This window comes from Streptomyces humicola (genome assembly GCF_024436035.1).
GTDB lineage: Bacteria > Actinomycetota > Actinomycetes > Streptomycetales > Streptomycetaceae > Streptantibioticus_B > Streptantibioticus_B humicola.
Genome location: NZ_JANFNG010000045.1, coordinates 1 through 41,480 on the forward strand (window position 1 = coordinate 1; position 41,480 = coordinate 41,480).

At 70.7% G+C, this 41,480-nt stretch carries 26 protein-coding genes and 1 pseudogene; 8 read left to right on the forward strand and 19 right to left on the reverse strand.

Annotated elements, in window-relative coordinates:
* The 4 genes and pseudogenes from NGB36_RS31270 to NGB36_RS31285 all read right to left on the reverse strand — a co-directional run.
* A pseudogene (locus tag NGB36_RS31270) lies at nt 1-402 on the reverse strand (hypothetical protein); the annotation flags it as partial.
* A gap of 259 nt (nt 403-661) precedes the next feature.
* A complete protein-coding gene (prfB, locus tag NGB36_RS31275; protein ID WP_255923985.1) occupies nt 662-1,768 on the reverse strand; it encodes a peptide chain release factor 2 in 1,107 nt (368 codons plus the stop codon).
* Nucleotides 1,769-1,826: 58 nt separating this feature from the next.
* Nucleotides 1,827-3,995 (reverse strand): protein kinase domain-containing protein, encoded by a 2,169-nt coding sequence (locus NGB36_RS33995; protein ID WP_372509574.1) that lies wholly within the window; start codon nt 3,993-3,995, stop codon nt 1,827-1,829.
* 208 nt (nt 3,996-4,203) lie between these two features.
* A complete protein-coding gene (locus tag NGB36_RS31285) occupies nt 4,204-5,877 on the reverse strand; it encodes a serine/threonine-protein kinase (RefSeq protein ID WP_255923986.1) in 1,674 nt (557 codons plus the stop codon).
* Nucleotides 5,878-6,293: 416 nt separating this feature from the next.
* On the opposite strand from NGB36_RS31285, the gene NGB36_RS31290 reads away from it, so the two are divergent.
* Complete coding sequence (locus NGB36_RS31290; protein ID WP_255924011.1) at nt 6,294-9,503, forward strand: FtsK/SpoIIIE domain-containing protein; 3,210 nt, start codon at nt 6,294-6,296, stop codon at nt 9,501-9,503.
* Here the strand turns inward: NGB36_RS31290 and NGB36_RS31295 are convergent.
* Genes NGB36_RS31295 through NGB36_RS31305 form a run of 3 tightly spaced genes read right to left on the reverse strand, consistent with a single transcriptional unit; the run spans nt 9,483 to nt 12,707 of the window.
* On the reverse strand, nt 9,483-10,379 hold the full coding sequence (locus NGB36_RS31295) for a carbohydrate ABC transporter permease (protein ID WP_255923987.1): 897 nt from the start codon (nt 10,377-10,379) through the stop codon (nt 9,483-9,485). The two genes, NGB36_RS31290 and NGB36_RS31295, sit on opposite strands and share 21 nt — an antisense overlap.
* The gene (locus NGB36_RS31300) at nt 10,379-11,353 is read right to left on the reverse strand and encodes a carbohydrate ABC transporter permease (RefSeq protein ID WP_255923988.1); all 975 of its coding nucleotides are present in this window, start codon (nt 11,351-11,353) and stop codon (nt 10,379-10,381) included. The genes NGB36_RS31295 and NGB36_RS31300 overlap by 1 nt, the downstream gene beginning before the upstream one ends.
* A 28-nt stretch (nt 11,354-11,381) precedes the next feature.
* Entirely contained in the window at nt 11,382-12,707 is a 1,326-nt protein-coding gene (locus tag NGB36_RS31305; RefSeq protein ID WP_255923989.1) for an ABC transporter substrate-binding protein, read from the reverse strand.
* A gap of 195 nt (nt 12,708-12,902) precedes the next feature.
* On the opposite strand from NGB36_RS31305, the gene NGB36_RS31310 reads away from it, so the two are divergent.
* On the forward strand, nt 12,903-15,125 hold the full coding sequence (locus NGB36_RS31310; protein ID WP_255923990.1) for a bifunctional glycosyltransferase/CDP-glycerol:glycerophosphate glycerophosphotransferase: 2,223 nt from the start codon (nt 12,903-12,905) through the stop codon (nt 15,123-15,125).
* Here the strand turns inward: NGB36_RS31310 and NGB36_RS31315 are convergent.
* Nucleotides 15,111-16,211, reverse strand: coding sequence for an acyltransferase family protein (locus NGB36_RS31315; protein WP_255923991.1), 1,101 nt, complete (start codon nt 16,209-16,211; stop codon nt 15,111-15,113). The genes NGB36_RS31310 and NGB36_RS31315 overlap by 15 nt on opposite strands.
* 221 nt (nt 16,212-16,432) lie before the next feature.
* Here NGB36_RS31315 and NGB36_RS31320 point away from each other — a divergent pair, with 221 nt between their 5' ends.
* Nucleotides 16,433-17,974, forward strand: a complete 1,542-nt coding sequence (locus tag NGB36_RS31320) for a hypothetical protein (protein WP_255923992.1) — start codon at nt 16,433-16,435, stop codon at nt 17,972-17,974.
* Between the two features lie 54 nt (nt 17,975-18,028).
* On the opposite strand, the gene NGB36_RS31325 is transcribed toward NGB36_RS31320, so the two are convergent.
* The gene (locus tag NGB36_RS31325; RefSeq protein ID WP_255923993.1) at nt 18,029-22,966 is read right to left on the reverse strand and encodes an NAD-glutamate dehydrogenase; all 4,938 of its coding nucleotides are present in this window, start codon (nt 22,964-22,966) and stop codon (nt 18,029-18,031) included.
* Nucleotides 22,967-23,412: 446 nt separating this feature from the next.
* Here NGB36_RS31325 and NGB36_RS31330 point away from each other — a divergent pair, with 446 nt between their 5' ends.
* A complete protein-coding gene (locus tag NGB36_RS31330; RefSeq protein WP_255923994.1) occupies nt 23,413-23,979 on the forward strand; it encodes a DJ-1/PfpI family protein in 567 nt (188 codons plus the stop codon).
* A gap of 40 nt (nt 23,980-24,019) precedes the next feature.
* Here NGB36_RS31330 and NGB36_RS31335 read toward each other — a convergent pair whose 3' ends face one another.
* Together NGB36_RS31335 and NGB36_RS31340 are read right to left on the reverse strand one after the other, a co-directional pair.
* Nucleotides 24,020-24,673 (reverse strand): HAD family hydrolase, encoded by a 654-nt coding sequence (locus NGB36_RS31335; protein WP_255923995.1) that lies wholly within the window; start codon nt 24,671-24,673, stop codon nt 24,020-24,022.
* A gap of 38 nt (nt 24,674-24,711) precedes the next feature.
* Nucleotides 24,712-25,218, reverse strand: coding sequence for a DUF6912 family protein (locus NGB36_RS31340; protein WP_255923996.1), 507 nt, complete (start codon nt 25,216-25,218; stop codon nt 24,712-24,714).
* Between the two features lie 319 nt (nt 25,219-25,537).
* Between NGB36_RS31340 and NGB36_RS31345 the strand changes: the two genes are divergently transcribed.
* Nucleotides 25,538-26,011 (forward strand): Rv3235 family protein, encoded by a 474-nt coding sequence (locus NGB36_RS31345; protein ID WP_255923997.1) that lies wholly within the window; start codon nt 25,538-25,540, stop codon nt 26,009-26,011.
* A gap of 33 nt (nt 26,012-26,044) precedes the next feature.
* Here the strand turns inward: NGB36_RS31345 and secA are convergent, their stop codons facing one another.
* A complete protein-coding gene (gene secA, locus NGB36_RS31350) occupies nt 26,045-28,840 on the reverse strand; it encodes a preprotein translocase subunit SecA (RefSeq protein ID WP_255923998.1) in 2,796 nt (931 codons plus the stop codon).
* Nucleotides 28,841-29,051: 211 nt separating this feature from the next.
* On the opposite strand from secA, the gene NGB36_RS31355 reads away from it, so the two are divergent.
* Both NGB36_RS31355 and NGB36_RS31360 read left to right on the forward strand, forming a co-directional pair.
* The gene (locus NGB36_RS31355; RefSeq protein ID WP_255923999.1) at nt 29,052-29,639 is read left to right on the forward strand and encodes a GNAT family N-acetyltransferase; all 588 of its coding nucleotides are present in this window, start codon (nt 29,052-29,054) and stop codon (nt 29,637-29,639) included.
* A gap of 57 nt (nt 29,640-29,696) precedes the next feature.
* On the forward strand, nt 29,697-30,896 hold the full coding sequence (locus NGB36_RS31360) for a winged helix-turn-helix domain-containing protein (protein ID WP_255924000.1): 1,200 nt from the start codon (nt 29,697-29,699) through the stop codon (nt 30,894-30,896).
* 3 nt (nt 30,897-30,899) lie between these two features.
* Here NGB36_RS31360 and NGB36_RS31365 read toward each other — a convergent pair whose 3' ends face one another.
* From NGB36_RS31365 to mtnA, 7 genes are all read right to left on the reverse strand, one after another.
* Nucleotides 30,900-31,667 (reverse strand): response regulator, encoded by a 768-nt coding sequence (locus NGB36_RS31365; RefSeq protein ID WP_255924001.1) that lies wholly within the window; start codon nt 31,665-31,667, stop codon nt 30,900-30,902.
* Nucleotides 31,668-31,847: 180 nt separating this feature from the next.
* The gene (hpf, locus tag NGB36_RS31370) at nt 31,848-32,528 is read right to left on the reverse strand and encodes a ribosome hibernation-promoting factor, HPF/YfiA family (protein WP_372509575.1); all 681 of its coding nucleotides are present in this window, start codon (nt 32,526-32,528) and stop codon (nt 31,848-31,850) included.
* Nucleotides 32,529-32,934: 406 nt separating this feature from the next.
* Nucleotides 32,935-33,642, reverse strand: coding sequence for a ComF family protein (locus tag NGB36_RS31375; RefSeq protein ID WP_255924003.1), 708 nt, complete (start codon nt 33,640-33,642; stop codon nt 32,935-32,937).
* Between the two features lie 110 nt (nt 33,643-33,752).
* A complete protein-coding gene (locus tag NGB36_RS31380) occupies nt 33,753-35,639 on the reverse strand; it encodes an LpqB family beta-propeller domain-containing protein (RefSeq protein WP_255924004.1) in 1,887 nt (628 codons plus the stop codon).
* 43 nt (nt 35,640-35,682) lie between these two features.
* Entirely contained in the window at nt 35,683-37,815 is a 2,133-nt protein-coding gene (gene mtrB, locus NGB36_RS31385) for an MtrAB system histidine kinase MtrB (protein ID WP_255924006.1), read from the reverse strand.
* Between the two features lie 98 nt (nt 37,816-37,913).
* Nucleotides 37,914-38,591, reverse strand: coding sequence for an MtrAB system response regulator MtrA (gene mtrA / locus NGB36_RS31390; RefSeq protein ID WP_255924007.1), 678 nt, complete (start codon nt 38,589-38,591; stop codon nt 37,914-37,916).
* A 7-nt stretch (nt 38,592-38,598) separates the two neighbouring features.
* Nucleotides 38,599-39,762, reverse strand: a complete 1,164-nt coding sequence (mtnA, locus tag NGB36_RS31395) for an S-methyl-5-thioribose-1-phosphate isomerase (protein WP_255924008.1) — start codon at nt 39,760-39,762, stop codon at nt 38,599-38,601.
* A 224-nt stretch (nt 39,763-39,986) separates the two neighbouring features.
* Here mtnA and NGB36_RS31400 point away from each other — a divergent pair, with 224 nt between their 5' ends.
* The gene (locus NGB36_RS31400; protein ID WP_255924009.1) at nt 39,987-41,330 is read left to right on the forward strand and encodes a hypothetical protein; all 1,344 of its coding nucleotides are present in this window, start codon (nt 39,987-39,989) and stop codon (nt 41,328-41,330) included.
* The last annotated feature ends 150 nt before the right edge of the window (nt 41,331-41,480 follow it).

Below are 41,480 nucleotides of genomic sequence, written 5' to 3' on the forward strand. Positions count from 1 at the left end.
CGTCGAACCCTGAGTGGAGCCCTGCGTCGAACCCTCCGTCGAACCCTGAGTGGAGCCCTGCGTCGAGCCCTGAGTGGAGCCCTGCGTGGAACCCTCCGTGGAGCCCTGCGTCGAACCCTGAGTGGAGCCCTGCGTCGAACCCTGAGTGGAGCCCTGCGTCGAACCCTGAGTGGAACCCTCCGTGGAGCCCTGGTCCGAGCCGCCGTTGCCGTTGTCGCCCAGCAGGGTGCCGAGAATCCCGCCGAGCAGGCCGCTGTCCTGCGAGCCGGCCTGCGTCGTCGAGCCGTCTCCACTGACCCCGGCAGCCTGCGCCGTACCCACGGCGGTCAGCGACGCGCCGACCGCGAATACCGCACCAGCGGTGATCCGGGCGACACGCACCCGAGTTTTACGATGATTCATCTGCCAACTACCCCCAGTAGCTGCTTAGTCGTATACGGAGCAGCTATGCACAGGGCTGCGGCACTCGGGGCGTTCGAGTCACGGACCGCAATGACAGCCCGTCCACCCCCGTCCGCACGCGCGCCCCGTCATACGCATGCCGCGGGTCAGCTTTCCCGGTTTTCACATCACGGTCAAGCGCATTGCACACCCAATGCCCGAATTGGCAGCGTTTGACGGGCAGTTGGGTATACGCCTGTGATAAATATCCGTCAGATTCTTACTTTTCCTGCTGCTTGCGCCAGCGGATCCCAGCCTCCAGGAAGCCGTCGATCTCCCCGTCGAGCACCGCCTGAGGGTTACCCACCTCATGCTCCGTCCGCAGGTCCTTGACCATTTGGTACGGGTGCAGGACGTACGAACGCATCTGGTTGCCCCAGGAGTTGCCGCCGTCGCCCTTGAGCGCGTCCATTTTCGCCTGCTCCTCCTGACGGCGCCGCTCCAGCAGCTTGGCCTGCAGGACGTTCATCGCGGAGGCGCGGTTCTGGATCTGCGAGCGCTCGTTCTGGCAGGAGACCACGATGCCGGTCGGCAGGTGAGTGATCCGCACCGCCGAGTCGGTCGTGTTGACGCCCTGGCCGCCAGGCCCCGAGGAACGGTAGACGTCGACGCGCAGCTCGGATTCGTCGATCTCGACGTGGTCGCTCTGCTCGACCACGGGCAGCACCTCGACGCCCGCGAAGGAGGTCTGGCGGCGGCCCTGGTTGTCGAAGGGCGAGATGCGCACGAGGCGGTGCGTGCCCTGTTCGACCGAGAGCGTCCCGTAGGCGTACGGGCTCTTGACAGCGAAGGTCGTCGACTTGATGCCGGCCTCTTCCGCGTACGAGGTCTCCAGGACCTCCGTCGGGTAGCCGTGCCGCTCCGCCCAGCGCAGGTACATGCGCTGCAGCTGCTCGGCGAAGTCGGCGGCATCGACACCGCCCGCCTCGGCGCGGATGTTCACCAGCGCCTCCCGGGCGTCGTACTCACCCGACAGCAGCGTCCGCACCTCCATCTCGTCGACGGCCTTGCGGACGGCGTCCAGCTCCGCCTCTGCCTCGGCGCGGGTGTCGGCGTCGTTCTCGGCCTCGGCCAGCTCGAAGAGCACCCCGACGTCGTCGATGCGGCTGCGCAGCGCCTCGACCTTGCGCAGCTCCCCCTGGAGGTATGAGAGCCGGCTGGTGATCTTCTGCGCGCTCTCGGGGTCGTCCCACAGCGAGGGGGCGGCCGCCTGCTCCTCGAGTGAGGCGATGTCGGCCCTCATCCTGTCGAGGTCGAGGACGGCCTCGATCGACTCCATGGTGGAGGAGAGGGACTTCAGCTCTTCGGGTACGTCGAGGATTGCCACGACACCAGCCTACCGGCTGGCCCCGGTGACCCCGCGGGCCCGAGCGGGAGGGCCGGGATCAGCCCACCGCCACGGCAAGGCCGCCCGTCCCCGTGCGCACCCACAGCTCGACATGCCCGTCGGCGGCCAGCACTCCCGCCGCGGAGCCGCCCGCCGACGGCGCCTGCACCTGCGTCATCTCCCAGTCACCGTCCGCAAGGCCGGTCGCCTCCGCCAGCCCGCCCCCCTCCTCGGGAGCGAACACGTACGTCTGTCCGCCCGGCTCGCCCGAGGAACCCGCCTCGGGCCGCCCCGCCGCATCGAAGTGCCCGACGACCTGCGGCGGCTGCCACGCACCGCCCGTGTAGGGCAACCGCACCACCGCACCGTCGGCCTTGCGGACGACGAATGCGTCGAGCGTGCCCGGCGCACGCGAGACGAGGCCGGGCGCGACCGCAACGCGACCGGCCGCGGGCAGCGCGGCCCACACGTTCCAGCGGCCCCCGACGAACGACGCGGTGACCAGCTGACCTCCGGTGAGGCCGACGAGGTCGATGCGGCCGGGCGCGGAGGACGCGGCCGCCGGGGCCGCGTCGAAGTGCGTGCGCTCGTCGACCTGGTACCAAGCGCCCCAGCCGCTGCCCGCCGCGGACATCGTCCTGCGGTACAGCAGTCCGTCCGTACCGAGCGCGAAGAGGTCCAGCTGCCCCTGCTGCGCGGAGACCACCGCCGGGTCGTCGGTGACGTGTATCCCGGTGAGCCGCTGCCAGGCCCCGTACCGTCCGCTGCGCTCGTCGCGGGTGATGTACCACACGTTCTGGTCCGCGCCGCGCGCGAAGACGTACGTGGTGCCGGAGAGCGCGATCGCGCGCGGTCCGCCGGTGAGCGGAACACCCGGGCGCGGGGCGTCCTGGAAGGCGGACCAGCGCGGCAGCGCGACGGGCGTGCCGGTGCTGCCCTGCGGGGAGGCGTCGGCGCCGGGGCTGGTGGCGGTGGAGTCGCCGGGCTGGTGGTCCTCGCGGGTGTTGGCCTTGGCGTCGTCGCCGCCGGACGCGAGCGCCCAGCCTCCGATTCCCGCGGCCACCAGTGCGGCGGCCGCGGCGGCCGCGAGCTTGATGCGGCGCCTGCGGACCGAGTCGGAGACGGCACGGTGGCGGGCTCGGGCGCCGCCGCCCGCCATCGTCGGACGGTGGGTCCCTCCTTCGCGGCGTGGATAGCCTGCGAGTTCGTCCGCGGTGGGGAGCTTGATGCTGGTGTGGGTCTCGCGGCTGGAGTCCGGGGCCGAGGCGCGCACCAGCGGGACGGCGCCGCGCCGGGTACGAGGGGCGGACGGAGCGGGCTCGGCCGTCTCCTCCGCGTCGGTCTCCCCCGCGCCCGTGCGGCCGTCGCCGTCATGCGGTGCGGCCACCTCCAGCGGTGGCAGCCCGGCGAGCTCGGGCAGCCGGCGGCGCAGCCGTTCGGCGAGCTCGCCGGCGGTGAGCCGGGAGGCGGGGGCCTTGGCGAGGCATTGGGCGAGGATCTGCCAGAGCGCGTCGGGGATGCCGGGCACCGGGGTGACCGTCTCGGTCACGTGGCGGCGCAGCACGGCGCCGGGGTGGCCGCCGCCGAAGGGCGTGAAGCCGGTGAGGAGTTCGTACAGGACGGTCGCGAGGGCGTAGATGTCGACGCTCGCGCGGGGCGGCAGGCCCTCGATGATCTCGGGCGCAAGGTAGTCCGGGGTGCCGATGATGCGGGTCGCCCGGGTGCGGCGGGGTGAGTCGACGAGCCTGGCGATGCCGAAATCGGTGAGCATGGCCGGGGGCGCGCCGCCGGGTCCGGGCGGGGCGGCCGCGTCGAGCAGGACGTTCTCCGGTTTCACGTCGCGGTGGACGACGCCGGCGGCGTGCGCGGCGGCGAGCCCGTCGGCGACGTCGGCAGCGATGGAGACGGCGGCCTCGGGGGCGAGCCGGCGGTCGCGTTCGAGGCGCGAGCGCAGGTCGGAGCCGCGTACGAGGTCCATGACGAGGGCCAGGTCGGTGCCGTCGACGACGAGATCTCTTATTCCGACGATGTGCGGGTCGTCGAGCGAGAGCAACGCCGTGCGCTCCTGGACGAAGCGGCCGACCAGGTCCTGGTCCGAGGCGAGGTCTTCACGCAGCAGCTTGATGGCGACCGGACCCTCGGGTCCCTCGCCCAGCCATACCGTTCCGGCAGAACCCCGCCCGAGGATCTGGTGGGCGGTGTACCGGCTGCCGATCTTCCGTGCCAAGGCTGCTCCGACTCATCCGAATCAACTGCGCCCTCAAGGGGCACAGTCTCACGCCATCCGACGGTCTGTTGGCGACAAAGCTACGCGGATGAGGGGCCATTGGGGGAACCAGTCGGGGGTGAGTGCGGCTTCTGCGGGAGAAATCACCCTCTGGAAGTCGACAAATCTCCAGAGTCGGCTGACGAGTTGAGCGCAGCGCGAGGGGGCGTCAGCCGAGACCGCCGCTCTTCGGGATGTGCATGCTCCTGGCCGCACTGCCGAGCGTGGTGACCCAGTGGTAGGCCGACTTGATCCAGCTCGACGTGGCCTCGTACCAGTTCTCGCCCTTCGCGATCCAGTGCGGTACAGGCGTGAAGTTCCACACGAGGACAAAAATCACCACGAGGATGAAGATCATGAACAGGCAGCCCTTGAGACATCCCAGTCCCGGAATCCGCATCGGGGTGCGCTGCCTGGGCTCGCGACGCGGTGCGGGCTCTCGCTCCGGGCGGCGCTGCGGCTCGTACCGCTCGGGCCGGGGCTCGTAGCGCTGGCGCTGCTGCGGCTGCGGCTGCCCGTACGGCTGCTGGGCGGGCGCGGGGGCGGGTTGCCGGCGCGGGCGGTGGCGCAGCGGGTCCTGGCTGGGGTCGAGGTAGCCGATCTCGGTCTGCTGGTTGCGGTTGCGCGCCGCACTGAGCTGCGACTCCCAGGGGTGCGGGCCCTGCGGCGCCTGCGGCCCCTGCTGTCCCTGCGGCCCTGTCGACGGCATCACGCGGGTGCCGTCCGCTGCCGAGCCGGGCAGCACGCTGGTGGCGGCATTGGGGTCGTATGCGTGGCTGCCGCCCTGCATCACCTGTGTCGGGTCGCCGCCGCCCATGGCCGCCGCCGCTGCGGCACCCGCAGCGGCTCCCGCCACAGCCCCCGCCGCCGCGGCCGCGCCCGCGCCGGTGCCGGGCACGCGGGCCGGGGCGGGATCGGGCGCGAGCAGGGTGCCCACGCCGAGCGCGGCCTCGGCGGCCTGCGGCGTGGCGTGGGCACCGATGCCGTGGCCGACGACGCGCAGCGCACAGGCGAGATTCTCGGCACTGGGGCGCTCGTCGGGGTTCTTGCGCAGACAGCGTTCGATGACCGTCCACAGCGGCTCGGGCACGGTGGAGGGGCGGCGCGGATCCTGGCTGAGGTGCTGGTGGAGCACTTCGAGCGCGCTCTCGCCGCGGAACGGCGGATGGCCGGTGACCAGCTCGTACATGAGGATGCCGGCGCCGTAGACGTCGACGGCCGAGGTCTGCTCCCGGCCCTCGGCGGACTCCGGCGCGACGTACGCGGGCGTGCCGACGAATTCATGCGTGCGTGTGACACCCGGGGAGTCCGCCAGACGGGCGATGCCGAAGTCGGTCAGCATCGGATACATCTGCGAGCCGTCCTCGCTGCTGGCGAGGAGGACGTTGGCGGGCTTGAGGTCGCGGTGGACGATGCCGTCGGCGTGGCTCGCCGCGAGTGCGTCGGCGATGCCGGCGGTGAGCAGGGCGGCGGCCATCGGCGTGAACGGGCCGTTCTCACGGACGTAGCAGTGGAGATCGGGGCCGTTGACCAGGTCCATCACGAGAGCGAGGAGCTCGCCCTCCACCACCAGGTCGCGGGTGCGGACGATGTTGGGGTGGGTGAGGCGGAGCAGCACCGAGCGCTCCCGCAGGAAGCGCATCACGATGTCGGGATCGCTTGCGAGCTCCTCCTTGAGCACCTTGATCGCCACGACCTCGCCGGGGTGCGAGGGCGCGCCCTCGGCACCGTCGACGCCCTCGGGCAGGGCGGCGTCCTCGCGCACCCGGGCACGCCAGACGGTGCCCGTCGCCCCGCGCCCGAGCGGCTCCTCGAGCAGGTATTTGCTGCCTACCGGCCGCACGGCATGCGCTCCCAGGTCGTGATCGTCACGGTCAACATCATGGACGGGGGCCCTCACGGGCCTCCTCCGCCCCACTGTAGTGCCGCGGCCGGAAAGCGTCCGGGCCAGCGCCCGGGCGCCTCGCCACGCGTGACGTGGGGCTTGAGGGAAGGACGCGGGGGAGGCCCTCTTGGTTCACCGGCCTGTCCGGCGGCCACGGAGGGCCCGGGCGGCGCGTCCCGCCGGGGACGGTTGCCGCAATTCGTCCGGTTCCCGACCATCGGTGACCGGTCGATGATCGAACAAGATCGTTGGCGGGGACGCCGGAGGCGCGTTGTCAGTGACGAGTGGGAGGATGCCTCAGGCACGAAGCAGATCCGGCAGATCCGGCAGGAACGCCAGTGACGGTAGTGACGGTAGAAGGGACGCGGACGACGATGCAGATCCGGCTGACCGTCCTCGGGCCACGCAGCGGCCGCGCCTGCGACGTGCTCGTCACCGCTCCGGCGGGGACGGCCCTCGGCGCGGTGGCGGGCGCGCTTGCGGCGAGCGCCGGCTCCGGGCAGCCCGTGCGGTCGTCCGGCTCCGCCGTGCCGCTCTACGCAGGGGCCCAGCGGCTCGATCCCGGCACCGCGGTGCTCGGAGTGCCCCCGCTCGTCGACGGCGCCGTGCTCTCGCTGCACGCCCCCGCCGACCACGGCCACCACGACGAGCACCCCCACGACTCGGGCGCCCACGCGGAGCTGCACGTCATCGGCGGCCCCGACGCCGGCGGGGTCCATCTGCTCCACGGCGGTCAGGTGCGGATCGGGCGGTCGGCCGCGGCCGACGTCCCCCTCGACGACCCGGACGTGTCACGGCTGCACTGCGCCGTGACCCTGGACCCGCAGACCGGCCATGTCTCGGTCAGCGACCTGGGGTCGACGAACGGCACGAGCGTCGACGGTCATCCGGTCGGGGAGCGACCGGTGCCGCTGCCGCCGGGGGCTCTGCTGCGCATGGGGGAGTCCACACTCCGCCTGGAGCCCGGCCCGGCCGCAGGCCAGGCGGCGGAGACCGACGCCGTGCCCGCGCCCTCGGCGAGTCTGCCGGTGGCCCCGGACGCCGAGGGCCATCTGTGCGTCGCCCTCCTGCGTACCGCCCGCACCGCATTCACGCCGGGCGCCGGAGGTCCGGGCGCCTCGGGGGCGCATGCGGCCGAGCGCGTGCCGAGCCCGAGGAGGCCCGATTCCGCCGAGGACACGGGCCGGCCCGGCGCCTTCGCACCGCCGCCCGCCACGCCCGGCGTGCCCGCCGCGGCGACGACGAGCCACCTCGGCGGTGCCACCGGGCTCAGCAGCTCCGCGTATCCCAGCGCGCCCACGTCCCATGGGACCGGCACCGGCGGCCGCCCGGGGGCCGTGCACGACGCGCAGGGAGCGGAGGAAGCGGAGGAAGCAGAGGAAGCAGAGGAAGGCGGCGAGGGCGGCAGCCGGGTCGCCACGCCGCACCGGCTCGGGGCCGTCGACCGCAATGCGACGACCTTCGCCTCGCGAGGCGGAGTGCTCGGCGCCCCCGGCACCCCCGGCACACCCCCCGCAGGACGCGGCGGGGGGCTGTCAGGGGCCATAGGAGCCTGGGCACGGCGCATCGCCGCCGGCGCCGGGCGGGGCTCCGGCCGCGCCGGATCCGGAGCCTTTGAGGCGGCACGGCTCGCCGCCCACGCGGCCGCGCTGCGCGGCCGCGCACCCGATCCGGCAACCGTCCTGGTCACCGCGCTCGGGCCGGGCCCGCGTCTGTGGGAGCGGGGCGCCGACCAGGCCGATGCGCTGACCGTGCGGCTCGGCACCACCGATCGGCGGGTCGACGGGGGCCTGCTGCCGTCCGTGCCCGTCACCGCCGACCTGCGGCGCACCGGCTCGCTCGGGCTTGCCGGGCCCCGGCCACGGCTGGCCGGGCTGGCGCGTGCCGTCGTCGCCCAGTTGTGCGCGCTGCACTCCCCCTCGGTGCTCGAACTCGTCCTGATCAGCGCGGACCGCGCACGCCCCCTCGACGAGCGCGCCGATGAGTGGGCCTGGCTCAACTGGCTGCCGCACGTGCGCCCCGCGCACGGCCAGGACTGCCGACTGCTGCTCGCGTTCGACCGCGAGCAGGCGGAGGCGCGTACCGCAGAGTTGACGCGGCGTCTGGACGACGGGCCGCTCGGGCCGGGGTGGGCGACGGCCGCCCCGGAGGCGGTCGCCGCCTCGGCCGCCCGCCGCACGGGGCCGTTCACCGTCGTGGTGGTGGACGGCGACCCTGGGTCCATGGCACTGCGTGAGACCGTGGCGCGCCTGGCGCACGCGGGTCCTGCCGTCGGCGTCCATCTCGTGTGCCTGGACGAGCAGTCCGAGCTGCTGACTGCTGAGTGCGGATCGGTGGCGCGGCTCGGCGGTGACGTGGCGACGACGCTGAGCGTGACCCCTTCGCCATGGCCCGACGACGGCTCCGCCGGCTCGCTGATCACCGTCGACGCGGTGTCGCCGGCGTGGGCCGAGCGGTTCGCCCGTGCACTGGCACCGCTGCGCGAGGCGGACGGTGCGGGGCGACGGAAGCGCAGCGCGCTGCCCCCGACCGCCCGCCTGCTCGATGAGTTGGACCTCGCGCTCGCCACCCCCGCGAAGATCTCGGCGCGTTGGACGGCCGGCCCTGCCGGCTCGGGGGGCACCGCCGGTCCCGCCGCCGCACGGGCCGTGCTCGGAGCGGGCCCGGAGGGTCCGGTGACGGCCGATCTCGTCACCGAGGGCCCGCATCTGCTGGTCGGCGGTGCGGCCGGCTCGGGAAAGACGGAGCTGCTTCGCTCGGTCACCGCGGCGCTCGCTGCCGCCGCGCGGCCGGACCGGCTGTCGCTCGTCCTGATCGACGGCGCCCCGGAGCGCGGCGAGGGGCTGCGGGTCTGCACGGATCTGCCGCATGTCTCGACGTATCTGGCGGCCTCCGACCCGGCACGGATGCGGGAGTTCGCGCAGGCACTCTCGGCCGAGCTGAAGCGCCGTGAGGAGATGCTGGACGAGAGCTCCTTCGACTCGTTCGACGCGCTCGACGCCTGGCGTGCCGAGCGGCGTCTGGTCGTCGTCGTGGACGATCTCGACGCGCTGACGGCACCCGCGCTCGGCAGTCCGGGGCGGCCCGCGGCCGGTTCGGTCGTACGGGCGGTGGAGGGCGTGGCGCGCGCCGGCGCCCGGCTCGGGGTGCATCTGGTGGCGTCGACCGGCCGTCCGGAGCGCACGGCGGGCACGGAGGCGGACGAGCGGTCGCGGCTGCGGATCGCGCTGCGGACGGAGGATCCGGAGTCGGCGGCGCTGCTCGTGCACGTCGAGGATCCTGCGGGGCTCGACGAGTCCCTGCCGGGCCGGGGCTATCTGCGGCGACCCGACGGCGCGGTGACGCCGTTCCAGGCCGGACGGGTCAGCGGCCGCATCCCGCGGACGGCGACGCTGCGCCCGACCGTGGTGCCGCTGGAGTGGGAGCGGATGGGCGACCCGCCGGCCCGTCGCCCGCTGCGCGAACTCGGTAACGGGCCGACGGACCTGGCGCTGCTGGCGAGTGCCCTGCAGCGGGCGGCCGAGTCGGTCTCCGCCGAGCCCGCGCTGCCACTGCCGGAACGCTCAGCCCTTGACGGCTCCTGAGGTGAGGCCGGAGATGACGGCACGCCGGAAGACGAGGACGAGGATGGCGATGGGCAGCACCGCGACCGTCGCGGCGGCGAAGATGGTGCCGTAGGGCACGGTGAACTCCCCGCCGAACTCGGCGATTCCGACGGCGATGGTGCGGTACTGGTCGGAATTGTTGAAGGTGAGCGCCATCAGGAACTCGGTCCAGCAGGCGGTGAAGGTGAACACGCCCGCCGTGAACAGGCCGGGCAGCACCTGCGGCACGATGATCGACACCACGGTCCTGGTGGGCGATGCGCCGTCGACGCGGGCGACCTCCTCCATCTCGCGTGGGATGCCGAGGAAGAAGTTGCGCAGGATCCAGATCGCGAACGGCAGGTTGAACGCCGCGTAGGGGATGATCAGCGCCTGGTAGCTGTTCAGCCACCCCAGATCGCGCATGATCAGGTAGAGCGGCGAGACGATCGCGATCGCCGGGAAAAGCGAGATCATCAGCAGCGTGACCATGATGGTGAACTTGCCGCGCATCGGCAGGCGGGCCAGGCCGTAGCCGGCGAACATGCCGAACCCCAGCACGATGACCGTCGCGCACACCGAGACGATCACCGAGTTCAGCAGATAGGTCTCGAAGTGGTAGTGGGAGAAGGCGGATTGGTAGTTGGCCCCGGAGAGATGGTGCGGCCACAGGCTGGGCGCCCCGCCGATCTCCTTGGGGCCCTTGAACGAGCTGGTGATCATCCAGTAGAGGGGTGCCGCGACGATGACGGCGATGACCAGCGCCGCCAGGTTGACGCCGTTGATCCAGCGCCGCCAGCCGCGGTGCCGCCCGCGGGTCCGCTTCGGCGCCACGACACGCGCGGCGCCTTCCAGGGCCCCAGTCCCTGCCGTCATCACAGCTCCTCCTTTCCGACCTGGCTGCGGAAGACCTTCAGGAACAGCAGACAGCCGATGAGCGTCAGCGCCGCGGTGGAGACCGCGACGGCGGCTCCGGGGCCGAAGTCCAGGTCGGAGAACATCGTCTGCCAGCCGAGCAGCGCCAGCGACTCGGTCTTGTTGCCGGGACCGCCGCCGGTCAGCACATACGGAAGGTCGAACAGGCCGAACGCCTGCAGGATGCGGAAGAGCACGGCGAGCGCCAGTGTGGGCCGCAGCTGCGGCAGAGTGACGCGCCAGAAGATCTGCCAGCCGTTGGCGCCGTCGATGCGCGCGGCCTCGGTGAGCTCGACGGGCAGCATCACCAGGCCGGAGACGACGATGATCGACACGAACGGGGTGGTCTTCCAGATGTCGGCAGCCGCCATCGAGATGATCGCGGCCGTCGGGGTGCCGAGCAGATTCGGCTGCTGCATGCCCAGGTCGTGGAGGATCGATGTGCCCACGCCGTAGACGCCGTTGTAGATGTAGTCCCACAGCTCCGCGGAGATGACGGTGACCATCGCCCATGGGATGAGCAGCAGCGCCATGAGCCAGCCGCGTGCGATGGTCAGCCGTTCGAGAACGAGGGCGACGAGCGTGCCCAGCACGATCTCGACGAGCACGGTGCCGAAGGTGTAAGCGAGGGTGAATTCGAGTGCGTAGCGCCACAGTTGGGCGCCGAACATCGCCGAGTAATTGCTGCCGGTGAATCCGCCGAGCGCGAATCCACTGCCGCTGACTGTGACGTGGCTGAGGCTCATCACCACCGAGAAGACGATCGGGAAGATCGTGACGGCGGCGACGAGCAGCAGCGCCGGGGCCGAATACAGCCATCCCAGCCGGGCGAGCAGCCGCTGGTTGCGGCGGACGCTGCTGTCCGGCGGCCGGAGCACGACCCCCGCGGGGACCGGCTCCGGCACGGTGACGCCCGATGCGCTGTCAACGCTCATGACTCATCCCCCATCATCGCCGGGCCTGCTACAGGCCGCCTCCGGAGACGGCGGTGTCAATCTGGCTCGACGCCGACGACAACGCGGAAGACGGGGCGACGGACCCGGACAGTGCGGCGTTGATGTTGGAGTACACCGCCTGGCTGACCTTCGGGTACTGCGGGGTCTGCGACGGACGCGCGATCAGCTTGGTGTGCGCCGCCACCGCGAGCACCGGGTTCTTCGCGAGGATCGCGGGGTCGGTCCGCACCGACTGGTTGGTGGGGATCTCCGAGTACTGCCCGGCGAGGATGTCCTGGGCCGCCGGGCTCGCCAGCCATTTGATGAACGCGAGCGACGCGCCGACGTTCTTGCTGTGCGGGTTCAGATACACATTCCAGCCGCCGACGTTGGAGTAGCCCGGCCCGGACTGGCCTGCGAAGGTCGGCGGCAGCGCGACCCCGACCTTGCCGACGACCTGTGAGTTCTGCGGCGTGTTGGCGTTGGAGTAGGCGTAGTCCCAGTTGCGCAGGAACGCGGCCTGGCCGTCGTCGAACGTCGACATCGCCTGCGGCTCCTGCATCGTTGTCACCGACGAGGGCGAGACACCGCTGGAGATCAGCGACCGCATGAAGGTCAACGCCTTGACCGAGGCAGCCGAGTTGATGGTGGCCTTGCTGGCGTCCGAGTTGATTGTGGAGCCGCCGGCGTCGCTCATGAACTCGGTCCAGTTGCAGGTCAGCCCCTCGTACGCGCCGCCCTCCCAGACGAAACCGTACTTGACCAGGCCCTGGGACTGCAGCGTCTTGGACTCGCTGACCAGCTGCTCCCAGGTGGTGGGCACGGGCAGGTGTGCCTTGGCGAGCAGGTCCTTGCGGTAGTAGAGGAAGCCTTCGTCGGCGTAGAGCGGGGAGCCGTAGATCTTGCCCTGGTACGTGGCGCCCGAGACCAGGCCCGGTGCGAACTGGCTCCAGTAGCTGGAGGGAAGGTAGTCCGACAGCGGTGAGGCGAGCCCCGCGTGCGCGAACTGCGCGGGCCAGATCACGTCGCCGTTGTACACGTCCGGTGTCGAGGAGCCGCCGGAGATCTGCGTCGTCAGGGTGCCGCGCAGCGTGTCGGTGTCGGTCGCACCCGAGATCAGGTTCACCTTGATCTTCGGATAGGCCTTCTCGAAGGCCTGGATCAGTACCTGACGGGGATCGTTGGAGCCCTGGGTGATCGGTGCGGCCTCCCACTCGATCGTCCCTGCAGCAGGCCCGACAGGGGCCGGCTTGCTGGAACCGGTCGACGAACCCGAAGAGCACGCGGTGGCTCCGGCGACCAGGGCCATGGCGACCCCGACCGTGGCCACCAGCCGCTTCGCTGAGACAGGCATGGCAATCTCCTCATCTTCCCCGGCGGTAGGCCTAATCAAGACCTCGCGTGACAGCACGTCAACCCCCGTGCACGCTCGTTACGCAGCTGAGATCAACATTCGACTGCAGCCCTAGGGGTGCGCGCCCTAGCCTTGATTCGTCGTCCGCACCGATCGTCCGCACCGATCGTCCGCGCCGAGCGCCCAGGAAGTGCCGTGCCCCGGTTCAGCGTCATCGTCGTCGCCCGCAAGGTCCAGGCGTGCTTGCGTGAGGGCCTGGCGTCCGTGCTCTCCCAGTCATACCGGGACATCGAGCTCATCGCTGTGGACGACGGCTCGCCCGACGGCTGCGGCGAGATCATCGACGAGACCGCGGCCCACGACACACGCGTCCGCGCGATCCGGCTGCCGCAGAGCGTGGGCCCGGGACCCGCGCGCAACGCGGCGATAGAGCGCGCCAGCGGCGACTATCTCCTCGTCCTCGACGGCGACGACACCCTCGCCCCCGGATCGCTGCGTGCGATCGCCGACCGACTGAAGCGGACCGGCGATCCGGACGTCCTGGTCTTCGGGCGCGTCCGCATCCCGTGGGACGGCGAAGCGGTGCACGACGAGCCGGCCGGGCTCCTCGCCGACGGTGGCCCTCAGCCGTTCACCCTTGCCGGACGCCCGGAACTGCTGCGCCTGCCGGCCGGCGCCAAGGCCAAGGCCTACCGCCGCGAGTTCGTCACCGGCACCGGGCTCGCCTTCCCGCCCGGCGCGTACGAAGAGATCCCCTGGTGCTTCCAGGCGCTGCTGACCGCCTCGTCCATCGCATTGCTCGACCGCGTCTGCCTGCACGAGAAGCAGCCCCGGGTCTCCCGCCTCAGCTCCTGCCTCCTCGGCCGGGACGGCCGTCCGCGATCCGACATCTTCGAGCAGTACGACCGCGTCTTCGCCTTTCTCGCCGAGCATCCGCAGCTGTCCTCGTGGCACCTGGTGCTCTTCCACCGCATGCTCGACGACATGACGGCGGCCTGGACCACCCCCGATCCGCTGCCCCGTACCGCCCGCCGCGCATACCTGGGGCAGTGCGCCGGCCACTACCGCCGCCACCGGCCGGCCTCCGGCGCCCGCAGCCGCGTACCGTTCATGCTGCGGTGGCGCGCCGGACGTGTGCGCCGCTGGGCCGGCGTCCACGGACCGGAGGCCTACAAGAGCCTGCGTGCCGGGCTGTTGCGGGTCTACTACCGCATCCAGCGCCTCCTCCCCCTCGACCGCAATCTCGCGGTCTTCGCCGCCTACTGGAACAAGGGCTACTCCTGCAATCCGGCCGCGATCGAGGCCGCCGTCCGCCGACTTGCCCCGCACATCCGCACGGCCTGGATCACCTCACCCGAGTACGCCCACACCCTTCCCGACGGCGTACGCCGGCTGCACCCCGGCTCCGCCGCCTTCTGGAAGGTCCTCGCCCGCGCCACCTACTTCGTCAACAACGTCAACTTCACCTATCTGCTGGCGAAGCGGCCCGGCCAGATCCATCTGCAGACCCACCACGGCACCCCGCTGAAGACGATGGGCCTCGATCTGCTGGACCACCCCGCCGCCGCGGCCGGCACGGACTTCGACCGGCTGCTGAACCACGTCGACCGCTGGGACTACTCCCTCACCTCCAACCGCCACTCCACGCTGTCCTGGGAGCGCGCCTACCCGGCCGCGTACACCACCCTCGAATACGGCTATCCGCGCAACGACGTCTTCCAGCGCGCGACCGCCGACGACGTCTCCCGCATACGTGCCACCCTCGGCATCCCCTCCTCCGGTATCGCGATCCTCTACGCCCCCACCCACCGCGACTACAGCAAGCGGCCCGTCGCCCAGCTCGACCTCGGACGCCTCGCGCGCGCCCTCGGCCCGGAGTTCACGCTGCTGACCCGCTCTCATTACTTCTACCAGGACCCACTGACAACCGACCGTGACGACGAGGGCAACGCCGACGAAGAGGCGGGCACCGCCCGCATCATCGACGTCTCGGCACACCCGTCGGTCGAGGAACTCTGCCTCGCCTCCGACGCCTTGCTCACCGACTACTCGTCCGTGATGTTCGACTACGCCAACCTCGACCGCCCGATCGTCATCCTGGCCACCGACTGGGAGACCTATCGCGCCGCGCGGGGCACCTACTTCGACATCACCAGCGAGCCGCCCGGCCCCGTCGCGCGCACCGAGGAAGAACTCATCGGCGTCTTCACCTCGGACGCCTGGCACGGCCCGCGCTCGGCGCGGCTGCGCGCCGCGTTCCGCGCCCGTTTCTGCCCGTACGACGACGGGAACGCAGCGGAACGCGTCGTCCGCAGGGTCTTCCTGGCCCAGCAGGAGGACCGGCTGCCACCGGTCGTGCCCCTCGACGAGCGTCGCCCGGCCCCGCCGCCCTCCGCCGGCTCCTCAGCGCCCGAGTAGACCCGGCCGCGACCACCGGGGCACCCGCGGTTCCACCGCCCACCCCACGAGCTTCCGCACCGGCGGCGTCGTCAGCAGCAGTGCGAGCGCCACAGCGGCCAGCGTGAGCGTGACCACGGCCACCGGCCCGCTGTTGGCGACCGTGGCGTACAGCCCGAGTCCCTGGGCCGTCTTCACGACCAGACCGTGGAGCAGGAACGGGTACATCGTGTACGCGCCGAGCACGGTGAGCCGCAGCCTGCGGCCGGGGATGAGCGCCAGCGCCGCCGCGACGAGGAGTGCTCCGACCGCCAGCAGCCCCAGCCGGATCGCGAGGTACTCGACGGTCCCGACGCCGAGGCCGGCGGCGTTGGTCTGCATGTCCAGCCAGTCCGCGTTGGCGTCGGGGGCGAGCATGTACGACACGGGCAGCGCCGTGATCAGCACAGCCGCCGCCCACAGGCGCACCGCCCGCCGGTGCAGCCACTTGAAGTGCTCGCGCTCCATGCAGAGCCCGGCCACGAACCACGGGAGGAACTGCAGGATCCTGGAGAGCGCGAGGTCCGTACTGACGTTCATCAGACCCGCGGCGAGCGAGACGAGCACGGCGACGAGGACCGGCTTCGGCACCGCCCGCCACACCGGCGTCGTCAACCGCCAAACGAACAGGGCGATCAGGAACCAGCACAGGAAGCTCGGATAGGTGAACAGATCGGGCCTGAACGGCTGCCTGTCGGCCTTCGCGACGACGGCGAGGTAGGCGATCTCGAAGACGGCGTACGGGAGCAGGACGCCGCGGATCAGCTTGCGCACCTGCTCGGGCCTGGCCTCGAAAGTGCGCGAGAAGTAGCCCGAGAGCAGGATGAACGCCGGCATGTGGAAGGCGTAGACGACCATGTAGGCGGCCTTGACCGCCCGCGACTGGCCGATCAGCGGATACCAGTTGTGACCGATGACGACCAGAACGATCAGCAGAAACTTCGCATTGTCGAAGAACGGGTCGCGCGATGGCCGAGCCCCGCCCGTCGCCGAGCCTTCTGCACCCTCCACCCGCTGCCCGGGAAGGGTTCCGCTCTTCTGCAACATCGACATGTCGGCGCTGGTCACCGGGACGACGGTAGTCAGCCCCCTCCCCCTGTACGCAAGGGGGCTTGCCCTGACAACTCGTACGGGTGACATGACTCATACCGCGAAGCGGGCTAAACCGACCGCCTGCCGTTGCCTCCCGGCGGCCCTTTGGATCCCTGCTCGTAACCCCCGAGGCGTCAATTTCTCCGAGGGCCAGTTTCTCTGACGGCTGCCACGGCCGGCGCGGAGGTAAGTGATCGATGACGGCAGCGACAGCGACGGCGGCCACGCCCGGCACCGGCGCCGGCACCGGCGCACCGGGACTGCGACGACGGCTGACCGCGTGGCGACCGAGCCCGTATCTGCTCGTCGCCACCGCTTTCTTCGTCTTCATGAACGTGCTCGCCTGGCGCAACAACATCATCTCCGACTTCGGCCAGCACGCCTCCGCGATCGAGCGGATCAAGGCGAACCCTCTCCACCCTGCCAATCCGCTCGTCGACCTCTCGGGTGACAACAGCCCGTACTACTCGCCTCTCATCGTCTTCCTCGGCCTGCTGGCCAAGGCGACGGGCCTGCCCGGCTGGGTGGTCCTCAAGGCCTGGGGGCCGGTCAACCTGCTGGTTCTGCTCACCGGTGTCGCCGCGTTCTCCAGGACGCTGAGCGCGAACCGGTGGGTGCCGGTGCTGGCGCTCGCCGGGATGATGCTGCTGTGGGGCATCCACCCCGCCGCGTGGAGCGGATTCCTCAACATCGGCTCCTTGACTCGGACGTTGACGTTCCCGTCCACCTTCGCGATCTCGCTCACCCTGCACATGTGGGCGCTGACCGCACGGGCGGCGCGGGCCCGGGCATCGCTGCTGCGGCATGCGTTCATCGGCGCCTGTATGGGGATGATCCTGCTCATCCACCCGATCACCTCGGTGGGCGCCGCAGCCGGTATCGCGGCGATCGTCGCCGGATGGCAGCGCGGGTGGAACCGCCGGGCCGCGGCCCGCTGGGCATTGACCGTCGCCGTAGGCGTCACCATCGCCGTGGTATGGCCGTACTACGACGTCTTCGGGCTCATCGGCGACACGACCGTCGACATCTTCCACAAGGGGCTCTACGGGCGGCGGGTCATCACGTGGTACGGGCTGAGCGTGGTCGGTGTGCCTGCGCTGGTGATGCGGTGGCGGCGGCACCGCCTCGACCCGCTGGTGCTGCTGTACGTCATGGACATCGCCATCGCCACGTACGGCTGGTTCTCCGGCCATTACACCTACGGGCGGATCTTCGGATTGCTGCTGATGCCGCCGCAGTTCGCGCTCGCCGTCGAGCTGACCCGCCCACGGCCGTGGACGCGGCTGCGCAAGACGATGGCCGGGGCCGCGGCGGCGGCCGGATGCATCGGTCTCGCGGTGCAGGTGGGGGCCGTGTGGGAGATCCCCTGGTCACCGGTGCCGCTGCAGCACCTGGTCACCTGGCCGAGCTACCGCTGGGCGGCGGACCGCATCCCGGTCGGCGATGTGGTCCTGACCGACGGCTGGCACGCGACGCACGTGCTGCCCGCGTACGGCATCTTCCTGGTCTCCGGCCCCTGGCCCGACCCCTCGCTGTCCGTCGACGTCCGCAACCGCCGCGGCCACGACGTCCACGTCTACTTCTCGCCGACGGCGACCCCGTCCGTCCAACGCCTGATCACCCAGCGCTACCACGCCCGCTGGGCGCTTCTCCAGCCCGGCGAGCGCATCCCCGCCGACGCCCACGTGGTCGCGACGCACAGGGCTACCGGCGAGACCCTGGTCCGCCTCACCCCCTGAGTTCGCCGCGGCGCCGGGGGCCGGGGGCCGCAGCCCCCGGACCCGCCGTCACCGTCAGCTGCGCGTACGCAGCAGCGTCCGCATGGTGCGCATGGCGACCGACAGGTTCGCCAGGTCGAACGACTCCGAGCCCTGGATCTCGTCCAGCGTGGAGCGCGCACGCCCGAGCAGCGCCGCGTTCTTCTGCTCCCACGCCTCGAAGCGCTGCTCCGGCGTCGCCGCGTCGGCGCCCGCCGACAGCACGTCCTGAGTGAGCGCCGCGTGCGTCGCGAAGAGGTCCTCGCGGATCGCCGCACGCGCCATCGACTGCCACCGGTCGCTGCGCGGCAGTTCGATGATGCGGTCGAGGAGCTGAGTGATCCCGAGCCGGTCGGCGAGGTCGTAGTAGATCTCGGCGACGTCCAGCGGATCCCTCTTCACCCGGTCGGCGACGGCGACGATGTCGAGGGCCGGGAAGACGGACGAGAAGCCGGCGACCCGCGTCGCCAGTTCCTCCGGCACGCCCGCACCCGTCAGCTCGTCGTGGATGCCCTGGTACCACTCCAGGTCCGCGCCGCGCAGCAGCTTGGGCAGCTGCGACCACACCGACGCCACGCCCTCGGTGAAGAAGCCGATGGTCTCGGCGATCTCCAGCGGCTGCGGCCGGTTGTTGAGCAGCCAGCGCGTGCCGCGCTCGACGAGGCGGCGCGAGTGGAGCCGTACGCGGGTCTGGACGTCGGCGGCCACGACGTTGTCGAGACCCTCCACCTCGTCCCAGATGCGGGACATCTCGAAGATCGCGCGGGCCGCGGTGTGCGCCCGGACGATCTCCTCGGTCGACGCGCCCGTCTCCTCCTTCATACGGTGCAGGAAGGTCGTACCCGCGGTATTGATCGTGTCGTTGACCAGCACCGTGGTGATGATCTCGCGGCGCAGTGCGTGCCTGTCGACCTGGGCGGTGAACCGCTCGCGCAGCGCCCGCGGGAAGTAGGCGTGCAGCAACTGCAGCAGATACGGGTCGTCCGGCAGCGAGGTGGTGAGCAGCTCCTCGGCGGTCGTGATCTTGGCGTACGCGAGCAGCACCGAGGTCTCCGGCTGGGTGAGGCCGATGCCCGCGTTCAGCCGTTCGCGGATCTGCCGGTCGGTGGGCAGGAACTCCAGCGCGCGGTCGAGCTTGCCGTCGCGCACCAGTCGCCGGATGTAGCGCTGCTGCGCGTTGAGCAGGCTCGATGCCTGCGCCATGCTGTTGGCGAGCGCCACGTTCTGGGCGTAGTTGTTGCGCAGCACCAACGCGCCGACCTCGTCCGTCATCTCGGCGAGCAGCTGGTTGCGCTGCTTGACGGTCATGTCGCCGTCGGCGACCACTGCGTTGAGCAGGATCTTGATGTTCACCTCGTGGTCGGAGGCGTCCACACCTGCGCTGTTGTCGATCGCGTCGGTGTTGATCCTGCCGCCCTGCAGGGCGAACTCGATCCGGCCGAGCTGGGTGAGCCCCAGGTTTCCTCCCTCGCCGACGACGCGGACCCGCAGATCGCGGCCGTCGACCCGGATGGCGTCGTTGGCCTTGTCGCCGACGTCGGCGTGCGACTCCGCCGAGGACTTCACGTAGGTACCGATGCCGCCGTTCCACAGCAGGTCGACGGGGGCGCGCAGGATCGCCTTCATCAGCTCGGCGGGCGTCATCTTGGCGATCTTCGCCTCGATGCCGAGCGCCTTGCGGACCTGCGGGGTGATGCTGATCGACTTGGCGGTGCGCGGGAAGACCCCGCCGCCGGCGGAGATCAGCTTCGGGTCGTAGTCGGCCCAGCTGCTGCGGGGCAGCTCGAACAGGCGGCGCCGCTCGGCGTACGAGACGGCCGCGTCGGGCTCGGGGTCGATGAAGATGTGCCGGTGGTCGAAGGCTGCGACCAGGCGGATGTGCTCCGACAGCAGCATGCCGTTGCCGAAGACGTCCCCGGACATGTCGCCGACGCCGACGACCGTGAAGTCCTCTTCCTGCGTGTTGTGACCCATCTCGCGGAAGTGCCGCTTGACCGACTCCCACGCGCCGCGGGCGGTGATGCCCATCTTCTTGTGGTCGTAGCCGACGGAGCCGCCGGAGGCGAAGGCGTCGCCGAGCCAGAAGCCGTAGGAGATCGCGACCTCGTTGGCGATGTCGGAGAAGGACGCGGTGCCCTTGTCGGCGGCTACGACGAGGTAGGTGTCGTCCCCGTCGTGACGGACGACGTCGTGCGGCGGGACGACCTCGCCGCCGACCAGATTGTCGGTGATGTCGAGCAGGCCGGAGATGAAGGTCTTGTAGCAGGCGATGCCCTCGGCCAGCCAGGCGTCGCGGTCGGCCGACGGGTCGGGCAGCCGCTTACCGACGAAGCCGCCCTTCGCGCCCACCGGCACGATGACGGTGTTCTTCACCATCTGCGCCTTGACCAGGCCGAGGACTTCGGTGCGGAAGTCCTCGCGCCGGTCGGACCAGCGCAGTCCGCCGCGCGCGACCTTGCCGAAGCGCAGGTGCACGCCCTCGACGCGCGGCGAGTACACCCAGATCTCGTACGCGGGGCGCGGCGCCGGCAGGTCGGGGATGGCCTGCGGGTCGAACTTCATCGACAGGTACGGGTGCGGCCTGCCGTCGGCGTCGCGCTGGAAGTAGTTGGTGCGCAGCGTCGCCTTGATGAGCGTGAGGAAGGCGCGCAGGATGCGGTCCTCGTCCAGCGAGGCCACCTGGTCGAGCGCGCCGTCCAGCTCTTCGAGCAGGCCGTCGATGAGCTCGGAGCCGGCCCGCTGGTGGTCCGGGGAGAGGCGGGCCTGGAAGAGGTTGACCAGCAGCCGGGTGGTGTGGACGTTGGTGCGGAGGGTGTCCTCCATGTAGTCCTGGCTGAAGGGCGCGCCGGCCTGGCGCAGGTACTTGGCGTAGGCACGCAGCACCATTGCCTGACGCCATGTCAAACCAGCTCGCAGCACCAGGCAGTTGAACTTGTCGTTCTCCGCCTGGCCGGTCCACACCGCGGCGAAGGCGTCCTGGAAGCGCTCGCGGGCGTCGTCACCGAGGTCGCCGAGCGAACGGTCGAGGCGCAGTCCGAAGTCGTACACCCACGCCTTGGACGCGCCGGTGCGCTTCAGCTCGTACGGCCGCTCGTCGACGACCTCGACGCCGAGGCGCTGCAGCACCGGCAGGACGGCCGAGAGCGAGACGGGCGCGCCGGTGCGGTAGATCTTGAAGCGGCGCTCGCCCTCGGGCGCGCCGACCGGCTCGTACAGGCTGAGGGTGAAGTCGTCCTTGCCGAGACGTTCGATGTGCTGGAGGTCGGCGACGGCGGTGCGCGGCGTGAAGTCCGCCTTGTATCCCTCGGGGAAGCCGTGTGCATAGCGGCGCGACAGCTCGGCCGCGCGCTCCTCGCCGCACTCGGCACCCAGCGCCTCGGCGAACCCGTCCTCCCAGGAGCGGGCGGCCTCGACCAGCCGTGCCTCGATACGGTCTGCTTCGGCGTCGGTGAGCTCCGGCAGCTCGGTGCCGGGCGCGACGCGGATGACGAAGTGCAGCCGGGAGAGCACCGATTCGGTGTTCCAGGCGGTGAAGTCGACGGTGCGGCCCTGGAGTTCCTCCTTGAGGATCTCGGTCAGGCGCAGCCGGACGGCCGTGGTGTAGCGGTCGCGCGGCAGGTAGACGAGGGCGGAGTAGTAGCGTCCGTACTCGTCCTTGCGCAGGAACAGCCGCAGCCTGCGCCGCTCCTGCAGGTACAGGACGCTGGTGACGATGGGACGCAGCTCGTCGGCGCTGGTCTGGAAGAGCTCGTCGCGCGGGTAGGTCTCGAGGATCTGCAGCAGGTCGCGGCCGTCGTGGCTGTCGGGCGAGAAGCCGGCGCCGGAGAGCACCTCCTGCACCTTGCGGCGGATGACGGGGACGCGGGTGACGGACTCGGTGTACGCGGCGGAGGAGAACAGGCCGAGGAAGCGGCGCTCGCCGGTGACATTGCCCTCCGCGTCGAAGGTCTTCACCCCGATGTAGTCGAGGTACGACGGGCGGTGCACGGTGGCGCGGCTGTTGGCCTTGGTGAGGATGAGCAGCTTGTGCTCGCGCGCCTTGGAGCGGACGCCGGGCGGCAGCCGATGGAAGGCGTGCGAGACGGAGTGGGTGCCTTCCGCGTCCCGGTGTGTGGGGTCGGCGCGCAGCACGCCGAGGCCGGTGCCGGGCACGGCGGCGAGCACGTCCTCCTCGGTGCCGTCCGGTCCCGGCTCCGTGGTCAGCTCGTACTCGCGGTAGCCGAGGAACGTGAAGTGGTCGTCCGCGAGCCAGCGCAGCAGCTCCCAGGCCTCGCCGACCTCCTGCTCGGGCAGCGGCGGCGGGCTGGCGGCCAGCTCGTCGGCGATGCGCAGCGCGGCGTCGCGCATCTTCGTCCAGTCCTCGACGGACTCGCGGACGTCGGACAGCACGCGCCGCAGGTCGGTGCCGATCTGCTTGAGGTCGGCGCGGTCGGTCTCGCGGTCGATCTCGACGTGGATCCACGACTCCACGACCGCGTCGTGCGGCAGTTCCGGGCCCGTGGCGTCGAGCGGGGCGCCGGAGTCGAGGATCTCGAGCAGCTTGCCGGTGACGTCGCGGCGGACGACGACCTGCGGGTGGATGACGACGTGGATCGCGCGGTCCTGGCGGGACAGCTCATTGGTCACCGAGTCGACGAGGAAGGGCATGTCGTCGGTGACCACCTCGACGACGGTGTGGCTGCACGTCCAGCCGTTCTCCTCGACGGTGGGGGTGTGCACCCGCACGTTCGCGGTGCCCTGGGGACGCGTCTCCGCGAGGCGATAGTGGGAAAGTGCGGCTCCGTAGACGTCGACCGGGTCGCGGTCGAGAAGGTCCTCCGGTGCCGTGTGCAGGTAGTACTGCTGGAGAAACGCCTGTACGGCCTCTGCGTCGAGGCCCTGGCCGGGTTGTTGACCCCCTGCCGGGCTGTTCTCAGCTACCCGGGCTGCCCGTGCGAGCAGCTCGGCCTTGGCTTCGTCCAGCTTGGTCTGCATGTCCTCTGACTCCTGTCGCGCGCCGTTGCGTGACGTGAATGGGTGTGGTGGCGGCGCGTCGCCCCGGCGCGGGATTGCCGTTCAGGGTCGACGTTATGCCTCGTTGAGGGCTTTCAGGGCGGGTAGTCCTGGATTTGACCCGGTTGTAACGATCAGCCGCGCCCAGGGGCTCATGCCGCTCCGGGCGCAGGGCAGGGGCATCGTCGCCCCTGCGGGGTATCGCACTGATCACGCGGTAAGGCTATCGCTCCGGGTACGGGGGCTGTCAGGGACCGTTTGCGTACAAAGCCTCCCTCCAAAATTTGACACTTTGGACAGTGCGCGGCTTGCCGTGACCACTTGGCAAAGCCTGCCGAGGGGTGCAGGTTGGGCATGGGGGCGGCCGTGCTGTGCGCACGGCCCGGCCCCCCGCTCTTTGTCATACGCGAGGACGGACGGTACAGCTCATGACGGCGAAGATCCTCATCCTGACCGGCGACGCGGCGGAATCGCTGGAAGTCCTCTATCCGTACCAGCGGCTGCTCGAAGAGGGCTACGAGGTCCACATCGCGGCGCCGACGGCCAAGAAGCTCCGCTTCGTGGTGCACGACTTCGAAGAGGGCTTCGACACCTACACCGAGAAGCCCGGCTACACCTGGCCGGCCGACCTGGCCTTCTCCGACGTCGACCCGTCGCAGTACGCGGCCGTGGTCATCCCGGGAGGGCGCGCGCCGGAGTACCTGCGCAACGACCCTGAGCTCCGCAAGATCCTCAAGTCCTTCTTCGACGCCGACAAGCCCGTCGCCCAGATCTGCCACGGCCCGCTGATGACCGCGTCGATCGGAGCGCTGAGCGGCCGGCGGCTGACCGCCTACCCGGCGCTGGAACCGGACATGGAGGCCGCGGGCGCGGCGTTCCAGGACTCCGAAGCCGTCGTCGACGGGGTGCTCATCTCCTCGCGTGCCTGGCCGGACCATCCGGCGTGGATGCGCGAGTTCCTGAACGTGCTCCGCGCGAAGGCCCCGGTGACCTGAGTCCCGCCGACCCGGACCTCTCGGGTCGGCGTCAGCGAATTCAGCGTATGAGGTCCTCGGCGACCCCGACGGCTTCGGCGAGGCTGTCCACCACCGGCACTCCGGCCCGCTGCAGGCTGGACCGGCTGTGCGAGCCACCGGTGTAGAGCACGGCGTGCGCTCCGACGTGCGCCGCTGCGGTGGCGTCGTCGACGGCGTCGCCTATGACCACGGTGCGTCGCGCCTGGACGCCTTCAAGGGCGTCCAGGTGGCGCACCATGTGCTCGATCTTGCTGCCCCCCGACGGGCCGGTGCGCCCCTCCACCCTGACGAAGCGGGATTCGATGCCGAACGAGCGCACCAGCGAAATCAGCTCTTCATGCCCGTACATCGACAGGATCGACTGACTGCGTCCGGCCGCCTGCCATCCGGTGAGCAGCACGTCCGCCCCCTCGGCGAGCGCACAGGCCGCACGCTGCAGCGTGTAGTGCCGGTGGAAGGTGCCGTCCATGTGCTCCCACTCCGCCTCCGTCGGGATCCGGCCGAGGAGCCTCTCGTAGAAGCGCGTGATGGGAACGCAGTACAGCTCGCGGTACTGGTCGAGGGTTATCTGCTCGAAACCGAGCTCCGCGAAGGCGGCATTGGTGGCCCCGACCACCGCTTCGATGTCGTCGAGCAGGGTCCCGTTCCAGTCCCATACGAGATGCGCTGTCATGAAAAAGACGGTACAGCGGGGGTCTGACAACGCGACGTTCAGCCGATCAGGCTGGGGATCTCCTGCGTCGCGTACCAGAGCAGCTCGTGGTCCTCGGCTCCGTCGACGGTGAACCGGGCGTCCTCGTCCCCGGCGTCCGCCGCGCCCAGCGCGTCGGCGGCGGCGCTCACATCGCCCTCCGCGTCGGAGCTGTCGACGTGGACGGCGGCCGCCCTGCCCAGCGGTATCGGCTCGGCGAGCCGCACCTCGCCGAGAGTCGCCGGGTCCAGGCCGTGGTCCGGGTCGTACGACGCCGCGCCGTCGGGCACGTCGACCGCGACCACCACGCGGCGGCGGGCGATGCCCGGGTCGCCGGCGAGCAGCCGCAGGCTGGCCTGTGCGGCACGAGTGAGGGCCGCATACTCCAGCTCCTCGATGTCGTCCGAGACGTACCACTCGCGCAGCGCGGGGGTGACGGCGAAGGCGTTCAGCGGCGCCGGGCCCAGTTCGCCCGCCTTGTGCGCCTCGGCGAGACCGGGCAGGGTCGTGGGGATGTAGACGCGCATCGCTGCCGCTCCGTGACAGGGCCGTTTCGGTACGGGCTCAGCATACGGTCGTACCTCGCGTGCAAGTCATCCACCGTCCGGCGGGATTTCCGGCGTATCCCCCGCCGTACCCCTTCGGAGGGCACGGCCTGGCCGGAGGGCTTTCGTCCGCGCCCTCCCGGCACCGGGCGCGACAGCGGTTTGGAGCCCGCCGTCACCCTGATAGGTGAATTCGATCCACGCGGTCCGCGGCCTCCCGCTCGCCTTGTCGCCCTCCGGCCGCGCTCGCTACAAGTCTCCTCAGCTAGGCACCGGCCACGCAGAGTGGGGGAACTCCGCAATGACCACCACGACCACCATCGAACACACCGCACAAACCGCACAAACCGCACGCACGGCCCCGCCCGCGCGCCGCGACACACGGCGCCCCGGCCCCGGAGGCCGCAGGCCCCTCGCCGTGAGCCCCGCCGACGCGGCGCGTCGACGCCAGGCCCACTACTGGTTCGCCGACCGGCTGGTCGAGGTGCTCAGCGGGCAGCGCCCGGCCGGCTGGATGCTCCGGCACATGTCGGGCGAGGCCACCTACGACCGGCTGTGGCAGCTGGCGGCCCGAGGCGTACTGCGTCCCCCGGCGGGACGGCCGGCGCCCGTCGTCAAGCGGTGCGACAAGCGGGCGCCCGCACCCGATGTGCTCGAAGCCTTCGCCCGCATCGCATCGGGCGAGGCGCTGCGGGCGCTCGCGTTCCGCCTGGAGCGCGGCCTCGACCAGCGGTGGCGCTGCACCGCGGTGGACTTCACCGGACCGTCCTGGTGACCGGGCCCGGAGCGGGCCCGGTCACCCGCCGGGTCACTTCTTGCGGCGACGGCCGCCCTTCTGCGCCTTGCGGCGCTCGGCCCGGGTCATCCCGTCGGAGTCGGAGGCGTAGCCCGGCCCGCTGCCGTCGTTGCTGAAGTCGCCCTCGACGACACCGCCCTGGCTGTCCATCGTCGGCGCCGAGAAGTGCAGCCGGTCCGGGCGCTGCGGGGCGTCGAGGCCCTTGGCGCGGATCTCCCGGCGTGCCCCGCCGGCACCGACCGGCACCGCCTCCTGCTCCGGGGCCTCCTCCGCTGCGAGCGCCTCGTCGGCGACGGGGACCTCCTCGACCTGCTGCTCGACCTGGACCTCCAGATTGAACAGGTAGCCGACGGACTCCTCCTTGATCCCGTCCATCATGGCCTGGAACATGTCGAAGCCCTCGCGCTGGTACTCGACCAGCGGGTCGCGCTGCGCCATCGCCCGAAGGCCGATGCCCTCCTGGAGGTAGTCCATCTCGTAGAGGTGCTCGCGCCACTTGCGGTCGAGCACCGAGAGCACGACCCGGCGCTCCAGCTCACGCATGATCTCCGAGCCGAGCTGCTCCTCCCGCAGCTTGTACTGCTCGTGGATGTCGTCCTTGATCATCTCGGAGATGAAGTCGGCGGTGACACCGGCCCGGTCGCCGGCCGCCTCGTCGACCTCCTCGATGGTGACGGTGCACGGGTACAGCTGCCCGAAGGCGCCCCAGAGCCGCTCCAGGTCCCACTCCTCGGCGAAGCCCTCGCCCGTCTCGGCCCTGATGTAGTCGTCGATCGTGTCGTCCATGAAGTGGGCGATCTGCTCCTGCAGGTCCTCGCCCTCCAGGACGCGGCGGCGCTCGGCGTAGATGACCTCGCGCTGCCGGTTGAGCACCTCGTCGTACTTCAGGACGTTCTTGCGGATCTCGAAGTTCTGCTGCTCGACCTGCGACTGGGCCGAGGCGATGGCCCGGGTGACCATCTTGTTCTCGATCGGCACGTCGTCCGGCACGTTCGCCATCGCCATGACCCGCTCGACCATCTGCGCCTTGAACAGACGCATCAGGTCGTCGCCGAGGGAGAGGTAGAAGCGGGACTCGCCGGGGTCGCCCTGACGCCCGGAACGGCCGCGCAGCTGGTTGTCGATGCGCCGTGACTCGTGCCGCTCGGTGCCCAGCACGTACAGCCCGCCGAGCTCGGTGACCTCCTCGTGCTCGGCCTTCACCGCGGCCTTGGCGCGCTCCAGCGCCTCCGGCAGCGCCGCCGCCCACTCCTCGACGTGCTCCAGCGGGTCGAGGCCGCGCTGGCGCAGCTCCGCCTCCGCGAGGTCGTCGGGGTTTCCGCCGAGCTGGATGTCGGTACCGCGGCCGGCCATGTTGGTGGCGACGGTGACGGCGCCCTTGCGGCCCGCCTGGGCGACGATGATCGCCTCACGGTCGTGCTGCTTCGCATTGAGCACCTCGTGCGGCACGCCGCGCTTGGCGAGCTGCTGCGAGAGGTACTCGGACTTCTCCACCGAGGTGGTGCCGACCAGGACCGGCTGGCCCTTCTCGTGCTTGTCCGCGATGTCCTCGACGACGGCGGCGAACTTCGCCTCCTCGGTGCGGTAGATCAGGTCGGCGCGGTCGAGGCGGGCGACCGGGCGGTGCGTGGGGATCGGCACCACGCCGAGCTTGTAGATCTGGTAGAACTCAGCGGCCTCGGTCATGGCCGTACCGGTCATGCCGGCGAGCTTGTCGTAGAGGCGGAAGAAGTTCTGCAAGGTGATGGTGGCCAGCGTCTGGTTCTCGTTCTGGATCTCCACCCCTTCCTTGGCCTCGATCGCCTGGTGCATGCCCTCGTTGTAACGGCGGCCGGCGAGGATACGGCCCGTGTGCTCGTCGACGATCATGACCTCGCCGTCGATGACGACGTAGTCCTTGTCGCGCTTGTAGAGCTCCTTGGCCTTGATCGCGTTGTTGAGGAATCCGACGAGCGGGGTGTTGACCGACTCGTAGAGGTTCTCGATGCCCAGCCAGTCCTCGACCCGCTCGACACCGGCCTCCAGCACACCGACGGTGCGCTTCTTCTCGTCGACCTCGTAGTCGCGGTCTCGCTTGAGGCGGGTGACGAGCTTGGCGAAGTCGCTGTACCACTTGGTGGCCTGGTCGGCCGGACCGGAGATGATCAGCGGGGTCCGCGCCTCGTCGATGAGGATCGAGTCGACCTCGTCGACGATGGCGAAGTTGTGCCCGCGCTGCACCAACTCGTCCTTCGACCACGCCATGTTGTCGCGCAGATAGTCGAAGCCGAACTCGTTGTTGGTGCCGTAGGTGATGTCGCAGGCGTACTGCTCGCGGCGCTCCTCCGGTGTCATGTTGGCGAGGATGCAGCCGACCTCGAGGCCGAGGAACTTGTGGACGCGGCCCATCCACTCCGAGTCGCGCTCGGCGAGGTAGTCGTTGACGGTGATCAGGTGCACGCCGTCGCCGGAGAGCGCATTGAGATACGCGGGCAGCGTGCCCACCAGGGTCTTGCCCTCACCGGTGCGCATCTCGGCCACATGGCCGAGGTGGAGCGCGGCTCCGCCCATGATCTGCACGTCGTAGTGGCGCTGGCCGAGGACGCGCTTGGCCGCCTCACGGACCGTGGCGAACGCCTCGGGGAGCAGGTCGTCGAGGCTCTCGCCGTCCGCGTAGCGCTGCTTGTACTCGGTGGTCAGAGCGCGCAGCTCGGCGTCCGAGAGGTTGACGAAGTCCTCTTCGATGGAATTGACCTGGGCCGCGATGCGGTTCAGCTTGCGCAGGATCTTTCCCTCACCTGCGCGCAGGATCTTGCCGAAGACGGACACGTAGGCTGGCTCCTTGCCGGTCGGGCCTGGCACGCTCTCTCGCGCTGGGCACGGCGGGGTCCGTGCCCCTGCCGCAACGGCCATCGTAAGCGACTGGACGAGCCCGCCGGGAGGTCCGTCGACGCACCGGCGCTCCGTCACACGGACCGGTGATCCGCAAGCGCCGGAAAATCGGTCCCCACGGGGCATCCGGCTCGTCGATACTCCGTGCATGGAACCCGTGACTCTGACCACCGGCCGGTTGCTGCTCCGCCCCCTGACCACCGACGACACGCAGGCGGTGTACGAGGCGTGCCAGGACCCCGAGATCCCGCGCTGGACCACCGTCCCCTCCCCTTATACGCACGAGGACGCCACGGAGTGGGTCGAGCGGACAGTCCCGTCCGGATGGCGCGAGGACACGGCGTACAACCTCGGCGTGTTCACCAGGGCCGGCGGATTCCTGGTGGGCGCTATGGGGCTGGTGCGGCTGAAGCTGCACGAGCCGGAGCGCCAGGCCGAGCTGGGCTACTGGACGGCCAAGGAGCACCGCGGGCGCGGTTACACGGTGGAGGCCGGCCGGGCGGTGTGTGCGTGGGCCTTCGACGAGCTGCGTGTCGAGCGGCTCGAATGGGTGGCCGAGGCGGGGAACGAAGGCTCCCGAGGGGTCGCGCGGAAGCTCGGTTTCGTGATGGAGGGGACGCTTCGCGCGAAGATCGTGCACGCGGGCACCCGGCGGGACGCCTGGACCGGCTCGCTCCTGCCCTCGGACGCCGGGCGCGAGTCGCAGACCCCGTATCTGCCGCTGCCACCCCGCTGACCTGCGGTCATCGCCCAGCCCGGGGCATTGTCAGTGCCCGGTCCTACGCTGAGCGGCATGACGAATCCGCTGCGTTCCGTGGAGCGGGCGCCACGCCCCGAGGTCACGTTCTCCGCCGACGACGCCCGCCGCATGGCCCTGCGCGCCCAGGGCTTGCTGGGCGCGCAGGACAGACGCGGCGGGGTGCGCGGGGTGCTGCGCCATCTGGGCGCGGTGCAGCTCGACACGATCTCGGTGCTGGCGCGCTCCCACGAGCTCATCCCGTACGCGCGGCTCGGCGCCGTGGGCCGCAAGGCGGTGGAGGCGGCGTACTGGGGTGAGAGGCATGCCTTCGAGTACTGGTCGCATGCCGCCTGCATTCTGCCGATCGAGGAGTGGCCGCACTTCGCGTTCCGGCGCCGGGCCCGGCGCGCCAAGGGGCGCCGCTGGCATGTGATGACGGATGCCGAGCGGTCGTGTGCGGCAGTGCTGGACCGGCTGAAGGCCGAAGGGCCGCTCACCGCCACCGAGTTGGGGGGAGCCAAGAACGGCGGGCCGTGGTGGGACTGGTCGGAGACGAAGATCGCCGTGGAGTACCTGCTCGACACCGGCGAGGTGATCTGCACCGAGCGCCGCGGCTGGAAGCGGGTGTACGACCTCGCCGAGCGCGCCGTCCCCGACGAGCTGCTCCATGACGATCTCGACGACGCCGAGTGCATACGGCGGCTGGTCGGGCTCGCCGGCCGCTCGCTGGGGGTGGCGACGCGCGCGGATCTCGCCGATTACCACCGGCTCACCGGCGAGCAGGTGGACTCCGCGATCGAGGGCTCCGGTCTGGTGCCGGTAGAGGTCGAAGGCTGGTCCAAGCCCGCGTGGGCGGATCCTGTGGCCCTGGCGGATGCCTCGGCGGGGAAGCGGGGGCGGCATCGCACGACGCTGCTCTCACCGTTCGATTCGCTGATCTGGGACCGGGCACGCACCGAGCGGATCTTCGGCTTCACCCACCGGCTCGAGGCGTATGTGCCGAAGCACAGGCGGGTCCATGGCTACTTCGCGATGCCGCTGCTCGCAGGCGGGAAGCTGGTCGGGCGGGTCGATCCGGCCCGGGAAGGGAGGACTCTGGTCGCCAGACAGCTGTCGCTGGCGAACGGTGCAGCCGTGCGTCCGATGGCACGGGCGCTGCGCGAGGCCGCTGAGTGGGTGGGGTGTGACGGGGTGCGCATCGAGCGGCTCGACGACGCGAAGCTCGCGGCCGCACTCTCGGCCGAGCTCGCCTGACGCTCATCTGATTTCGAGGATCTTCTCCCGCATCGCGTAGACCACAGCCTCCATCCGGGAGTGCAGTTGCAGCTTCTCCAGGATGTTGCGCACATGGTTCTTGACCGTGTTCTCGCTGATGAACAGCTCCTTGGCTATGTCTCGGTTGTTCATACCGGTGGCCACGAGCTTGAGGACCTCCAGCTCGCGGTCGGTGAGCCGGGGGGCGGGGACGAGGCGGCGCTCGTCCGTGCGCTGGATCATCGACTTGAACTCGCTGAGCAGCTTGGAGGCCATCGAGGGGCTGATCTGCGACTGGCCGTCGGCGACCGCACGGATGGCGGTGGACACCTCGTCGGTGGAGATCTCCTTGAGGAGATAGCCGGTCGCCCCGGCCTTGATCGCCTCGTAGAGGTCGGCCTCCTCGTCGCTGATGGTCAACATGATGATCTTGGCGCTGGGCGCCACCTCCTTGATGGAGGTGCACGCCTCGATACCGCCGCGTTTCGGCATCCGTACGTCCATGAGAACAATGTCCGGCAGCAGGTCAGCGGCCTTGTCGACCGCCTCCGCGCCGTCACCGGCCTCACCGACCACCTGGATGTCGGGCTCCTGGGCGAGCACGATCTCCAGGCCGCGCCGGAAGAGGGCGTGATCATCGACGACGAGGACCCGGATGGGCTCGCTGCGTCGCGCTCCTGCGCCCGCCGCCACATCCGTCTCGGGGCCGTCGGCGCCGTCCGATCCGGCCGCGCCCTCGACGGCGGCCGACGGTTCGAAGCTGTCCGGCATCGGTTCCTCCCCCTCAGGCCAGAGCCCCACCTGTGCGCACTGCACAGCACATCGCCAATCCGACCGCACAGTCCGCCGGTTGGCTCCCCCGCCATGATTTCACGTCCGGACGGCGACGCGGGGACTCCGCCTGTGCGATGGCGCCCCCCGTTGCTGCCGGGGGGCGCCATCGAGGACCGTTCACCGCCGGAGCGCTCCGCCCGCGCCGGTTGGGGCCTCCTCGGCCGAGGGGTCCTCCTTGAGGTAGATGACGCCGTAGTCGTAGCCGTGCCGCCGGTAGACGACGCTGGGCTGGTTCCGTTCCGCGTCGACGAACAGGTAGAAGTCGTGCCCGACCAGTTCCATCGCATAAAGCGCCTGGTCGAGCGTCATCGGGGATGCGGCGTGCGTCTTCTCGCGGACCACCAGCGGGCCCTCGCCCTGCACATCGAGCGGCCCGGCCTTCGTGGTGGGAACGCCGTTGGCGGCCGGCTCGGCCTCCTCCTCATCGCCCATGGTCGCGAGGGGAGCGGTGTAGGCGGCAACGCTCATGGCGGTGCGGCCGCCGCGCCGTGCCATATGGCGCTTGTCGGCGTGCTTGCGCAGTTGGGCGTCCAGCTTGCTGGTCGCCGCGTCCAACGCCGCATACGGATCACTGGCCGAGGCCTCGGCTCGGATCACCGGGCCACGGGAGCGAAGCGTGATCTCCACCCGGTCGCAACGGTCGGCCAGCCGGGGGTTGTGCTCCTTGGAGAGCTCGACGTCCAGGCTGATCGCCTTCCCGTCCAGCTTCTGGATCTTCTCCAGGTTCAGCTTTTCGGCCACGTGCTTGCGGAACCGCTCGGGCACTTCGGTCTTGCGGCCCTTGACGACGATGTCCACGCAGAACTCCGTTCCCGGATCGCCCCGCGCGCGGGGCACATCCCTTGCGCTAAGGCCGGCGGGCACCGGTCCCGGCCGGCACTGCGAAACAGCTTCCCCGCATCCCCGGGACCTCCCGGAGCGGCGGAGTCGCGGCTTTCACCTCCTCCTCCCCCAGGGGAAAGATCAACACCCCATCCGCATCGGGACATTGATCCCGGGCCCAGCCGTTCGGAAACAGTGGAGAGCTGAATTACCCAGGAACTTCACCAATAGGGTTTCCGGCGTATTTCCCGACACTCCTCACAACTGAACATAGCTCCCCCGGCCGAGGGTCGGCACCCCCTACGGGGCTATACCTCCGTTCGGGTGAATACACGTCCCTACTACCAGCAACGATGTTGCTCCTTCAGCGGTTCCGGTTCGGTCAGCAGTCACGCGGGGACGCTGCCACAACCGCTGCGGCCGCGACGGTGCCGCCCGCCGTCGTCACCGCTCTCGCCGCCTCGACCAGCGACGCTCCTGTGGTCATTACGTCGTCGACCACGACGGTCGTGCCCTTGCCGAGCAGCCGCCCACTGCCCGCGGCGGCACTCAGCGCCCCCGACAGGTTCTCCACGCGCTGCGTCGCCGACAACCCCGCCTGATCGGCCACGGCACGGCGCTGCCGCAGCACCGCGAGCACCCGCGCCGGTATCCCCTCGCGCCGCAGTTGCCGCGCCGCGCACAGCGCCATCCGCCGGGCCGGATCGTGCCCGCGAGCCGCCGTCGCGCTCCGCGCCGACGGCACGGGCACCAGCAGCACCGGCCCGTCCTGTCGCCCTCCGCCGTGTCCGGCGGCGCGCATGCCCGCACGTACGCCGGCGGCCAGGGCCGCCCCCAGCGGCTCGGCGAGCCGGAGAGCCCCGCGCTCCTTGTGCGCGAGCAGCACGGCCCGCACCTCGTCCTCGTACGCCCCCGCCGCGTACACCGCAGGCAGCCCTGGCGGCTCCGGGGACGGACGCACCCGCCGTATCTCCTCCATGTCGCGCAACCGCGCCAGACACTTCGCACACAGCGCGCTGCGCGTCCGGCCGCACCCCGCGCACTCGACCGGAAGCACAAGATCGGCGATTTCCCGCCACCAGCCCCGCATGCCACCCACTCTGCTCGCACGGGACTGGACCGGCTACCCCCTGTGGATAACTTCGCGCAGAGCGACCGTGCGCCGGCAGGCCCGTGGGGCGGGGGAGGGGTCAGCAGGGGTCAGCCCGGGTAGACGGGAGAGGTCCCGTCCGGGGAGAGCTGCTGCCAGTCGGTGTCCGCCGGGAGCCGGTACATGCCTTCGTCCGAGTCGACGAGCAGCGGCCTGTCCCCGCCTGCCTCGTTCTCGGACGCCGCCACCGCCGAGACCTTGCTGATCCCCGGCAGGGTCGGCGTGTACGCGGCCGAACCGTCGGTGTCGACGTACTGCAGCTGCTGCACGCCCCGCTCCTGGCTGCCGACCACCACGAGCTTGCTGTCGCCCGCCCACGACATCGCATCCACGTCCGAGAACTGCGGCGCCGCGTCACGCAGCTCCGTGACGGACACCTGCGGATCCGCGGCCGTGCCGCTCCACTCGACGCGCCCCAGCTCCAGCTGCGTGTGCCCGCCCTGGTTCACAAGAAGCGCGATCCGCACTCCGTCCGCCGCGACCCGCACCGCCTGGATCCGGCCGTCGGCCAGGTTCGGCACCGATACCTCGGCGGTCCTGCCGTTGCGCCACATCAGCAGCCGCGACCCATGGGCGTCCCGGTCGGCCACCCACAGATTCCCGAGCCCGTCCCAGCTCGGCGCGGTCAGACCGTCGGAGCCGTCCGACGACGTCTGCTGGGCCGAGCTGGTCAGCACCGCCCGCGCCGCCCCGCCCGACGACAGCGGCCCCACATACAGCACGCGGCCGTCCTCGCGCACCCCCGCAGCGGTCTGCTCGTCCCGCGAGACGGCCACCGACCTCAGCCCCACCTGACCCGAACCGAACGGTCCGGTCACCCGGTGCGCCTCCTGCGAGTCCGCGCCCACGCTCTCGAGACGGTGGTCGCCGTCGACGAAGTACAGCTGGTCGGCGTCCCCCTCCACCTGCGAGGGGGCATACGGCCGGGCGTCGTCGTGCCCCAGCGAGCACAGCGTCCTGCCGTCCGCACGATCGATCTCGACTGAGTCCACCCGCGGCGTCGACTGGTCCTGAACGGTATTGATCAGCTGGGCCGCCATCCGCTGGCAATGCCCCGGGCCGATGCGGTTCACCTGGCTGCCGAGCCTCACCCGCAGCTTCCCCGAGTCGTCCAGCGCGAGGTTCTGTCCCAGCAACTGCGTGCCGGGCGGGAATGCCGAGGCGACCACCGGCTGCAGCCAGTCGCTGGGGCCGGCGAGCAGCGCCTGAACGGTCGCCGTCACCGGGTCGATGCGCCGGCGTATGTAGACCGGATCGGCGACGAGCACGCCCTGGGCGGGCGCGGAGCCCGCGGCCTGGCCGAGCTGGGCGAAGAAGTACAGGTTGACCGACTGGTAGATGCGCTGGAAGTCGGACTGGCTCAGCACGAGACCGTCGGGAACGCTGTCGATCCGCCACTCCCCATCTACCCGCACCAGGTGAAAGCTGGTGCGGTACGTACCGGACGCCGGCGTGTACGACCGCTTGCCGTCGACGTAGGCCACCTGCGCCGCGGAGAGATCGATCGTCGTCCCCGGGTCCTGGTCCAGGCCCTGGGGGCGCACCTCCGACAGCTGCGGGCCCCCCGCGAGCACAGTGATGCCCGCCGCCGGATTCCACTGCGTCTGCGCGTCGGCGGTCAGATAGTCCTTCGCCGTGCTGTAGTCCGCCTCGTCGCTGGTGGTCGCCTCCAGGAAGCCGCGCACGATCTCCATCGGCTGCTCGTTCTTCTGAGGTTTCACGCCGAAGACCGTCACCTGGGGGTCCGATGCATTGCGGGACTGGTCCGCGACCTTGGTGACATCCCCGCTCTCCGGCATCGAGGCACAACCAGCGAGCAGCACGGCACACGCCGGCAGCGCGCAGGCCCAGCCGAGCAGTCGCCGGCTGCCGCGCGTCCGGCGCATGCGGCGGCCCGCGTGCCGGCCGGCCCGGCCGACGGCCTGCTGCCTGCCCATGCCCCTCATCGCGGTGTCGTCCTCCCCCGGCCTCTCGGGCCGCTCAGCTGTCCCGCTCCTGCTCGGCTGCGCCGTCCTCCCGGCTCGCGGGCGCATCCGGCGGGCCCGTCTCCTGTGAGCGCGCCCCGACGACCCGGGCCCCGCTCCCGGGAAGTGCCGCCGGGTCCGCGGAGGGCGGTCGCGACGCCGACGCCGCGACAGACGGTATCGGCGACCGCGCGGCCGGGAGCGCACGGGGCGCAGGAAGCGCCGTCGCACTCTCGCGGAGTGCGCCCTTTGCGCCCTCTACACCGCTCGCGCCGCTCGCGCCAGTCGCGCCGTTCACGCCCTGCCTGCCGTTGCTCTGGCCGTTGCCCCGGGCCCCCGCATCCCGGAGCCTCCGCTGGCGCCGCGAATCCTCCGGCTCCAGCGGGATCGGCGACGCACGCAGGCTGCCCTCCGCCGTCCTCGGCAGGGTCAGCCGGAACTGCGATCCGCCGCCCGGCTCACCCCAGGCCTGCAGCCAGCCGCCGTGCAGGCGTGCATCCTCGACCGCGATCGACAGGCCGAGTCCGGTGCCGCCCGTCGTCCGGGCCCGGGCCGGATCCGCCCGCCAGAACCGGTTGAAGACCCGAGTGGCCTCGCCGGGCTTGAGGCCGACGCCGTAGTCCCGCACCGCGACCGCCACCGCACCGCCCGCCGACGCCATCCGGACGACGACGTCACGCCCCTCGCCGTGCTCGACGGCGTTGACCACGAGATTGCGCAGGATCCGCTCGACGCGCCGCGCGTCCGCCTCCGCGACCACGGGCTGATCGTCGCCACGGACGACGATGCGGCTGCCCTTGCGCTCCGCCAGCGGCTCCGCCGCGTCGACGACACGCCGTACGACGTCGCGCAGGTCGACCGGCTCGGCGTCCAGTGCCGCCGCTCCGGCGTCGAACCTGCTGATCTCCAGCAGATCCGACAGCAGCGACTCGAAACGTTCCAGCTGGCTCTGGAGCAACTCGGCCGAGCGCGCGGTGACGGGATCGAAATCCTCCCGCGCGTCATGGATCACGTCGGCGGCCATCCGCACGGTGGTGAGCGGGGTACGCAACTCGTGCGAGACGTCGGAGACGAAACGCCGTTGCATTCGCGACAACTCCTCCAGCTGCTGGATCTTCAGCTGGAGCGTCTTGGCCATCTTGTTGAACGACTCGCCGAGCCGTGCGATGTCATCCTCGCCGGTGACCTTCATCCGCTCCTGGAGCCGCCCGGCCGCCAGCCGCTCGGAGATGCCCGCGGCCATCCGCACGGGGGTGACCACCTGCCGCACCACCAGCCACGCAATGGCGCCCAGCAGGCCGACGACGAAGACGCCGGCCGTCGCGAGTGTCGTCTCGACGAGGCTGAGAGTCTTCTCCTCCTGGGTGAACGGGAACAGGTAGTACAGCTCGTATGCCTTGCCGCTGATGTCGGTGAGGCGCTTGCCGATGATCAGCGCGGGCTGCGGATTGCCCGGATCCGTGGTGTACACGATGGGGTGATACAGCTTGTACGACCCCGACTGGCCGGCGACGGTGTTCCTCAGGTCCTGCGGGACGCTCGCCTCCGGGTCGACGTTGCCCGAGGCGCGCGGACCACGTGTGGTGCTCTGGCTGTCCGCGAGGTACGGCTGCTGATCGGCGTCGCTCAGCGCGACCACCGAGTAGACGCCCTGGCCGCCGCTGGCGAGCTGCTGGACGAGGTTGGTGAGCCAGATACCGGCATCGGTCTGGTTGCGGCCCGACGAGCCGTTCGCGGCGCTCTGGCCGCCTCCGCCGGCCGAGCCGCCCGCGCTGTCGGCGAGTTCCTGCGCGAACGCGAATCCGCCGCGCGCCTGACTCTCCGCCGCATTGTTCTTCGCTTCGAGCAGGCCTCCCCGCACCTGACCGACGACGACGAACCCGAGCAGCAGAACGACGCCCACCGACATCAGCAAGGTGGTGGCGACCACCCGGACCTGCAGATTGCGCCGCCACAACCGCGTTGCGGGGACCAGCGGCCGCCGCGCCCAGCGCACGACGGTACGCAGCGCGTACGCGAGCACGGGCAGCAGCGCCCCCAGCGGGTCTGCCTGGCGGCTCTCCTGCCGTTCACGCTCGAGGCGCTCCAAGCGCTCCCGGCGCTCGCGACCGTCCAGGCCGTCCCCGCCGTCCCGCTCGCGCTCAGGCATGGCCGACCCCGAAGCGCCGCCGTGTGCGGACCGCTCCGGGCCGTCCTCGTACCCTGCCCTCACCGTGCGAAGGCCCTCACCGGACGGCATGTGACGGATCAGCCCGGCCCGGCCTTGTAGCCGACGCCGCGCACGGTCACCACGATCTCCGGGCGCTCCGGATCCTTCTCGACCTTCGAGCGCAGCCGCTGCACATGCACGTTCACCAGCCGCGTGTCGGCGGCGTGGCGGTAGCCCCAGACCTGTTCGAGCAGCACCTCACGGGTGAAGACCTGCCACGGCTTACGGGCGAGTGCCACCAGCAGGTCGAACTCCAGCGGGGTCAGCGCGATGGCCTCGCCGTCGCGCTTGACGGAGTGCCCGGCCACGTCGATGACCAGATCACCGACGGTGAGCTGCTCCGGCGTCGGCTCCTCGGCCCTGCGCAGTCGGGCCCGTACGCGCGCGACCAGTTCCTTCGGCTTGAACGGCTTGATCACGTAGTCGTCGGCACCCGATTCGAGCCCCACGACCACGTCGACGGTGTCGCTCTTCGCCGTGAGCATGACGATGGGCACCCCGGACTCCCCGCGGATCTGCCGGCATACGTCGATGCCGTCCCGTCCGGGGAGCATCAGATCGAGCAGCACCAGGTCAGGCTTGGTCTCGCGGAAGGCGGCGAGGGCCTTGTCACCGTCCGACACGAACGACGGCTCAAACCCCTCTCCGCGCAGCACGATGCCGAGCATCTCCGCCAGTGCGGTGTCGTCGTCGACGACGAGGACGCGTCCCTTCATAGCGACATCATCCCATTACCTGATCGTGACCTGGGCCACATGGTGGACTAAGTGCCGCGAGCGAGGCCGCGGACACCGGGGAGGCCACGCCGTTCTCCGTGACGACGGCCGTTATCAACTCGGGTGGAGTGACGTCGAACGCGGGGTTATACGCCTGTGCTCCGAGTGGTGTCACCAGCATGCCACCGCCCGCCTCGGAGACCGGAGCCTGCGGAAAGGAGATTTCCGTCACTTCGTGTCCCGGACGCTGCTCGATGTCGATCGAGGCCCCGTCCGGAGTGTCGAGGTCGATGGTCGTGGTCGGCGCGACGACGATGAACGGCACATGGTGGTAGTGGGCGAGGACGGCGAGCGGATAGCTGCCCACCTTGTTCGCCGTCGAACCGTCGGCGGCGATCCGGTCGGCGCCAATCAGCACCGCGTCGACCTCACCGGCCGCGAAGAGCGACCCGGCCGCGTTGTCGGCCAGCACGGTGTACGCCATCCCCGCGCGCGCCGCCTCGTACGCGGTCAGGCGCGCGCCCTGCAGCAGCGGACGGGTCTCGTCCACCCACAGGCGGCGCAGCAGCCCTCCGCGATGGGCGGCGAGCGCGACTGCCAGGGCGGTGCCCTCCCCGCCTGAGACGAGAGCGCCGGTGTTGCAGTGGGTCAGCACCCGGTAGCCGCCGCCGGGCGACAACTTCTCCAGCAGCCCCAGGCCGTGGCGCGCCATCCGCGTGCTCGCCTCGGCGTCTTCGGCGTGCAGGGCACGGGCCTCGGCAAGCGCCGCCGCCGCGGCCTGCTCCGCATCCGCGCCCGAGGCGAGTGCCCTTCGGTGGGCGGACACGGCCCGGCGGACCCCGTACCCCAGATTGACGGCCGTGGGCCTGGCCTGTGCGAGGAGCCCGGCGGCGTCGTCGACGTCGAAACCGCGCGCCGCTGCCAGAGCCACGCCGTACGCGCCCGCCAGGCCCAGCACCGGTGCACCACGCACGGCGAGGGAACGTATCGCCCCGACAAGCGTCTGTACGTCGGTACAGACCAGCTCGACCTCGGCGGCCGGGAGCCGGGTCTGGTCAAGGAGGATCAGGACCGGCCCTTCTGGTAGCTCTTCCCAGCGAAGAGCGGGAACCGCGACCGGAGGACCGGAGTTCGAATCATTGGCCGAAGACAGCGCGCACTGATCACCCATCCGCTCAGTCTGCCCTGCGAAGCGGGCCATATGAATGGTCCACGCACGATGCAGCGCATACGGCGACGCCGGGAACACCCGGCCACGACCCGTGACACCATGGCCGCCGGGCTCGCAGGGGCCCGGACGCGCGTCGGTCGCTGGTGGCGACAGTGCGGCAGCGGCAACGGCAGTGCCGTGACGGCAATGACGGCGGTGACGGCAGCAGTGACGAAGGAGCATCGATGAACAACTCTCCGGGCTGGGCTTCGCCCGGATCGGCCCCCTCAGATCCGGACGAGCCGGTGACGACCCCGGAGCAGCCGGAGCAGTCCGGCGGAGCCGTGCTGCCCGGGCAGTCCCAGCAGCCCGAGCAGCCCGAGCAGGCTGGGAGTGATCACTCCGCCGAGACCGATGACGCCATGCCGCCGAACTGGTCGAAGAACCAGCCGCCGCCGGCCCCCTGGAACGCTCCGGGGCCGGGACCTGCTGACGCCGTACGGCCCCCCGGCGGCCCAGGCTGGGGTACGCCCCCGCCGCAGGGCCCGGCGGGCCCTGCGGGACCCTGGGGCGGTGCAAGCGGGCCCGGCCGGCAGAGCTGGCCCGGCACCCCGCCCCCGCCGGCGGCGAAGCCCGGGGTGATCCCGCTCCGTCCCCTGGCCTTCGGCGAGATCCTCGAAGGCGCGTTCAGCACCATCCGGGTGCACTGGCGCACGGTCCTGAGCATCTCGTTCGGCGTCGCACTGCTCACCCAGGCCGTTTCGACCGTGGCGACGGGCCTGTTCCTCAAGAACACGTCGACGAGCCTCACCGCTCTCCAAAACAACCCCGACGCCAGCCCCAGCGACGTTCTCCACACGGTGACCAGCGCCTTCGCAAGCAGTGGCGTGAGCACCGCGATCAGCGTCATCGGGCAGCTCGTTGCCACCGCCATGCTCACGATCATCGTCAGCCGATCGGTCCTCGGCCGCCCGGTGACGGCGGGCGACGCCTGGCGGGAGTCCGGCCCCCGGCTTCTACGACTGCTGGCTATGACGGTGATCGTCGGAGTCGTCGCAGCGCTCGTGGTCGCTGTCGGAGCCACGCCGGGGATCCTGCTCGCCGTCTTCGGCTCCGCGGCCGGCGGTGCGGCACTGGCGGTACTCGGCGGTCTCGCGGGGTTGATCGTGGCCGTTTGGCTGCTCATCCGCCTCAGCCTCGCAACGCCCGCCCTGATGCTGGAGAAGCAGAGCGTGTTCGCGTCACTCACGCGCTCGGCGAAGCTCGTGCGTGGCGCGTGGTGGCGAGTCTTCGGAATTCAGCTGTTGGCGTCGATCATCGTCTTCGTCATCACGTCGATGATCGCCATCCCGTTCACCGCGGTCGGCGCGGTGCTCGGCGGCGACGGCGCCCAGACTCTGCTGGCCAATGGCACGACCCCGACGAGCTGGCCGTTCCTCGTCGTGATTGGCATCGGAACGGTGATCGGGACCACCATCACCTTCCCGATCAGCGCTGGCGTCACTGCACTCCTCTACATGGATCAGCGCATCCGCCGAGAGGGCCTGGACATCGAACTCGCCCGCGCAGCCGGAGTGCCGGGCTACTGAGTGTCCGTTGTGGGGTTCCGAGGTTCCCCCGGAACCCCACAACACCACCACCCATAACCAAACAAGGCACACCACCCCTAACCGAACCACAACAAAAAAGGCCTTGGGCCCGGAACGAGGTCCCGGGCCCAAGGCCTGTCAATAATTGTT

Excerpts from the sequence above, each read along its gene's own strand:
- NGB36_RS31290 (WP_255924011.1), top strand. The coding sequence starts at position 6,294 with ATGCAGATCCGGCTGACCGTCCTCGGGCCACGCAGCGGCCGCGCCTGC.
- NGB36_RS31295 (WP_255923987.1), bottom strand. The coding sequence starts at position 10,379 with ATGACGGCAGGGACTGGGGCCCTGGAAGGCGCCGCGCGTGTCGTGGCG.
- NGB36_RS31300 (WP_255923988.1), bottom strand. The coding sequence starts at position 11,353 with ATGAGCGTTGACAGCGCATCGGGCGTCACCGTGCCGGAGCCGGTCCCC.
- NGB36_RS31305 (WP_255923989.1), bottom strand. The coding sequence starts at position 12,707 with ATGCCTGTCTCAGCGAAGCGGCTGGTGGCCACGGTCGGGGTCGCCATG.
- NGB36_RS31320 (WP_255923992.1), top strand. The coding sequence starts at position 16,433 with ATGACGGCAGCGACAGCGACGGCGGCCACGCCCGGCACCGGCGCCGGC.
- NGB36_RS31325 (WP_255923993.1), bottom strand. The coding sequence starts at position 22,966 with ATGCAGACCAAGCTGGACGAAGCCAAGGCCGAGCTGCTCGCACGGGCA.
- NGB36_RS31330 (WP_255923994.1), top strand. The coding sequence starts at position 23,413 with ATGACGGCGAAGATCCTCATCCTGACCGGCGACGCGGCGGAATCGCTG.
- NGB36_RS31335 (WP_255923995.1), bottom strand. The coding sequence starts at position 24,673 with ATGACAGCGCATCTCGTATGGGACTGGAACGGGACCCTGCTCGACGAC.
- NGB36_RS31340 (WP_255923996.1), bottom strand. The coding sequence starts at position 25,218 with ATGCGCGTCTACATCCCCACGACCCTGCCCGGTCTCGCCGAGGCGCAC.
- NGB36_RS31345 (WP_255923997.1), top strand. The coding sequence starts at position 25,538 with ATGACCACCACGACCACCATCGAACACACCGCACAAACCGCACAAACC.
- NGB36_RS31355 (WP_255923999.1), top strand. The coding sequence starts at position 29,052 with ATGGAACCCGTGACTCTGACCACCGGCCGGTTGCTGCTCCGCCCCCTG.
- NGB36_RS31360 (WP_255924000.1), top strand. The coding sequence starts at position 29,697 with ATGACGAATCCGCTGCGTTCCGTGGAGCGGGCGCCACGCCCCGAGGTC.
- NGB36_RS31365 (WP_255924001.1), bottom strand. The coding sequence starts at position 31,667 with ATGCCGGACAGCTTCGAACCGTCGGCCGCCGTCGAGGGCGCGGCCGGA.
- NGB36_RS31375 (WP_255924003.1), bottom strand. The coding sequence starts at position 33,642 with ATGCGGGGCTGGTGGCGGGAAATCGCCGATCTTGTGCTTCCGGTCGAG.
- NGB36_RS31380 (WP_255924004.1), bottom strand. The coding sequence starts at position 35,639 with ATGGGCAGGCAGCAGGCCGTCGGCCGGGCCGGCCGGCACGCGGGCCGC.
- mtrB (WP_255924006.1), bottom strand. The coding sequence starts at position 37,815 with ATGCCTGAGCGCGAGCGGGACGGCGGGGACGGCCTGGACGGTCGCGAG.
- mtrA (WP_255924007.1), bottom strand. The coding sequence starts at position 38,591 with ATGAAGGGACGCGTCCTCGTCGTCGACGACGACACCGCACTGGCGGAG.
- mtnA (WP_255924008.1), bottom strand. The coding sequence starts at position 39,762 with ATGGGTGATCAGTGCGCGCTGTCTTCGGCCAATGATTCGAACTCCGGT.
- NGB36_RS31400 (WP_255924009.1), top strand. The coding sequence starts at position 39,987 with ATGAACAACTCTCCGGGCTGGGCTTCGCCCGGATCGGCCCCCTCAGAT.